Annotated in this window: 48 protein-coding genes, 1 tRNA gene and 4 pseudogenes (1 of these 53 cut by a window edge); 20 read left to right on the top strand and 33 right to left on the bottom strand. The window is 68.9% G+C overall.

Annotated features, from left to right (window positions below):
* Positions 1–1,903, bottom strand: partial view of a polymorphic toxin type 27 domain-containing protein gene (locus ACODT5_RS15945; protein WP_422519949.1) — the 5' portion only. It extends 5,486 nt beyond the left edge of the window; only the first 1,903 of its 7,389 coding nucleotides appear in the window; its start codon is at positions 1,901–1,903; its stop codon lies off the left edge, out of view.
* Between the two features lie 1,226 nt (positions 1,904–3,129).
* Here ACODT5_RS15945 and ACODT5_RS15940 point away from each other — a divergent pair.
* A complete protein-coding gene (locus ACODT5_RS15940) occupies positions 3,130–3,762 on the top strand; it encodes a hypothetical protein (RefSeq protein WP_422519948.1) in 633 nt (210 codons plus the stop codon).
* Between the two features lie 108 nt (positions 3,763–3,870).
* Here the strand turns inward: ACODT5_RS15940 and ACODT5_RS15935 are convergent.
* The 3 genes from ACODT5_RS15935 to ACODT5_RS15925 form a co-directional block, all read right to left on the bottom strand.
* Positions 3,871–3,947, bottom strand: a tRNA-Met gene (locus ACODT5_RS15935).
* A gap of 104 nt (positions 3,948–4,051) precedes the next feature.
* Complete coding sequence (locus tag ACODT5_RS15930; protein WP_422519947.1) at positions 4,052–4,474, bottom strand: hypothetical protein; 423 nt, start codon at positions 4,472–4,474, stop codon at positions 4,052–4,054.
* Positions 4,475–4,491: 17 nt separating this feature from the next.
* Positions 4,492–4,848, bottom strand: a complete 357-nt coding sequence (locus ACODT5_RS15925; protein WP_422519946.1) for an amidase domain-containing protein — start codon at positions 4,846–4,848, stop codon at positions 4,492–4,494.
* Between ACODT5_RS15925 and ACODT5_RS15920 the strand changes: the two genes are divergently transcribed.
* Entirely contained in the window at positions 4,837–5,226 is a 390-nt protein-coding gene (locus ACODT5_RS15920) for a hypothetical protein (protein ID WP_422519945.1), read from the top strand. The two genes, ACODT5_RS15925 and ACODT5_RS15920, sit on opposite strands and share 12 nt — an antisense overlap.
* Positions 5,227–5,342: 116 nt before the next feature.
* Here ACODT5_RS15920 and ACODT5_RS15915 read toward each other — a convergent pair whose 3' ends face one another.
* The 4 genes and pseudogenes from ACODT5_RS15915 to ACODT5_RS15900 form a co-directional block, all read right to left on the bottom strand.
* Positions 5,343–6,428: an IS630 family transposase gene (locus tag ACODT5_RS15915; protein ID WP_422519944.1), complete on the bottom strand. Its 1,086-nt coding sequence runs from the start codon at positions 6,426–6,428 to the stop codon at positions 5,343–5,345.
* Between the two features lie 101 nt (positions 6,429–6,529).
* Positions 6,530–7,513, bottom strand: a complete 984-nt coding sequence (locus tag ACODT5_RS15910) for an IS481 family transposase (RefSeq protein WP_422519943.1) — start codon at positions 7,511–7,513, stop codon at positions 6,530–6,532.
* A gap of 81 nt (positions 7,514–7,594) precedes the next feature.
* A pseudogene (locus tag ACODT5_RS15905) lies at positions 7,595–8,013 on the bottom strand (transposase); the annotation flags it as partial.
* A complete protein-coding gene (locus ACODT5_RS15900) occupies positions 7,989–8,324 on the bottom strand; it encodes an Imm51 family immunity protein (RefSeq protein WP_422524937.1) in 336 nt (111 codons plus the stop codon). The gene ACODT5_RS15900 and the pseudogene ACODT5_RS15905, both read right to left, overlap by 25 nt.
* A 206-nt stretch (positions 8,325–8,530) precedes the next feature.
* Between ACODT5_RS15900 and ACODT5_RS15895 the strand changes: the two genes are divergently transcribed.
* Together ACODT5_RS15895 and ACODT5_RS15890 are read left to right on the top strand one after the other, a co-directional pair.
* On the top strand, positions 8,531–8,941 hold the full coding sequence (locus tag ACODT5_RS15895; RefSeq protein ID WP_422519942.1) for a hypothetical protein: 411 nt from the start codon (positions 8,531–8,533) through the stop codon (positions 8,939–8,941).
* Between the two features lies 1 nt (position 8,942).
* On the top strand, positions 8,943–10,556 hold the full coding sequence (locus tag ACODT5_RS15890) for a hypothetical protein (RefSeq protein WP_422519941.1): 1,614 nt from the start codon (positions 8,943–8,945) through the stop codon (positions 10,554–10,556).
* Between the two features lie 952 nt (positions 10,557–11,508).
* Here the strand turns inward: ACODT5_RS15890 and ACODT5_RS15885 are convergent.
* Genes ACODT5_RS15885 through ACODT5_RS15875 form a run of 3 tightly spaced genes read right to left on the bottom strand, consistent with a single transcriptional unit; the run spans position 11,509 to position 15,110 of the window.
* The gene (locus ACODT5_RS15885) at positions 11,509–12,786 is read right to left on the bottom strand and encodes a hypothetical protein (RefSeq protein ID WP_422519940.1); all 1,278 of its coding nucleotides are present in this window, start codon (positions 12,784–12,786) and stop codon (positions 11,509–11,511) included.
* Positions 12,787–12,845: 59 nt separating this feature from the next.
* A complete protein-coding gene (locus ACODT5_RS15880; RefSeq protein WP_422519939.1) occupies positions 12,846–13,379 on the bottom strand; it encodes a hypothetical protein in 534 nt (177 codons plus the stop codon).
* Positions 13,380–13,412: 33 nt separating this feature from the next.
* Complete coding sequence (locus ACODT5_RS15875) at positions 13,413–15,110, bottom strand: type IV secretory system conjugative DNA transfer family protein (protein WP_422519938.1); 1,698 nt, start codon at positions 15,108–15,110, stop codon at positions 13,413–13,415.
* 140 nt (positions 15,111–15,250) lie between these two features.
* Here ACODT5_RS15875 and ACODT5_RS15870 point away from each other — a divergent pair, with 140 nt between their 5' ends.
* Positions 15,251–15,571, top strand: a complete 321-nt coding sequence (locus ACODT5_RS15870; RefSeq protein ID WP_422519937.1) for a hypothetical protein — start codon at positions 15,251–15,253, stop codon at positions 15,569–15,571.
* A 177-nt stretch (positions 15,572–15,748) separates the two neighbouring features.
* Here ACODT5_RS15870 and ACODT5_RS15865 read toward each other — a convergent pair whose 3' ends face one another.
* Positions 15,749–17,293 carry a type VI secretion protein gene (locus ACODT5_RS15865; RefSeq protein ID WP_422519936.1) on the bottom strand — a complete coding sequence of 515 codons (1,545 nt, stop codon included), beginning with the start codon at positions 17,291–17,293 and terminating at the stop codon, positions 15,749–15,751.
* A gap of 1,032 nt (positions 17,294–18,325) precedes the next feature.
* Between ACODT5_RS15865 and ACODT5_RS15860 the strand changes: the two genes are divergently transcribed.
* The 3 genes from ACODT5_RS15860 (at position 18,326) to ACODT5_RS15850 (ending at position 21,249) form a co-directional block, all read left to right on the top strand.
* Complete coding sequence (locus ACODT5_RS15860; protein WP_422519935.1) at positions 18,326–18,691, top strand: hypothetical protein; 366 nt, start codon at positions 18,326–18,328, stop codon at positions 18,689–18,691.
* Entirely contained in the window at positions 18,688–20,049 is a 1,362-nt protein-coding gene (locus tag ACODT5_RS15855; RefSeq protein ID WP_422519934.1) for a hypothetical protein, read from the top strand. The genes ACODT5_RS15860 and ACODT5_RS15855 overlap by 4 nt, the downstream gene beginning before the upstream one ends.
* 342 nt (positions 20,050–20,391) lie before the next feature.
* Entirely contained in the window at positions 20,392–21,249 is an 858-nt protein-coding gene (locus ACODT5_RS15850) for a recombinase family protein (RefSeq protein ID WP_422519933.1), read from the top strand.
* 137 nt (positions 21,250–21,386) lie between these two features.
* Here the strand turns inward: ACODT5_RS15850 and ACODT5_RS15845 are convergent, their stop codons facing one another.
* Positions 21,387–22,325: a S8 family peptidase gene (locus tag ACODT5_RS15845; RefSeq protein WP_422519932.1), complete on the bottom strand. Its 939-nt coding sequence runs from the start codon at positions 22,323–22,325 to the stop codon at positions 21,387–21,389.
* 479 nt (positions 22,326–22,804) lie between these two features.
* On the opposite strand from ACODT5_RS15845, the pseudogene hpf reads away from it, so the two are divergent.
* Positions 22,805–22,954: pseudogene (gene hpf, locus ACODT5_RS15840) on the top strand (ribosome hibernation-promoting factor, HPF/YfiA family); the annotation flags it as partial.
* 165 nt (positions 22,955–23,119) lie between these two features.
* On the opposite strand, the gene ACODT5_RS15835 reads toward hpf, so the two are convergent.
* The 14 genes and pseudogenes from ACODT5_RS15835 to ACODT5_RS15770 all read right to left on the bottom strand — a co-directional run bounded on the left by ACODT5_RS15835 (position 23,120) and on the right by ACODT5_RS15770 (position 40,098).
* Positions 23,120–23,935: an ExeA family protein gene (locus ACODT5_RS15835; protein WP_362636407.1), complete on the bottom strand. Its 816-nt coding sequence runs from the start codon at positions 23,933–23,935 to the stop codon at positions 23,120–23,122.
* On the bottom strand, positions 23,932–25,281 hold the full coding sequence (locus ACODT5_RS15830) for a DDE-type integrase/transposase/recombinase (protein ID WP_422519931.1): 1,350 nt from the start codon (positions 25,279–25,281) through the stop codon (positions 23,932–23,934). The genes ACODT5_RS15835 and ACODT5_RS15830 overlap by 4 nt, the downstream gene beginning before the upstream one ends.
* A gap of 103 nt (positions 25,282–25,384) precedes the next feature.
* Positions 25,385–25,969 (bottom strand): DUF6431 domain-containing protein, encoded by a 585-nt coding sequence (locus tag ACODT5_RS15825; RefSeq protein WP_422519930.1) that lies wholly within the window; start codon positions 25,967–25,969, stop codon positions 25,385–25,387.
* Between the two features lie 138 nt (positions 25,970–26,107).
* The gene (locus tag ACODT5_RS15820) at positions 26,108–26,476 is read right to left on the bottom strand and encodes a hypothetical protein (RefSeq protein WP_422519929.1); all 369 of its coding nucleotides are present in this window, start codon (positions 26,474–26,476) and stop codon (positions 26,108–26,110) included.
* A gap of 190 nt (positions 26,477–26,666) precedes the next feature.
* Positions 26,667–26,993, bottom strand: coding sequence for a hypothetical protein (locus ACODT5_RS15815; protein WP_422519928.1), 327 nt, complete (start codon positions 26,991–26,993; stop codon positions 26,667–26,669).
* 221 nt (positions 26,994–27,214) lie between these two features.
* Positions 27,215–28,189 (bottom strand): annotated as a pseudogene (locus tag ACODT5_RS15810) (helicase associated domain-containing protein); the annotation flags it as partial.
* Positions 28,190–28,398: 209 nt separating this feature from the next.
* Positions 28,399–29,577 carry a Wadjet anti-phage system protein JetD domain-containing protein gene (locus tag ACODT5_RS15805; RefSeq protein WP_422519927.1) on the bottom strand — a complete coding sequence of 393 codons (1,179 nt, stop codon included), beginning with the start codon at positions 29,575–29,577 and terminating at the stop codon, positions 28,399–28,401.
* Positions 29,574–33,008: an ATP-binding protein gene (locus ACODT5_RS15800; RefSeq protein WP_422519926.1), complete on the bottom strand. Its 3,435-nt coding sequence runs from the start codon at positions 33,006–33,008 to the stop codon at positions 29,574–29,576. The genes ACODT5_RS15805 and ACODT5_RS15800 overlap by 4 nt, the downstream gene beginning before the upstream one ends.
* A complete protein-coding gene (locus ACODT5_RS15795) occupies positions 33,005–33,595 on the bottom strand; it encodes a DUF4194 domain-containing protein (RefSeq protein ID WP_422519925.1) in 591 nt (196 codons plus the stop codon). The genes ACODT5_RS15800 and ACODT5_RS15795 overlap by 4 nt, the downstream gene beginning before the upstream one ends.
* Positions 33,592–35,061, bottom strand: coding sequence for a DUF3375 domain-containing protein (locus tag ACODT5_RS15790; RefSeq protein ID WP_422519924.1), 1,470 nt, complete (start codon positions 35,059–35,061; stop codon positions 33,592–33,594). The genes ACODT5_RS15795 and ACODT5_RS15790 overlap by 4 nt, the downstream gene beginning before the upstream one ends.
* A 155-nt stretch (positions 35,062–35,216) precedes the next feature.
* Entirely contained in the window at positions 35,217–36,578 is a 1,362-nt protein-coding gene (locus ACODT5_RS15785) for an AAA domain-containing protein (RefSeq protein WP_422519923.1), read from the bottom strand.
* Positions 36,568–38,076 carry a hypothetical protein gene (locus ACODT5_RS15780; RefSeq protein WP_422519922.1) on the bottom strand — a complete coding sequence of 503 codons (1,509 nt, stop codon included), beginning with the start codon at positions 38,074–38,076 and terminating at the stop codon, positions 36,568–36,570. Before ACODT5_RS15780 ends, ACODT5_RS15785 begins: the two co-directional genes overlap by 11 nt.
* The gene (locus tag ACODT5_RS15775) at positions 38,073–39,212 is read right to left on the bottom strand and encodes a hypothetical protein (RefSeq protein ID WP_422519921.1); all 1,140 of its coding nucleotides are present in this window, start codon (positions 39,210–39,212) and stop codon (positions 38,073–38,075) included. The genes ACODT5_RS15780 and ACODT5_RS15775 overlap by 4 nt, the downstream gene beginning before the upstream one ends.
* 49 nt (positions 39,213–39,261) lie before the next feature.
* A complete protein-coding gene (locus ACODT5_RS15770) occupies positions 39,262–40,098 on the bottom strand; it encodes a hypothetical protein (RefSeq protein WP_422519920.1) in 837 nt (278 codons plus the stop codon).
* A 141-nt stretch (positions 40,099–40,239) separates the two neighbouring features.
* On the opposite strand from ACODT5_RS15770, the gene ACODT5_RS15765 reads away from it, so the two are divergent.
* From ACODT5_RS15765 to ACODT5_RS15750, 4 genes are all read left to right on the top strand, one after another.
* On the top strand, positions 40,240–41,562 hold the full coding sequence (locus tag ACODT5_RS15765) for a metallophosphoesterase family protein (RefSeq protein ID WP_422519919.1): 1,323 nt from the start codon (positions 40,240–40,242) through the stop codon (positions 41,560–41,562).
* Positions 41,559–44,735, top strand: a complete 3,177-nt coding sequence (locus ACODT5_RS15760) for an AAA family ATPase (protein ID WP_422519918.1) — start codon at positions 41,559–41,561, stop codon at positions 44,733–44,735. The genes ACODT5_RS15765 and ACODT5_RS15760 overlap by 4 nt, the downstream gene beginning before the upstream one ends.
* Before the next feature lie 125 nt (positions 44,736–44,860).
* On the top strand, positions 44,861–45,286 hold the full coding sequence (locus tag ACODT5_RS15755) for a helix-turn-helix domain-containing protein (RefSeq protein ID WP_422519917.1): 426 nt from the start codon (positions 44,861–44,863) through the stop codon (positions 45,284–45,286).
* Positions 45,283–45,540, top strand: coding sequence for a hypothetical protein (locus ACODT5_RS15750; protein WP_422519916.1), 258 nt, complete (start codon positions 45,283–45,285; stop codon positions 45,538–45,540). Before ACODT5_RS15755 ends, ACODT5_RS15750 begins: the two co-directional genes overlap by 4 nt.
* Before the next feature lie 15 nt (positions 45,541–45,555).
* Here ACODT5_RS15750 and ACODT5_RS15745 read toward each other — a convergent pair.
* Positions 45,556–46,089: pseudogene (locus ACODT5_RS15745) on the bottom strand (IS5 family transposase); the annotation flags it as partial.
* Here ACODT5_RS15745 and ACODT5_RS15740 point away from each other — a divergent pair.
* From ACODT5_RS15740 to ACODT5_RS15730, 3 genes are all read left to right on the top strand, one after another.
* Entirely contained in the window at positions 46,022–46,234 is a 213-nt protein-coding gene (locus ACODT5_RS15740) for a hypothetical protein (RefSeq protein WP_422519915.1), read from the top strand. The pseudogene ACODT5_RS15745 and the gene ACODT5_RS15740 overlap by 68 nt on opposite strands.
* 202 nt (positions 46,235–46,436) lie before the next feature.
* Positions 46,437–46,754: a hypothetical protein gene (locus ACODT5_RS15735; protein WP_422519914.1), complete on the top strand. Its 318-nt coding sequence runs from the start codon at positions 46,437–46,439 to the stop codon at positions 46,752–46,754.
* Between the two features lie 110 nt (positions 46,755–46,864).
* A complete protein-coding gene (locus ACODT5_RS15730; protein WP_422519913.1) occupies positions 46,865–47,104 on the top strand; it encodes a hypothetical protein in 240 nt (79 codons plus the stop codon).
* Between the two features lie 249 nt (positions 47,105–47,353).
* Here the strand turns inward: ACODT5_RS15730 and ACODT5_RS15725 are convergent, their stop codons facing one another.
* The 3 genes from ACODT5_RS15725 to ACODT5_RS15715 form a co-directional block, all read right to left on the bottom strand.
* Complete coding sequence (locus tag ACODT5_RS15725; protein ID WP_422519912.1) at positions 47,354–48,574, bottom strand: DUF418 domain-containing protein; 1,221 nt, start codon at positions 48,572–48,574, stop codon at positions 47,354–47,356.
* 718 nt (positions 48,575–49,292) lie between these two features.
* Positions 49,293–49,871 (bottom strand): hypothetical protein, encoded by a 579-nt coding sequence (locus tag ACODT5_RS15720; protein ID WP_422517356.1) that lies wholly within the window; start codon positions 49,869–49,871, stop codon positions 49,293–49,295.
* Positions 49,868–50,206 carry a PadR family transcriptional regulator gene (locus tag ACODT5_RS15715; protein WP_422517355.1) on the bottom strand — a complete coding sequence of 113 codons (339 nt, stop codon included), beginning with the start codon at positions 50,204–50,206 and terminating at the stop codon, positions 49,868–49,870. Before ACODT5_RS15715 ends, ACODT5_RS15720 begins: the two co-directional genes overlap by 4 nt.
* A gap of 222 nt (positions 50,207–50,428) precedes the next feature.
* Between ACODT5_RS15715 and ACODT5_RS15710 the strand changes: the two genes are divergently transcribed.
* Genes ACODT5_RS15710 through ACODT5_RS15700 form a run of 3 tightly spaced genes read left to right on the top strand, consistent with a single transcriptional unit; the run spans position 50,429 to position 54,104 of the window.
* Positions 50,429–52,090: a Mu transposase C-terminal domain-containing protein gene (locus ACODT5_RS15710; protein ID WP_422517354.1), complete on the top strand. Its 1,662-nt coding sequence runs from the start codon at positions 50,429–50,431 to the stop codon at positions 52,088–52,090.
* Positions 52,091–52,093: 3 nt separating this feature from the next.
* Entirely contained in the window at positions 52,094–52,876 is a 783-nt protein-coding gene (locus ACODT5_RS15705; RefSeq protein ID WP_422517353.1) for an AAA family ATPase, read from the top strand.
* Position 52,877: 1 nt separating this feature from the next.
* Positions 52,878–54,104 (top strand): hypothetical protein, encoded by a 1,227-nt coding sequence (locus tag ACODT5_RS15700; protein ID WP_422517352.1) that lies wholly within the window; start codon positions 52,878–52,880, stop codon positions 54,102–54,104.
* Positions 54,105–54,144: 40 nt separating this feature from the next.
* On the opposite strand, the gene ACODT5_RS15695 is transcribed toward ACODT5_RS15700, so the two are convergent.
* Positions 54,145–54,594, bottom strand: a complete 450-nt coding sequence (locus tag ACODT5_RS15695) for a hypothetical protein (RefSeq protein ID WP_422517351.1) — start codon at positions 54,592–54,594, stop codon at positions 54,145–54,147.
* A gap of 104 nt (positions 54,595–54,698) precedes the next feature.
* Complete coding sequence (locus ACODT5_RS15690; RefSeq protein ID WP_422517350.1) at positions 54,699–55,124, bottom strand: DUF5958 family protein; 426 nt, start codon at positions 55,122–55,124, stop codon at positions 54,699–54,701.
* A gap of 537 nt (positions 55,125–55,661) precedes the next feature.
* Here ACODT5_RS15690 and ACODT5_RS15685 point away from each other — a divergent pair.
* Complete coding sequence (locus ACODT5_RS15685) at positions 55,662–56,429, top strand: hypothetical protein (protein WP_422519911.1); 768 nt, start codon at positions 55,662–55,664, stop codon at positions 56,427–56,429.
* The last annotated feature ends 476 nt before the right edge of the window (positions 56,430–56,905 follow it).

Raw genomic sequence — 56,905 nt, 5'->3', positions numbered from 1 at the left:
CAGCCTGGTTCGCGGCCGTACGGGCCTTCGTGGCGGCCGTACGGGTCTCGACGGCGGCCGCGCTGCTCGCGGCAGCGGTGGCGGCGGCTTCTAGGGCGGAGGCGCGGGCCGCGGTGGCCTGCTTCCCCTGGAGCGCCGTGACCGCCTTCTCCCGCGCGGTCTGAGCGGCCTTCGCCTTCTCGTCGGCGACCTTGCGCTTCGCGGTCGCGTCAGCGGTCGCGGTGTCCGCAGCCGTACCCGCACTCGTGGCGGTGGTCTGCTGGGTCGCGGCGCGCTCCTCGGCCTCCTTGGCCTTGGCGCGCTCCGTGGCGGCCTTCGTCCGTGAGGCACTCGCGGTGACCTGCTCCGCCTGCGCCTTGGCACGTTCGGAAGCGGCCGTGGTGGCGGCGGTCTTGGCCTTGTCGCGCTGCTGCTCGGCCGTCGTCCGCGCGGCCTTCGCGGCGTTCGCGCTCTGCGTGGCGGCCGTGGCGTTGGCCGTGGCGCTGTCGGCGGCGGCCTTCGCCTGCTTGGCGGCCTCCTCGGCAGCGACCCTGCGGAACTCGGCCTCGATCGCATACGACTCGGTCTGCGCCTTCGCCAGCAGCGCCGAGCTGGTGGCGGCGGTGCCCTTGGCGGCGGCGAGCGCGGTCTCGGTCGCCTTCGTGGCGGCCTTGGCAGCAGCGGCGGAAGCCCTGGTGACCTGCACCGACTGCTGCGCGTACATCAGACCCCGGCCACGGGGTACCTGGGTCGTGTCGGCGATGGTCCAGGCAGCCTGCTGTGCGGTGGCGGCCGTCTGGGCGGCGGTGGCGGCGGTGGCCGAGTACGCCTTGGCCGAGGTGACGAGGGCCGCGACGTTGTTGCGGTAGCGGGCGATGTCCGCGTCGGCCTTGTCGAACTCGGCCTTGTCGGGCTCGTCGGCGCGGCCGGGATACTTGGCGATCGCGTCGCGCCAGGACTTGATCCACTTCAGGACCTGGTCGGCGAGCCACGCCTGGCCCAGGGCCTCGATCAGGTCGTCGGTGGCCTCGCGGGCCGCCTTCGAGGCGTCGGCCTCCGCACGCATGATGGTGGCGCGTTGAGCGGCCTGCCCCGCGTACTCCTGCTCCCACTCGACCATCGCGTTCATGACGGGCTCGTTGAGCTTGCGCGAGGGGTCGTAGGGGTTGGCGTAGTCGCAGGCGGCCCAGGACTGCTTGAGGTCCTCGATGTCGACGCGGTACTCGGGAGTGCCCTTGACGGGCGACACGGTCGGGAAGCCGCCGCGCTTGAGGTAGGCGGCGATGTCGCTGGAGGTCCTGGAGCTGTTTCCGACCTGGCTGTCGCTGAGCATCCACTGCGATGCCCAGTCGTGGAACGCGTCCTTGCCCTTGTTCTCCTGGGCTATGACCTTGGCGCGGGCCAGAGCCTCGGCGCTGGGCGTGCTGAGGCCGGCCTCGCCCAGGCGATAGGCGAGATTCCTCTGAGTGACAGAGGTGAAGTGCGCGATGTCCTCGCCGAACTCCGGCGCGTACCGCGTGCCGAGGTCGGGAGAAACCGCCGAGTTCAAGTAGGGATCGTTGGCGGTGGTCAGGGCGTCGTGGCGTGCCCTGACCATGTTGGCGTACTCGAACCCGGCCTGCTCATCAGCCTTGGAGGCGGTCTTCAGCGGGCTGTCGTTCCACCATTCGGGGGCCCGGACGATCCCGCCGAGCTGCTCCTCCGTGCCGGCCAGGCCCTCGATGGCCTTGGCCTTCATCTGGGGGCCGCCGACGTGCAGCGCCACCGCGGCGATACAGCGGTCGAGCCGCCGCCCGCTGCCGATGGTGTTGCTGAACTGGGTGGGGTCGTCCTGCTCCGGCTCCGCCGCGGCGGCGGCCGGGACGGCCTGGATGGTGCCCATCAGGACGGCGGACGCCGTCAAGAGGGCCGTCGTACTGGTCACCCTGGTCAGGGAGGACCGTAGGCGACGCCGGCGTCTGCCGGCGTCTCTGAGCAAAAACATGTCGTGCGCCCTGCAATCTCTCGATCGTCAGGCAGCACCAGGACACACGAGTACGAAGGCACCACGGCACAACGCCCGGAACACACTTCCCCCGGGACGTAACGGCCAGCGCGCTCGCCCCCCGACGAACCGGCGCCACCGCTTGTTCTGTGACCATGCCATCCCCGACCCAACATGTGAAGATCGAATAAACGACACCAAACCCCCAGTGGGGGCTAGTTGGGGGCAAGTCACCCCCTTGGTTGATCATCTTGTTACCGGGACGTAAAGAAGGCCTCGCACGCGAAACGCCCGGCGGAGGACCCAGGCCGGGCACGCAGTCCGGCCTCCGGCCGGGCAACGCGGACGGCGCCCTGGACACCTGGGGCGACATCCTCGACTGCGCCGACGGAATCCGCTCCGTGGAGGTCCAGGCCGCCCTTCGCGACATGCACGTATGCCTGCGGCGCTTCCACGTGTCGGCGAAGCCCAGGAGCTCCGCGAGCGGGCAGCCCGCATCGCCGACTGGATGCCCACCGCCCGGCTGACATCCGCGTCTTCCTCGCCGCGGTGGGGCTGCAGAACGCCGAGGACGTCGACCTCACCGACCCCGACTTCATGGACTGGAGAGGGGTCGGCCCCGAGGCGTGGGACCCCGCCTCCAGAGGCGCCAACCCCGTCGACGCCCGGACTCCGTCCACAGGCCCACAGATCTGTACGACCCCCATGGCTAACGCAGCTGCGGCACGGCAGGCGGCTACGACGCGCACCAAGCTCCAGCCTGGTTCTTCAGCGGCGGCGGCTCGGGGCGGTGCTCTAGGCGGCCCGGGTCACCACCGCCTTGCGCTACGGCACGGCGAACCTGGAGAGCGGGGACCTGGCGTCGGCCTAGCCGCCCCGTCGGTGATCGCCCCGTGTCAGACGCTGCTGGCAGGATCGACGCTGTGAGCGATATACGTGCCACCCCGCCTCGGCCGCTCGACGTGGCCGCGGTCTTCCCACGCCTGGCCCCGCTGGCACGCACGGTGACACGTCTGCATCCCCGCCCCGGTTCTCCGTCGGCGGACGAGAGCTCAATCGGTGGACCTCTGCTGTGGCCTGCCAGTCAGCCGTGGCTGTACTGCGACAAGTGGCATGAGGGTCCGGTCTCCCCCCTCGTGCCACTGGCCCAGTTGTACGTGCGCGACGTGCCTCAGTTGCGGCCGCCCGGACGGACCGACCTGCTCCAGGTGCTGTGGTGTCCGTCCGAGCACCCCCCGGAGCACAAGCCTTCAACCGAACTGTTCTGGCGAACCGCCGCCGACGTCGGCACCGTCCTCGACTCGCCCCCCAGGCCGTCCGAGGTCAACGACCAGTACATACCGGAGCCGTGCGTCCTCGCACCAGAACAGATCATCGAGTACCCCAACTTTCTGGAACTGGACGAGGAACTGCAGCAGCAGCTGAGCGACCCAAGCACGTGGCAGGCAGCCGGCGCTGCAGTCGATGACGCCTACGATGGCTTCCCGGCGGATTTCTACTCCCACGAGCTCTCCGAAGCCCCCGGCTGGAAGGTCGGTGGATGGGCACCGTGGGGTCTCACCGATCCCATCGCCAGGTTCTGCATCAACTGCGGCACCGCGATGACTCCGCTGCTCACCATCGCCTCGGACGAATGCCGCGACTACAGAAGAAGCTGGGGCCCGAACGAGGACCAGAACATCCCCGAGTTCGACGCCGACAAGGTGTCAAACCCGCCAGGGATCCAGGTCTCCGGCGGGAATCACCTCCAGCTCTACATCTGCTCGACGTGCTACACGCACACCGACCTGATCCAGTAGACGTCGCAGGTCCGACGCATCGGGGCAGCATGGGAGGGCGGGGAGCCGCAGCCCGGGGCCTGAATGCGAACAGCCCCCTCGACCTGGTGGTCGAGGGGGCTGTTGCGTTGGTAGCGGGGACAGGATTTGAACCTGCGACCTCTGGGTTATGAGCCCAGCGAGCTACCGAGCTGCTCCACCCCGCGTCGGTAGGACCACCCTACGCCACTGCCCCCGTACTCCTGACCGAATGCGTTGCGGGCTGCGCCACCTGTACCGGGCCGCACCGGGCCCCCCGGTGCGGCGATACCTAGATCTTGGAGGTCGGCTTGGGTGTGCCCTTGATGGGGAGCTTGCCCAGGCCGATGACCCAGTCGCCGTCCTTCTCGTTCATCATGACGTACATGCTGAACGGCTCGCCGGTGGCGTCGGTGCCGGTGATGCCTACGCTCGCGATGGTCGGCTCGAACTCCTTGCTCACGTTGATATTCGAGATCTTGTAGCCGCGGCCGCCGTTCTCCGATATCAGTTTGTCGGCGCCCTCTTTCACCCCGGTCTTGCCCGGTGCCTGCTGATCCAGGTCGATGAGCCCCTGAGGGTCCCTGGCGTTGAGCGCGGCGATGTACTTCTCGGCGGTCTGCTTCTCGCTCCTGCCGCCCGTGTCATCAGAGGAACAGGCGGTGAGCGCTGCACACAGGACAGGCACCGCCAGTAGCGCGAGGGCTCTCTTCATGGGTTCCACCCTTCGGGTCAGGTGCGGTGCGTGTACCCATAGGCGCGGGGGTACTTGGCTCGAAGGTAGCTGAGGGGAACGTCGACGGAGTTGGGGGTGTGGTAGGTCATGTAGAGCATGCCTCCTTGCCTGCCCGTCACCATCATCGTGTGGTTGATGTTTCCGTTGGGGGTCGGCCCCCAGTCAGCCTGGAGGGCGTCGGACGGGAACATGTCCCAGACGTTGGGGATGTTCTTGGTCCTGCCAGAGTGAGAGCGGGCGAACCGATACCAGTTCTCCGCGCCGGCCCAGGTGTAGCTGGTCGTCCAGGTGTAGCCACCGGACCGGAAACGATCACCGGAGTGGCCTGCGATGATCGGTGAATGAGCGAGCACGAGTGGCAGGCGTTGACCAAGTCCGAGGAAGCGTTCATGGTCAATGCGTATGAGATCGACATCCTGGCCGGTGTTTGGGGAGATCTCGACGATGCCGATCAGTCCCGGCCCGCGAGGGACCTGGCACAGATCTTGCTCACTCTCATCGATCGTGGATGGATCGAGGTTCGTCGAGTCGCGCCGTGGATGTCCCCGTCAGGGGAGGAGGGCTTCCAGCCCGGGGAGTTGGTTTCTCGTGATCAGCTTCCGGTGGTCCTGGAGGACGCGTCCAACTGGGAGTACCCGGACGACGGCGACTGGATCGGTGCAGTGACCTTGGTGGAGACGGAAGCGGGTCAGAAGATCACCCGTCGTTCTCCCGAGGAGATGGCCGAGTAGACCGCCGTGGCGGGGAACCCTCAGGCCGCTGCTGTCAGTGGTCGGCCACCCCCACCGGAGGGGCCGATGCCTTTGTGGCGTCGGTTGATGCCCCAGAGGGCAATACGGGACAGTCCCTAGTGATCCGGTTTTGAGATCCTGTCGCAGTAGCGGCAGATGCGGTCGAGGATTTGGTCGGCGGTCTTGGTCCACTTGAAGGGTCGGGCCTCGTCGTTCCAGACCTTGATCCAGCTCTCTAGCCCGGCCTTGAGGTCGTCGAGAGAGCAGAACACTCCGCGTGCGAGGCAGCGTCGTTCCAGTTCGGCGAACCACCGCTCGACCTGGTTGATCCACGACGAATACGTAGGCGTGAAGTGCAGGTGGAAGCGGGGATGCGCCAGCAGCCACTTGTGCACCGCGGGCGCCTTGTGGGCGGAGAGGTTGTCACAGATCACGTGGACCGCCAGACCGGGATCGGTCTGGCGGTCGATCTCGTCGAGGAAGTCACGGAAGTCCACGGCCCGATGCTGCGCGGACAGCTTCGTGATCACCTTGCCCGTCGCCGTGTTCAACGCGGCGAACAGATCGACGGTCCCGTGCCGAACGTAGTCAAAACTCCGCCGCTCGGGCACCCCTGGCAGCATCGGCAACACCGGTGCGGTCCGTTCCAGGGCCTGGATCTGCGGTTTCTCGTCCACCGCGAACACAGCCGCGTTGGCCGGCGGGGCGAGGTAGAGACCGACGACGTCACGGATCTTGTCGATCAGGAACGGGTCCGGAGAGATCTTGAAGGTCTCGGTCCGCCACGGCTGCAGGCCGAAGGCATGCCAAATCCTCAGCACGCTCGCCGGCGAGATCCCCACCACCTTGGCCAGCTCCCGCTTCGACCAGTGCGTCCCGCCCGCAGGCACCTCCTCGAGGGTGCGGACCACCACCTCTTCCACCTGGGCATCGGTGATGGTCCGCGGTACCCCGGGCCGCGGCTCGTCAGCCAGCCCGTCGAGGCGGTCCCGCAGGAACCGCCTCCTCCATCTGGCCGCCGTCTTGCGCTCGATACCCAGCCGCGCGGCCACCACCGTGTTGTTCCATCCCCGCGCGCACGCCAGCACGATCTGCGCACGCTGAGCCAGACCCTGCGCGGTCGAACGCCGTCCGGCCCAGTCCTCCAACGTCAACCGCTCGGCATCCGACAGCACGACCGGCGGCAGCCTGGTATCACCCATCCATCCAGGACACCGGCCGCAAGCCGGTCACGTCAGGCGAACCCCAAGATCTGAAACGGAACACGACTCATGAGGCGAGCTCAGACCTCAAAACCAGATCACTAGGTGTATTGACCCGCAGCGTTGTTCACGCGGCTGATCGGGGGCTTGCCGGCGAGTGCGGTGTGGCAGCGGTGGTGGTTGTAGGTGTGGAGGAAGTCTGTCAGGGCTGCTGTCCGCTCGTCGTTGGAGGTGTAGGGCCGCAGGTAGGCCCATTCCTCGAGGAGGGTGCGGTTGAAGCGTTCGACTTTGCCGTTGGTCTGTGGCCGGTAGGGCCGGGTGCGTTTGTGGGCGATGCCGGCCGCGGTGAGGGTCTGGGTGAAGAGCTTGGACTTGTAGCAGGCGCCGTTGTCGGTCAGGACGCGTTCGACGGTGATGCCGTGGGCGGTGAAGAAGGCGTTGGCCCGCTGCCAGAACCCGGCCGCGGTTTCCTGCCGTTCGTTGGCGAGGACTTCGCTGTAGGCGAGGCGGGTGTGGTCGTCGACGGCGGAGTGGATGTAGCTGTAGCCGATCACCGGTGTGCTGCTCTTGCGCTGGTCGGTGGTGGCCTGCCGGTTGTGGTCGCCTGCGGTTCGGCCCACGGCCCGCCAGCCGCCGCCGTCGGGGATGTTGCCGAGCTTCTTGATGTCGACGTGGACGAGTTCGCCGGGCCGGTCACGCTCGTAACGCCTGATCGGCTGGCCGGTGGGCCGGTCCATCCATGCCAGGCGGCCCAGGCCGTGCCGGGTCAGGATCCGCTGCACGGTCGAGGCGGGCAGGCCCAGGATCGGGCCGATCCGGGCAGGGCCGAGCTTTCGGCTTCTGCGCAGGTCACAGACCCGGGCTTCGACCGCGGCGGGTGTCCGGTGGGGAGTCGTGCGCGGGCGGCTGGAGCGGTCGTAGAGCCCGGCGTGGCCTTCGGTCCGCCAGCGGCGAACCCATTTGTGGGCGGTGGCCCTGGATATGCCCATCTCGGCCGCGACGTGCGCGACGGGGCGGCCCGAGCGGACGCGTTCAACCAGCAGTTGCCTACCGAAGACGGTCAGCCGGGCATTACGGTGGGACACGAAGACCTCCGTTGTGCAATGGGTTCCTAGACAGCTCCCACCACACCGGAGGTCTTCGCCATGTTCAAGACCTACCGAGTGTCAACAACGCTCGTGATCAATACACCTAGGCCGCTTCTTTCGGGTCACCTCTCTGACCAAATGTGGATGGCGGCGAGGTGGAGTCCGGCGAGGTAGATGGTGGCAGTCTGCCGGTGGCCTGCCGCCACGGCTGCCGAGGCGTTTGCGGTTGGCCACCTGGTCAGCGGGCTGCGGGATCACCGCCTGGATGCCGCGCCGACGCAGGTAAGAACGGATCGCGCGGGACGGGTAGGCCTTGTCTGCGAGGCCCACGTCCAGCGTCGCTCTCGGTCTGCCGACCGATCGCGGAACCCGTAAGCGGGCCATGACCTGCGGGAACGCGGATGCGTCACCGTCCTGGCCAGGTGTGATGACGAAGGGCAGCGGCTATCGGCGGCCAGGTGGATCTTCGTGGTCAGCCCGCCGCGGGACCGTCCAAGGGCATGGTCGGCGGGCTCGCCGTCCGGGGTGCCTTTTGACGGGCCCCGGCGGCGTGCTGGTGGGCACGGACGATGGGGGAGTCGACCGCGACGACCCAGTCGAAGGCGGAGTGCAGGAAGGCGGCCAGGTCCGTGAGGGCCTTGAGGTCGGGGCTTGTGCCTACGAAGGTCCCGGCCTCTGATCCGAAGTACTGGAGCTTGTCGCCGTTTTCGGGCATTTGAGAGTGGGCCACTGACTGGGCCAGTCCATCCCAGCCGTGACCGTGGCGTTCAGCATTGTGTTCCTCGAAGACATCGGCGACCTGCTCCATGTCGCCGTCGAACAGATAGAGGCAGTGGGAGCCATCGGATTCGCTGCCTGCGTCCAGGTGGAACGGGGCCAGGGCTGATGCGTTGGTCATGCGGTGATGGTGGAGACGGCCGTCTCCACAGGGTGTGGCTTCTCCACAGGCGTGCTTGCCGGGTGCTTGCGAGGTGGGACGATCGTCGCCATTCCGACATGAAGGAGGGGCGGTTGATGTCTGCATCGGCGCTATCGAGGCTGGATGAGCAGTTGGACTCCGAGGACGCCAGTGCTGTGCTGGCGGCGGCTTGGGACGTCTTCGACATGATCACCAAACTCGCCCACAGCATCACCTTCGACGAAGGCAGTGACGAGCTGCAGGCGATGGTCGTCTCGCAACAGTGCGCGGAAGGCCGCGACCGCCTTCCGCTGCCCGGGACAAGCCTGCTGGTCACGGCGCCACCCCCGGAACCAGGTGCCGCCGGGCTCGCTCCGTACGTACGGCTGCTGGAGCATGTCAGTGCCGTGCTGACGCGGCTGTCGGCCGGCGAAGTGGCGGACGCGGCATCGGCCCGGGCTCTGGTCGAGGTCGGGGAACTGGCGTCCGGTGCGGCCGTGGCCCTGTCCTTCGTTCGGGGGCAGTGAGGTGGCGACGCTCGGGGAGCTGTTCGACGTCGCGATCGCACACCTGCAGGAGGTGGCACAGACCCCGCTTGCCTCCGTCGCCTCCGATGAACGTGCCGCTCTGGCCGACGAAGTCGACGGGCTGCTGTTACAGATGCAGAAGGGGCTCGGTCCCAGGGCTTACACCCCTGCCCCGACAGCCGAAGACCAGCGGCGCCGACGGCCCCTGACCCAGGCGGAGCAGAACCTGGAGGACTGCCTGGGCGACGCGCGGAAGGCACTGGTCACAGCGCGCCGGTACCTGGCCCCGCAGGCAGGGGAGGGCGGACCGGCCGGCGAACGGATCGCCTTGGCGGCGCAGGCCGTGGGCGCGGTACGCGACACGATCAGCAGCCATCTCGGTCCCGACCGGGCCCCGCTGACGCCGTACGCCTACCTGCTGCGGCACCAGAAGGCATTCGACTACCTCGCCCGGCGGTACTCAGAGGTCGCCTGGGAAGCAGGCCACGTCGTGCACCGGCTCTCCCAGGGTGCCGAACATCCCGGCGCGGTCGACGCCTTCCAGCAGGCCAGGACATCCCTCGATCACGCCTCCGTCTACGCGCGGGCGGCGACCCGCGACGCCGATCCCGACCTGGCCTCGTTCCCCGCTGCGCTACCCGTCGAACCGGTCCAAGCGGCGGCGACGGACGCAACCAGTGCCGTCACCACCCGCCTCGCGGAGGACAGCGAGCGTCTCTCCCGCGCCGCGTACACCGCCCTGCACGACAGTGCGGAGCAGCGGCTCAGCGGCGCGGATATCAAGCAGATCTCGTCCTGGAACGCGATGAGCCGGCTGCTCGCGGGGCGGACCCTGATGCACGTCGCCGAGGACATGACGGACGGCGCGGTAAAGGACGGGCTGAAGAGCGCTGCCATGGCGCTGCGGGAGTCTTCCAAGGCCTGGGACAGGGCCGCCGCCGCCTGGGGCAGCGTCGTCGATACGGGCGATCCCCGGGAACACCCGCCGCTCCCGCCGCCGGGCTACGCGCAGGTCCGCCAGGGCAAGGCGGTGAAGATGCCGTCGACCGATCCCCATCCCGCGGTGGTGATCTCCCGTACCGGCACGGTGCGCCTGGGCCAGTTGCTGTTCGGCCCGCAGCGGACGCCCAAGCAGCCGCCGGGGCCGGGCAGGCCGGCCGCCGACATCGTCGCCGACGCCGGGGGAGCGGGATCCCTTGCCGCGACCGCATACCGGCTGTCGGCCACCGGCTGGCAGATGGCGGGCGCCGCCCCGTGGGTGGTCCGGCGCGCCGAGGCCGGCCTGGTGACCAACTCCGATCAGTACAGGCCCCGGGCTCTCGACAAGAGCCAGCCCTTCTACCCCGTCCACTCACGGCAGATCGAGTCGCTGACCGGGGCCTACGCGGCGGTGATGGGTGCGGAGCAGAAGAGCGCCGCCGCGCTCCTGTCCGCCGCGCAGAGCGCGGGCACTCCGGTGCCGCGGGCGATGCTGGACGCCGCCGCCCACCGGTCGATCGCCCAGGAACAGAAGTGGGCCCCCACGCAGCCGGTGCAGGCTCGGCAGCGGGTGCTGCCCCGGGCGTACGTCCCCACCGACCTGGCGATCGGGCGCCGTCCGGGACTGCGACAGTGAGCCCGCTCGCGCACATGGGCAGTTTGGTGTCCGGAAACCCGCGAGAATCAGCCCCGTGAGCACACCAACGCAGTCCCAACGGATCGTCGGACGCGGCGTCAGCACCCTTATCCCGCAGAGCGCCACCGCCCAGGCCATGGCCGCGCTCACCGGGCTGGAGACCGTGCCCGTGCACGTCGGACTCCTCCAGGCAGCCGCGCTCCTGCTGGAAGACGCCGCACGGACCGCCACCGACGAGCCGACGAAGGCTGCCATGGCCAAGACGGGCGGGGATGTTGCGGTCCGCCATGTAGCTAGCCGCAGGAGGCATCCCCGTCTCCGGGGGGAGCAGCCGATCGTCATGGACGACGCGTTTCCCGACCGAGGGCTATCCCCGCGTGCGCGGGGAGCAGTAGCCGTCACGCGTACGCGGACGTCGACGGCCTGGGGTCATCCCCGCGGGCGCGGGAGCAGCGGATGGCCGACTGGCCGGCAGCCCTGGAACTGGGTTCATCCCCGCGGGTGCGGGGAGCAGTGCGCGGTGCGCGCGCGGATCTCCATGCGGAAGGGGTCATCCCCGCGGGCGCAGGGAGCAGATGTTCTCGCACTCGAACCCGTAGAAACGCGAGGGGTCATCCCCGCGTGCGCGGGGAGGCAGGAGTGCGCGGAGGCCCTGGCCTTGCTCGGCCTCGGGTCATCCCCGCGTGCGCGGGGAGCAGACTTGCTGACCTGTGACTCTAGGTTGGCAGCAGCATGTTCTGAAGCACTTTCACCGAATCCGGCATATCTAGCATCCCCCACAAGTCGGACGGGAAGTCCACCAGGGTCTGGAAGCCAGGGTAGACACAGTAAGGGGACCGGCCCACGGGTTGGTCCACAGGACGTTGCCCCGCCGCCGGCCGGATGGGCCCGGCCTTGGGCTGTGTGCCGGGCCGCGGGAGGCGGGGAGCTAGGAATCAATGACCCGGACCGGCTACACCGCCGCCCGTGGGCCGCGGGTCGCTGCAGGCTGGGAAACCGCTACCCGGGGTGCCGGGGCCGCCGCCTTCTGCGTCGGGGTTGCCGTGCCGGGTGGCAGGGTGACCGCGAGCCGGGCCGCGTGCCGGTCGGCGGTGTGGGCCAGCGTCTGGAGGGCCTGGAGGTCGCCGGGGGCGAAGCGGGCAGAGCCGACCGCCGCCGTGACGAGGGCCTTGGCGCGCTCGGCGACGTTTCCGTACGGGCCTACGGCCGGGCCCGGTCCGCTTTCATGCGGCGGCAACTGCTGCCAGGCGTCGCGGAACTCGGCCACCCTGCGGTGGTCGGAGGTGACCAGTTCCCGGCCCATGGGACTGGTGATCCAGTCCTGGAAGTGCTTCGTCACCTCCTCGGCCCCCCGTACGGAGTCTTCGCGGGTGGCGTACGCCATGGGGGCCTTCCGTTCGACGAACTGAGGCATCGGCACCTCGGCGGAGTCGGCGGTCTCCTTGGCTGCCGGCTTCGCCGCGGGGCCCGGGGCGGGCTCGGCCCGGGCGGCGGCGTCGCTGTAGGTGAGGGTGGCATCGGAGAGCTTGAGCAGCGCGTCGGCGGCGGGGAGGTCGCCCTGGAGGCGGCGGGCCAGTGTCGAGGCGGAGGCTGCGATCGCCTCGCAGGCCCTGATGGACGCGGTCTTCCAGAAGCCCTGGAATCGGACGTCGGCGCGAAGGTCGTCCCAGTAGGGGCCGGCCTTCTCCTTCATCACGTCCCAGACGTGCCCGAAGGCGCCTCGGACGGTCTGGATCCGCTGCCACTCCGGGTGGTCCTTGAGCCTGTCGGCGTGGGTGTCGGCGCCGGCCAGAGCCGTTGCTACGGCCGCTCCCACCTCTGGAGCCGCCGGCGCGGCAACCGGTGGTTCGGCAGGCGGCGCAGGGGGAGCTGCCGGCTTCGGAACTCCAGGGGCACCGGCGGCCGGTGCGATCTCGGCTGCTGCCCGCGCATCGGGCTGCAGGACGGCCACGTCTTTGGCCACGGCGGTCCGGATCTCGGCTGCGGGAAGGGCGGGGACGAGGTCGTCCCAGGCTGCCATCGCCTCTTCGAACTCCGGCCAGTCGTTGGCCTCCGACAGCTCGGGCCTGTCGAATCCGGCGGTGCCGCGCGATGCGAAGCGGACCCCGGGACTCACGTCCAACCCTTCCATGGGGTGGCAGGACTCCCCCCACAAGGGCATGGCACCCGCTCCGGTACGGGCGTCTGCGGCAGGGGTGGGGCCGGTCGCCTGGTCCGCTGGTGTCGCCATCGCGTGTGTCTCCTTGGTGTCGTGTTGCGCCGCGTCTCGGCCCGGCGGAGAGCCGGGCGCTACAGCGGCTCGTTCAGTTCGGCTTCGCGGCGGCCGAGCTCGGCCGCCGCCGGGTGGACCGCGGCGGCGCTCGTCGTGTCGGAGAGCCTCAGGTACAGGTCGAAGGCTTCGTCGCTGTCGGCCGGCGGCGGGACGAGGAGCGGCGGCGGCTGGTGGCTGCCTGCCGCGCAGGCGGCGAGCTGCAGGCGGGGGATGAAGGCGTGGAGGGTGTTGATCCAGTCGGCTTCGGCCAGCTCACGGCCGGGCTCCTCCTCTCCGGCGTACGTGCGCATCCAGCCGGCGTAGAGGGCGGTGAGGTGCTCGAGGACGGCGGAGTGCCGGTACCAGCAGTGCGCGAGCACGTTGTGGAGCTCGAAGGCGGTCCGGAGCCAGTCCACCCAGCAGCCGAGTTCCCGCATCCGCATCTGCCGCTGCTCCTGGGGTTCCACGGCCACCCACACCCACCGCTGTGGCTCCGCCTTCTTCGCGGCGGCGGCTCCAGGTGGTGACGGCCAGAGATCTGCCGGGTTCAGCGGGTTCAGCGGGTCGGACACGGATACCTCCTGGGCTCGGTCATCGTCGGCTCCCTACTTCTTGGCAGGGCCGGCCTGGGACCCCGCGAGGAGCTTCTTGAGGTCCTTGTCGCGGAAGGTGAGGCGCATCTTCACCTTGATCGGCGGCAGGTTCGTGTACTGGGCGATCGCGGTGAAGTCGGGGAGTTGCTGGAGGGAGTGGACCGGGGCGAGGTCGGTCTCCGTGGCCTGGGTGTTGGTGGAGTGCTCACCGCGGGAGCGGCCGTGGCTGGTCTTCATGACCTCGGTACGCCCGTACAGCCCGGAGAAGTAGCGCAGGGTCTCCAGGTCTCCGCAGCCGGGCAGGAGCATGCGCAGGCCGGAGGCGGACAGGACGGTGTTGGCTTTCTGTACGCCGAGGGATTCGCGGAGCTGGGAGAGGTCGTGCCAGACCGTCAGCAGGGTGATGCCCATGCCGCGGCCGGTGGTGAGGATGTTCGGCAGCCGCGGGTAGCGCAGCATGTTGCCGGCCTCGTCGACGAGGATGCCGACGCTGGGGTCGATCGGCTGCCCGGTGGAGTTGTAGCGGGCTTCGGCCGTATGAATCGCGCCCGCGATCAGGGAACTGATGAGGGGCGCGAAGCGATCGGCGTCGGCCTCGGAGGCGATGACGCAGATGGTGCCCCGCCGCTCGAACCACTCCTCGAAGGTGAAGTCGGAGCGGGCGCAGGTCTCGCGGACCTCCTCGTCGGCGAAGACGCGGGCCAGGACGTTGAGGCTGAACTGGATGGAGCCGACGCCGTCCTCGTGCAGGCGTAGCCAGGGAGAGGCGTAGTCCTCGGCGACGTCGGTGAAACCGTGCGCGAGGAGGACGGCGCGTACGTGGTCCACGGCGTCCTTGCCGAGGGAGATCCAGCGGCGCAGGTCGGCGATGCCGCCGCCGGAGAGGTGGGCGGCGAGCAGGATGCCCTTGAGGACGCTCTTGGCCTGGTCGACCCAGGGTGCCCCCCGCTTGTCGCCACCGGAGGCGGAGGCCTCGGCGAGCCAGGCCGCCATCCGGTCCGCGGCCTTCGCGTCGGCGCAGTAGGCGACGGGGGACCAGTGGTCGCCCGCACGACCGGGGATGCCGGCCGGAGCGATGACCCAGACGGGGCCGATGGCCCGGCGGCGGGCGTGGATGACGTCCAGGTCGGCGGCCTTGGTCGTGGTCACCACCAGGGGGCCCTGCCACTCCGCGGCGTTCGGCAGGACCAGGCCGGTGGTCTTGGAGGAGCCGGGTACGCCGAACACGGTCGCGGAGATGTTGGGCTGGGCGGCGACGATGTTCTTGGTGCGCAGGCCGCGGCCGGCGGTGATGCGGTTGACCCGCTTGGCCGGGTCGTTCGCGGCGTACATCTTCCGCTCGACCTTCGGGCCGCCCCACTGGGCGCCGCCGGAGCGGGCGCCGAAGGACAGCGAGCTGGAGGACAGGGCGCTGGAGATTTTGACGATCACGGCGCCCAGGGCGAGGACGAGGAACGCCGTGAGCCCGTAGAACAGCCAGGATGGCGGGGCCGGGTGATAGACGGAGCCCGGGCCTTTGACGAGGGCCGACAGCACGGTGGTGGGAACGCTGTCCGTGCTGCCGACCCAGCCGTTGCCGGACAGGAGACCGGCGAGCGGGCCGGCCACCAGGACGGATCCGCCGATGGCGACGACCAGGCCGGCGCCGTACGCGGCGAGCAGCGTGTTGTCGTCCAGCCCGGCGGCGGCGGGGCCGGTGCGCTCGGACACGTCATGCACCTACTGTCTTGGGTTCGCTGTGCTGAGGCGTGCCCTGCTCGACCGGGCAACGGTCGTGAAGGGTGTTGCGTCTGCGGGGGTGTGAGCCGGTCCCGGTCCTGCGGAGGGCTGGATCTGTTGAGGGGGGTTCTGTGGAGAAGGACGTGGAGCGGGAGCACACGGCGGATGCGGCGCCGAACGCGTACGAGCGGGTCCTCGCGGAGGACCGGAGGGTGGTACGCGAGGCGCTGCGTACCAGCCGCGGCGGGGCGCACTTCGGGTTGGCGCTGACGGTCTTGGCACTCGGTGCGCTCGGGTACTTCGAGGGCCCGACATGGCCGTTGATCGTCGGGGGCGTGTTCGCGGTCTGGTTCGTGCTGGCTCTCGCCGTCGTCCGCCGACGCGGCGGGCGGGGCGGGAAGGCGATCGAGCGTGCGTACATCGCGACCTTCGGCTGGGCCGAGTGGCTCTGACCTGACCGGGGTCGGGCCGGACGGTCACTCGTCCACACCTCGGCCCACGCCTGCCCGGCCGGCGAGCCCCCGGTTCCCCGACCGGTTCCCCAACCAGCGGCTTGACACAGGCTCTCCGGCACGCTCACCCCGCAGGTTCCGCACGCCTGACGCTTCGGAAATGACGAACCCACGGGCCTAGATCACCATCTTCTCGTCGGTCTCGAAGAGGCGTTGCTCAGTGCGAGAGAGCATCAGCTGGACCGCGTGCGAGCCGCCCCCACGCCCGACCTTCCACAGCGCGCGGCCGCGCTGGCCGGCGCCCCAGGAGCCGATGAGGTCGCATTCGGAGTCGGTGAGGCCGATCGCCTCGCGGGTGATCTGGAGGGGCCGGGTGTCCTGGGCGAGGCTGATGCGGGTTTCGCAGGAGGCGATCAGGTCTCGGGCGATGGCGACGGCCTCGGAGCCGGCCGCGCCCACGGACTCGAAGTCGCTGAGCCGGTGGGTGGCCAGGACCTGGATGGTGCCGGTCGCCCGGCTGAGCCTGAGGTCGGCGTCGATCTTCTTGACCATGGTGGCGCCGCCGGAGCGCATCTGCCGCCACAGCTCGTCGCGTACGACGATCCACGGCTTCTGCCCCGGCTGGTCGATGGCCGACTGCGCCCAGCTGCTGACGCAGGACAGGACCATGGCGACGGTCTCGTCGCCGTACTCCTGCAGCGCGGAGATGTCGACGGACTGGATGGGGGCGTCCCAGTCCAGGTTGATGGAGGTGGCCTCGTCGAAGAGGCCGCCGAGGTGGCCGGTGACCATGCCGCCGAGGGCCGAGCGGATGGAGGCCATCTGCTCGCGGGCCCGCTGGATGTCGCCGTCGCGGATGCGGAGCTCGCGGGCCATCGCGTCGGTGGGGTCGCGCAGGCGGTCGTAGACGAGGGGGAGGGTGGGCACGGCGAAGCGGGTGGCGCCCGCGCCGTGGAGCTCGCCCGTGACCTCGCGCACGGCTACGTCGAGGGCCTCTTCCTCCTGGGGCTGGAGGGTGCGGCGGAGCTGCAGTTCGAGGAGGGCCTTGAGCAGGGTGAGGCGGCGGCGGTGGATCTCGGTGAGGCGGCCCTTCAGCTCGGCCGGGTCCTTGATGAGGTCGAGGCCGGCGCCGAGCGGACCTGCGTCCAGGGGGTTGAGGCGGCCGGGCAGTCGTGGGCCGAGGCGTACGGGTTCCACCCCGAGGTGGCGGCACATCGCCTGGTACTCGCCCTTGACGTCCCCGGCGATCAGCGTTCTGTGGCCGAACGCCATCAGGCGGAGGGACATCGCCTTGATGTGCGCGCTCTTACCCGAGCCGGGGATCCCGGTCACCATCACGTTGGGGTTGGTGCACAGGCCTTCCTTCACCCAGACCGCGGGGTGGGTGCTGAAGGCCTCCGTGGTCAGGACGTTGCGGCCGATGTACGCGCCGATCGGCGGCAGGCTCGCGGCGTGCAGGAACGGGTACATCCCGGCGGCGTTCGCCGTGTCCGCCCGTACGACCTCGGTACGGGGCGCGGAGGCGGCCCGGCCCGCGAAGGGGTGGGTCCATCCCTTCTGCAGTAGGAGGGCGACCTGGATGGCGCGCAGGCGTACGAGGGCGTGGGCCTGGTCGGAGGCTGGGTGTCCGGCAATTTCCCGAAACGCGTTCGGGACATCCCCCGTGTTCGCCCGTACGGGTGAACACGGGGGGGGAATGGCGGGCGGTCGTCCCGAGCGCATCCACCCTGATCACGACGGGATTCGAAGTCCACGCCGACAGGAAGGAGACACTGGTGGGAGTCATCGAACGGCTGTTAGGCAAGGGTGAGCCGGACCCTCCGTACAGCGACTGGCCCACCAGCTACGCCGCTTACCGAGCCGACATGGCCGTGGCCGCCGGTATCGGGCCGGCCCGCGTGCGTTGTCACCGCAACACCTGGGCCTACCTGTTGGAGAACGTCCCCAAGGACGGAGAGAAGGCCTATTCCACCGGGCCCTTGAAACAAGGGAGCGCGTTCCGCCCCCCAGCGGAGGACGAGGTGTCGCCCGACGATGACGGCATGGTGACGGTGCCGCTGGCGGGTACCACCCTCGGGGCGGTCCTCAGCTGGTGCCGCAACATCCAACCCGGCGACATTCACAGCCCACGGACCGAGCTGGACCGGTCCATCGGACGGCGCGTCGGCGCGTCGGCGCGGCAATCTCGCAGGCCCTGGCGAACGTGGTCCCCGCTGGCGGCGGGGACCGGCCCGCAGCAGTGGTCTACCTCGACGACCGGATCACCGCGAAGGACACGACGGCGTGATCCGGTCGTAGGTCCGTACGGCAAGCGTTCGCTCGGGCCGTCCCGGAATCGACCGATTCCGGGACGGCCACCCGCCAGCGCGGCCGAAGCGCGAGAGGCGTCCCGAAAGGCGTCCCGCAACCACCGGGCGCGGCGGAGAAACGGGACGGGTATTCGGGACAGGCCGTACCGAGCGGCCGGGCGGGAGATGTCAGATTCCGTAGTCGTCTGCACTGATGTCCGAAGTCCTCTGCACGCGCGTCGGCTGAGGTCAGCGTGGTCGGCGACGGTCGCGCTCGTCCGAGCTTCCCGTGGCACTCGACTACGAACGCGCTGGTCACCCGTGCAGACGACTTCGGACATTGACATCCGTTTCTGGATGCACGATCCGGAACCACTGCTACTGCCAATCGTCGTTCCGCTTGTCCTCAACGCACCGTTAACATCAGGTCAGTTGGTAGTTGTGTGAGCGTGCGGAGGCGGGACCCATGACCATGGTCGAGAGCTACTGGAACAAGACCGACGAGGAGTTGTACGCCCTGCTGGGGGCGGAACTCCTGGGCGACGGCCTCGGCCTGTCACCGGAGGACGAGGAGAGCCACCGGAAGTTCGGCAAGAAGTGGTTCACGAGCAAGCACGACGAGCTCCAGCGCCGGATCTGCCACGACGAGACGGCGCAGTCATTCCTTGGCACAACGTCGACGGACCGGGTCATCGACGCCGTCACCGTGTACGAACTGATCGGCGATTTCGCGGGAGACGCCAAGACCGCCGCCCTGATCGCGGTGCTCGTGGGCCGGGTCGGGCTCGGCACGTTCTGTCGCAACGCTCCAGCGCCGGAGCTTTCCCCGTGAGCGGCGGGAGCCTCGCCTTCCGGCAGTACGAGTTACTGAAGGAAGACCGGGCCTCGCAGTTGGCCCAGATGCGCGAGCGTATGACGGAGTTGGGCGACGATCGCGGGCTTCGGCAGCTCGATGCGATGATGGCGGAATTCGGCGCGCTCGGACCTCAATCCCCGGATGACCCCGTCGGGGAGATGCTCACGGCATTGACTCGGGAGACGAAGGACGTCCTGGCTGACCTCGGCGCCAGTCGCACGGCCATGGACGATCTCTGGGTCATGGCCATCGACCTCGACGCGTTCTCTGCCCGGATGAGGCGCTTCACCGACGGCTCGGGACTCGTCACTGTCTCGGATGCCACCTTCGGCCTGTGTGGGCTGTACGCCGAGGTTCTGGCGCTCGCCGGGCAGCGGGGCATCGAGCCGCAGGTGCTGGCGGGGCTGCTGCGTTTCTACAACACGCAACAGAGGGTGTTCGGGCTCCGAGGGAAATTGGGGATTCGGCTGGAACCGGTGGCCGTAGGCAATGCCCACCTTTTGCTCTTCCTGGCCTCACAGTTCGTCCTGGCCCACGAGCTCGCGCACTATGTCCTGGGCCACCCGTCCTCGGTAAGCGCCTTTGCGCCTGAGGAGTACCTGCCCGTCTGTTCGGAAAGCCACCAGCTTGAGGCGGAGGCGGACCTGCACGCGCTGCGGGTCGTCCGGCGAGCGTTCGAGGGAGGGGAGGCTGCTTTCGGGGCCGTCGGTGCCGCCATCGGGATGCTGGCCGTGCATGTCACCGAACAGGCCCTCTTCGTACGCCGGGGCGCCAGCCATCCGCCGGCCAGGCAGCGGGCAGCCGCGCTCATGCAGGAGATGACCCCCGAGGAACGCGCATTCGCAAAGGAAGCCTTCGACCTGACCCTGGCGGCGACTGAGGCGGCCTGCGAGACCGGGGCGGGATCTGTGCCCTTCACCGCCGGGATGTTCGGTTCTGCTCCCATCCATACGCCGCTCAGCCCTTCGCATCTGCAGACCGCCGAGGTCTTCGACGCGCTCCAGTGCCTCTCGCGGGAGAATTACCTGACCACCCTCGGCCAGGCGAGCCGCGAGTTTGGCGAGCCTTGGCTCGCGGACGGCGCCCGGCTCGCCGCTGAGGGCGATTCAGCGGGGGCGCTGCGGACGTGGGGCGTGCCGAAAGGAAAAATCGGCGCACTGTGCGATCCGAAGGAGCCGCTGACCTTCAACGCCCTCCACAACAAGCTGCAGGACGCCTTTACCCAGTGCGGGATCCCCAAGAACCACGTGCCCGTATACGCGATCGCGGCGGCGATGCTGGTTGGTGAATTCCTGAAGGGGGAGGCCAGCCAGGCACCAACCGCCTGGGACTAGCCTCACCGCAGGATTCTCCACACTGAGGCTCCGCCAAGCTCGTTTCCGCAGTTCAGTGGGGCTGGTGTGATGCGCCCGTGAGGCGCTCATGCTGACAGGCGGCGTGATCGTTAGCACGAGATCGTCTGGCGTGGGGGTTCTCGCGGGTTCTGGAGTGAGGTTCGGGGGCTGCTGCCAATGTCCGAAGTCGTCTGCACGGGTGACCAGCGCGTTCGTAGTCGAGTGCACGGGAAGCTCGGACGAGCGCGACCGTCGCCGACCACGCTGACCTCAGCCGACGTGCGTGCAGAGGACTTCGGACATCAGCGCAGACGACTACGGAATCTGACAGGAGAAGAACACGTGAACGGAGACCTGGACGAGATCACCCGCGCCGAGTTCGTCGAGCGTGAACCGTGCCCGCGGTGCGGGGCGGCGCCTGGATCGGCGTGCCGGGCCAACTCCGGTGTCGTCGCCGTCGACTACCACACCGGCCGCTACGCGAAGATCCCCACGCTGAAGTCCGGGCCTGCGATCTGCATCCCCGCCGCGCACGGTCCTGGCCGCCCGTGGCAGCCCGGCCCCGAACCCGACCTCGCCGTCGGCGCCGCACTCGCACGCGCCGGCGACCGCATCGGCTACGCCCGCGTCTCCGGCAAGGGCCAGGACCTCGCCGGACAGGTCCGCCTCCTCAAGAAGGCCGACTGCGTACGCATCCACGTCGAGAAGATCGGCACCCGGGAGAAGATCCGGCCCGAGTACAACGCCGCCCTCACCGACCTCCGGCCGGCCGACACCCTCACCGTCACCATGCTCGACCGCCTCGGCCGCAACATGATCGAGCTCATCACCGCCGCGCAGGACCTCGCCGAACGCGACCACCGCCTGGAGATCCTCGGCGGCCCGCTGTCCGGGATCTACGACCCGCAAGGCGCGGGCAAGATCCTCTTCGTGGTCTTCGCCGCGATGGCGGAGGTCGAGCGGGAGTTCATCCACGAACGGACCCTCGTCGGCCTGGACACCGCCGCGGCCAACGGCAAGCACGGCGGCCGCCCGCCGGCCGTCGACGGCGACATGCTCGCCGTCGCCCTGCGCCGCCGCCACGTGAAGGAGTCCGTCACCGCCATCGCCGCGCACCTCGGCATCGGCCGCTCCACCCTGTACCGCACCCTCGCGGCCTACGACGAAGCCGCCGCCACCATCACCGACTCCCGCAAATAGTTACCCGGACCTCCCGAAACGCACGGCGAAATTCCTGTGCCGGTACCGGCCCCACCTTGTGGAGGCTCCGGCCGGCGATGCTCGACGGGACCGGGCCAGGTCAGCAGCACGGCCCGGCGGGGAGTACCCAGCAGGTGTCAGTTGCGCGTGGGGACCTGGAGCAGCAGGTTGGGCGTGGTGGAGTCGAGGTCCGTGATCACGCCGCGCGCCGCCAAGCTGGTGATCTTCGTAGCTGTGTCGGCAGGCCGTACGCCTTCGCTGAGCAGGGCGGCTGCCACGCCTGCGGTGTGCGCGGCGGCCATAGACGTGCCGGAGCGTGTTTTGATGGCGGTCCGGCTGCCGCTGCTGGCCGAGAGGATGTCGACGCCCGGTGCGAGGATGTCCACGCACTTGCCGTAGTTGGAGGAGGTGGCCTTGAGGTCGTTGGGGTCGGTGGCGCCGACGGTGATGGCCTTCGGTGCGCGGGCAGGGGACGTCTGGCAGGCGTCCTGGTTGGTATTGCCGGCGTGGGCGACGACGACGACGATGTTTTGGTCGGCGGCGGCCTCGATGGCTTTGTCCAACTCGGTGTTCTTGTCCATGACGACGCCGAGGAGGAGGACGTTGCCCTTCAGGCCGTTCGCGTGGTCCCGGACCCACTGGACTGCGGCGATGACGTCAGGCATGTCGGCCCCGCCGTTGCAGCCGACGGCCTTGACGGCAACGACCTTGGCCTTCTTCGCCACCCCGTAGCGGGTGCCGACGGCGGTGGCGGCGACGTGCGTGCTTTCGCCGTGGCAGTCGCCGTTCGTGCCGTCGTCGGTGGTGTTCGTGCCCCAGGCGACGCGGCCCGCGAGGTCGTCGTGGGTGGTGTTGATGCCGGTGCCGAGGACGTACACGTTGACGCCTTGGCCCCACTTGGGGTCGTAGGTGAACCGGAGTGGGGGCTGGCCGAGCTTGGCCGCCTGGGAGATCCGGGCAAGGCCCCACGGGGCGTCGGTCTGCGTGTCCGCCCACGCGCCCGTCGGGGCGTTGGCAGCCAGTGCCACCGCCCCCGCCGCCACCGCGGCCTTGCGGCACCAATCACGTCGGTTCATCCGCATCTCCACTCACATTGACCAGGGCCGCCTTCGGCCACCATCCGGTATCAACGGCACCTCCCGTGATCCGTAATGCGCTCGTCCGAGGGAAGACTCAGAGGAAAGCAGACCAGGGGCCGACCGGCAGCGGTGGCCTACGAATCAGCTCAGCGTGGCTTGTGCAGGAACCTTGGCTGGCTCCCAAGCAGATCGTGAACAATCCGACCACCACCAAGAAGGGCATGCGCGACGTCCCCGCCGACCCGGTCTAGATCAAGTCCGCCAAACGCATCGACTGACGCAGCCTGACCAACGAGGGCGCCCCTGGCCAGCCGGCCAGGGGCGCTCTTCTGACCTGCCCGGGTGAGGTTGACGAACCTGCGTCACCCGTCAGGCCCGCGACCCTAAGATCATCACCGCAAGATACGCACCGCTCGATACTGCTCACTTTCAGTGACGGGCCTGGGCGGGTGGTCCTTCAAGCGAGCGGAGATGCCATGCAGGTCAACATCAGCGGTCACCACGTCGAGGTCACCGAGCCTCTGCGGGAGTACATCCTGGAGAAGCTGGCGCGAGTGGAGGGCCACTTCGACAAGATCACCAATGCCACGGTGATCCTGAAGGTCGAGAAGCTCCAGCAGAAGGCTGAAGCGACCCTTCAGATCCCCGGCGGGGAGGTCGTCGCGCACGTGTTGAGCGACGCTGAAGATGAGCATGAGGGCGACGTGCTGGTTGTCGATGGGATGGGATGCAAGGACCCCGGCGGCCGTCAGGCCGCCGGGGTCCTCGTGAACACGGTGTCGGCTTCGTGCTCACTCTGTCGCGTGTGTCTCCGTGATGGCGGTGCGAGTGGACGACTCGTCGACGATTCCCTTCTCTTCGGTGAAGGCGGCGATGAGGGACTGCCAGGCGATGTTGTTGACCGAGCGGGGCAGGCCGCGGCTGGTGAGGTGGATGAGCTCGACGGCGTCGTCGGAGAACAGCGTGTCCTCTCGCCCGGCGATCGTGAGGTGGTGCTTGATGTAGCTGGCGGTCTCCTCCTTGCTCATCGTGGGCATCTGATAGCTGATCGAGATCCGCTGGTCCAAGGCCGCCAGAACACCGTGTTTCATCCGCTTGCGCAGGGTGGGCTGACCGATCAGCAACACCGCGAACGGCGTCGTGGAGTCCATGTCGTAGTTCGTGAGCATGCGGATCGCGTCCAGCTCCTGGTGGTCGAGCAGGTGCGACTCGTCGATCACCACAGCCGGCGTCCTGCCCCGTTCATCGACCTCCGCGGCCAGCGCGGCGGACGCCTGCGTGGCGAGAGCGGCCAGATGGAACTTAGGGGTCCCGCCCAGGCTGGTGACGATGCGGTCATAGAGACCGCGCATGCCGACCTCGGGATTCGGCTGGTAGATCACCGTGAACCGGGCCGGATCCAGCGAAGCGACGGCGCCTTTGAGGGCGACGGTCTTGCCGGATCCGACTTCGCCGGTGACCACGCCGATCGCCCGGTTGTTGATGCACCACGCGATGCGGGCGGCGGCTTCCCGGTGGGAATGGTGCTGGTGAAGCATGGACGGGGCCAGATTGCGGCCGAAGGGGACCCGGGTGAACCCGAAGTACCCCTGAACGCGGTCGATCATCGAGCTCCCCGCCCGTCGTCCATCAGGAACGAGTAGTTGATGCCCTTCGCGGTGTTCGCCGTGTGCTTCTCGTCGAGGATCTTCAGGTAGTCGATTCCAGTCGGCGGGGCCGACTCCGGCGGTGTCTCCGGCCTCGCCTTCGGATGGGTATGACGACCCACCCGATGCGGGACCGCCTTGCCCGCGCTCTTGCCCGAGTCCTCGATCTCGGTCAGGTCGAACGGGTCGAAGACCAGCTCGACCTTCATCCCGACCAGCATCGGGTCGACCTCGTAGCTGTTGCCGTGCAGGCTGACCGTCGCGGTCTTCGTCACGGTCCGGAACTCCGACCACAGAAACGCCTCCCGAAGATCAGCGGGGCTGGGCAGCGGCAGCGGCCGGGGAATCGAACCCAGCCACCGTTCGATCGGAGGCTGCCCCGTCTCCGAGTGCACCGTGCGGTGATAGACCGTCTCCACCCACGCGGTGAAAAGCCTGTTCAGCTCGCTGAGATGCTCAATCTGGCCGACACGTTCCTCGTCGAGCTCGACCAGGAACTGGTCACGGACGGTGCGGAAGAACCGTTCGATCTTCCCCCTGCCCTGCGGCCGTCCGGGCTTGGAATGGGTGAGGCGGACGGCCAAAGACGCGCAAGCCCGCAGCAGCCACGTGTCGACGAAGGCACTGCCGTTGTCGACGTAGATCGACTCCGGGACCCCGCGGGCAGACAGTGCCGGCCGCAGGGCCGCGGCCAGGCGGACGGTGTCCTCGGCGAACCCGAACCGATGTCCCACGATCGCCCGGCTGTGATCGTCGATGAACGCGAACAAGTACGTCTTGCGCCCACCGATCCTCGGCCCGTGCAGGGCGTCCCCGGTCCACAACTCGTTGCCGCGGGTGGCCTCGAACCGGCCGAACACGCTCTTCTCGCCGCCAGCGCCGGTCAGGCCGGCGTCCGCGAAGTGTCGCTGCAGCGTCCGGTCGGTCGGCGACCACCCCTGCGTGGTCCGCAGGATCCGCTGGATCTGCGCGGCCGTGCGGGCAGGGTTCTCCTTCTTCAGCGCCGCCGCCAGGTCCAGCACCTCCACCGGGGTCCGCGGGGTGACCTGCCGCTGGGCCGGCACCAGCGCGGGAAACCCGCCCGCGCGGTAGTGACGGGCCCACCGGTCCAGCGTCCCGCGGGCGACCCGCACCTGCCGGCCGAACGGATCGGTGTGCTCCTTCGCGGCCAGTTCGCGGGCGAGCTTCCCGCGCTGGCGCGTCGTGAGCTTCGTGTCGATCAGGTCCTGGATCAAGCCGTAGCGGAACAGGCCCACCTGCCGGGCCCGCTCCGCCCGGCGACGGTCCTCGTCCTCACTCGGTGACATAGGCAACCCACCTCGCGTCTCGAACAACGCCCGCCGCTGAGTCGGCGGACAAGATCAAGACTTCCGGCACCTCCTGATCCCGCCCAGGGGCGGCCCGTGTTGATCAAATAGCGGAAGAAGACGAGGTCAACAGCCTGCCGCCTATCGCCCTCCCGGCGAACTCCCACCGCGACACCGTGAGCATCCCCGGCCACTTCGTCGCAGCCGCCCGATGGGCGGCCGCGACCGCCGAAACGGCGTCGGCGAACGTCGAAGGCGTCGCATCCGGCATCACCGGGTCGTCCGCGAGCGCGACGAGAGCGACGGTGAAATGGCGGCGAACGGCCTCCGCCCGACCGGCGAACGCCCGCAGCCAGCCACGGACCGTGCCCTCGGCCAGGCCCAGGTGGGCGGCGATTCGGCGGTGGCCCATGCCCAGGGCGGCTATCTCCAGCCCGGCCCCGATCACCACGGCGGCGTCCGCCCTCCGCGGCCAGAGTGCCTCCGCCAGGAGCACATGGGTGACCTTGCAGCCCGAACACCGCGTACGGCGTGGCCGCAGAAACAGCCGGGCCCCCAGATCACCCCGGATCGACCGCGGCCGGCCATGACCCCACGGCGCCAGAACCGATGAGCACAGCGGACATGCCAGTTGGCCGGCCCGCAGCTCTCGCTCGACAAGCAGCGCGTCCGAGTCCACGATCAGCACCGACAGCCTCCGCGGCCAAACTGTGCTCGGTTCCGAGCACGGACGAAGTACCGCCAGCCTGCCCAAACGCCAAAGGATCATGTTGCTCAAGGCGTCAATGGTCTTGGACGAGGAATCGTCAGAACCCGCGAGTTTCAGTCACCCGGCTTCCGGCTTCGCGACGTAGAGCAGAGCGTGGCGGCGCCCGGGCCACGTAGCGTCTGTCCGACCAACATGAATCTCGGCGGCGATCTCCGAATGCTGTTCAGGCCCCCCGCCGAGGAACACCCTGAGCTCGAAGATGATGTCGTCGAGGTCTTCTTCCACCTCAGCAGTACGTTCGGTGATGGCGAAGTGGAGGACGATCGCGTCCGGTCGAGGCTCTACCGCGATACCGCGCAGATGTGGCCCGACGAGTCCCAAGGCCGCTTGACCTGTCTGATTGAGCAGATAGTTCCTCCGCAGCAGGACACGCTCTTCGGCCGCCGTGATGTGCGGGTTGTAGTACTGCCGGGCGGGGTGATCCACGTCCGTAGAGTACCGACCCCCTCGGCACGGCCTCACGTCAAGGCTTTCTGAACGAACGACGGCTCCATGGCCCGCTCGTGTTCACCGTGTCGTCGCGCACGAAGAGACAGCCCGGTCCCGGACGCAACTACATCCCGTGTGCAACGGGAGTGTCGCCGTCACCTCGCTTCATCACCACGCTGAGAGTCGCCTAACAGGCCAGGGCCACGGCCAGGTCAGGGGTGTGGGTGACAACCCTTCCCTGTTCCTCCCACACGAACTCCACTGGCCGGCACGCGATGCCCACCACCTGCGGATCGCGGTCCAGCAGCATGACCGCGTCCCGCATCGCCGCGCTCCCGTATCCGACCAGACGGCTGGTGGTCGCAGACCACCAGCATCCCGGAGCCAACCGCCGTCCGCGCCGTACCGGGAAACCACGTACGACCGGGTAGTCCATGGGCCGTAGCTCCCCGGTCGTGGTCCGCCACGGCAGCTGGACCACCACCCCGTCGGGCCCCACGAACCGTACGTTCACATGACGCGGATGCACCCTGCCCCCTCCGTCGATTCCGAGGCAAGATCACAGGCAAGCCCCCTCCGCCCTCAGTGGAAACGGGTCGACCAAACTGGGCAATGCGCAGATACACCGAGCCACACGATGCGGTGAAAAACTCTCAGACCAGCCCGAAGGCTCCTTCTGAATCTGCTATGTCCGGGGCGACAGTGGATCGGTTCAGCGACCGGCCTGTACGCGTGCTACGCCCACTCCACGCCCAGCTCCCGCAGTGCGCCGAGCTGTTCAGCAGTGAGTTTGTCGCGCCTTGCCTTGGTGTTCGAGACCCATACGCCGAGCTTCACGGTCACCGGCTCGGCCTCGCCGTCGACCGTGGTCTCAGCATGGCCGCGGGGTACGGGCCGCTGGCCTTCCCGCTCGATACACTCGCGAGCGCGGCGAGGCCCCGCTGGAATGCCTGCTGTGCCTTAGAGGGGCCCTTCGCCGTATGCGTGGCCGCCGGGGCGGGCGACGGTGCCTCTGCGGGGGTCCCGCCCAGCCGGGTGAGGCGCTCCTGCTGGGCGGGTAGGAGCCCGGCCCAGATACTCGGCTTCTGCTGTTGCTGGAGCCATCGTCCGAGGTCGTCGCCGTCCATCACCACGCCGGGTTCGATGGGGCGGGACGCCGCCGGCTTCGGTGTCGGAGAGGTCGGCGAGGACGCGGTAGCGCCGTTGCCAGTCCAGCGGCCAGGGGCAGTCCCACTCCGGGTCGATCGCCGTGAGCTGCGGCGCGCGCACGGCGGCCCGCTCCGGGTCCTTCCCGAGGCCGTTCTTTGCGCCCGTGCGGCGGAGGTTGGCCAGGTGCTGCCCGACCGGCATCGTGGCCGCGCCCTCGCCCCACACAGCTTCCTGACGAGGTGCGAGGTGCCCAGTCGCGCGCCGGTAGGAGCGGAGCGCGGCGAGCTTGGCCTCCCACGCCTCCTCGCCCGGTTCCCACACTATTCCGGCCTCCGGGGCGTCGAGGAGTTGCTTGCGCCGGCCCTCCAGTTCCCCGGCCCGCAGCGCGCGGCGCTGCTGGTGAAGCCACCACCCGAGCGGGAACGCCGTGGTGACGCCGACCTCGGTCTCTGTGTCGAAGGGGACGGCGTGCAGGCTGATGATGTGGTGTGCGGCGCGCCAGCGGATGAGGGCCTGGTAGCCCTCCAGCCACACCAGGCCCTCGGGCCGGTACACCCGCGTGCTGTCGTCAGGGGCTGCAGAGGGTTGACCGACGGGCTGCCGGCGCGTTCGTCGATCTTGGGCCGCGACCCGTACGCCGCGGGCCCGGTAGGGGCGGATGTCGGAGCGCAGGGAACCAGCGGACCGCCCGGCCGGACGGACGCGGGAGTGGCGTCGTCCTCGACCATGGTCCTGGCCCGCGGCCGTCCGGTGTCCGCAGCCCCCGGACGTCACCCCCGGTGCCGCGTCAGAGCCTCTCGCACGGTGGTGATGGCTATGCGCTCTTGCTCCAGGCGTAGGTGCGGCCGGTAGGTGCCGGTCCGCAGGTCCTGGTAGAGATGGGCCTCCTCGGGTGTGAGGTTAGTGAGGCCGTCGCGTGCTTGCGTCTTCTCTTGGCTCCAGTGGGACTTGTGTGCGAGAAGGGTGGCGCGGTCCATGAGTAGTGACGTGGTGTGCGGGAAGCGTCCTCGGACTTGGTCGAGGATGGCGAAGCCATGGGTGTCGATGTCGCCCCAGTAGCAGAGGTCGACGTCGTCGAGCCAGGGCAGGTGACGCAGCAGGGCAGCGGCGTATCCGGAGCCGAGAATGGTGATGGCGTCGGGGACCGGCGGCAGCGAGAGATAGGTGATCTCGTTCTCGAGGACGAAGACGGTGCGTACCCCCGGGGGCCAGTCGGCCAGTTCCTGGGCGCGGACGGTGAGTTCGCTGAAGGGCAGGGGAGAGGCGCCGAGGTAGCGCAGGCGGATGTAGATGGGCTTGGTGCGGAAGCCGTAGCGTGCGGCGAGATCATTCTTCGGGGCGCCGGCGTCTATGCGGTTCTCGGGGAGGGCGTGGTCGAGGAGCTCGGCGAGGATCGCCTTGTGGGTCTCGATGAACTTGGTGTCCACGCCGGGGACGTCGATCTCGCGCAGATAGACCTGTTGGGCGCTGTGGTCGCGGATCCAGCGGACGGTGCGTACGAGCTGGTGCCAGGCCGCGGTGTGCAGGAGGACCTTCATGGGGTGGTCGGCCATCCACCGGGCGAGGCCGGGGTAATGGAGTGCGGTGTGCTCGTACAGGGTGTGGAAGCGGTCGACCAGGTCGGTGACGCCCAGCAGTGCCCATAGGGCGAGGCGGGTGTCGACCCAGGCCCGGGCTGGCAAGGTGTGGGAGGGAAGGCCGTTGCGGCCGCCGATGGATTTAGTCTGGAGGCGCAGTTGGGGGTGAAGGCTGGGGGCCCAGGACTGCGCCCAGGCGAGTGCCTGCTCGTAGTGGTGCAGCGTGTCGGCCGCGGTCGGGCCCTTGAGCGGCACTGCGATGGGTTCGAAGGGGTGTCCGCCTGCTGCGGCGGCGAGGTAGCGGCCGCTGGTCCACTTGCGACGCAGGGTCTCGACAACGTCCTCGGGGCGGCTCCACGCGGCCGGTGTCATGACTGCTCCGCGGGCGGCTGGTGGGCCTGCCGGGCCGCTTGTTTGTGGGCGCGGAACTCCTCGATGGTGAGGTTGACCAGGCGGGAGCGGGTCTCGTCGGGCTTGTCGACGTAGCCGACGCGGGTGACGTGGGGCTCGATGACGTGCAGCTTCTGGAGCGGGGTGATGACAAGGAGCTGCAGGCCCAGACGCTGGAACAGGTCGAGGGCGAAGTGGGCGGAGGAGTCGTCTCCGCGTCCGAAGGCTTCGTCGATGGTGACGAAGTGGAAGGTCTTGGTCTTGGCGGTGGTGGGGTCGATGCGGAACTGGTAGGCGAGAGAGGCCGCGAGGACGGTGTAGGCGAGCTTTTCCTTCTGGCCGCCTGACTTTCCGCCGGAATCGGGGTGGACCTCGTGCTCGTTGTCGGTGCCGCGGTCGAGCTCGCTGGCGGAGAAGACGAACCAGCGCCGCACGTCGGAGACCCGGGCGGTCCACCCGGCGTCGACTCGGGTGTGATCGGCACGGCCCTTGAACCGATCGAGGAGCGCTTTGACCTGGAGGAACTTCTCCTCGGTGTAGGTGTCGCCGGTGTCGTTGGAGAGCGCTTCGCTGCTGCAGGCTCGCAGGTCGTGCTGGAACTCGCGGATCTCTCTGTTCAGCGTGGGGGCGGCGTTCAGCTGGATGTAGCGGCCCGGGTTGTAGTCGATGCCGGCCAGCGAGTCGTTGATCACGTCGATGCGTTCGCGGATCTGCTGCTCCTGGGCGATGAGCCGGCCCTGGAAGGAGGCGATGTCCCGGATGACATTGGTACGTAGGTAGAGGAGAAACTGCTGCTCGAAGCGGGGCAGGTCCTCGTCGGTGAGATGGCGGTGCAGGGATCTGTAGCCGACGGCGGACTCCATGGAGTTGTCCAGTTCGGTGGTGTGGGCCGGGTATCTGCCGCGGAACGCGGTCATCAGCCCGATTGCCTGGTTGCTCGCCTGGCGCAGGGTGTCGTTGCGTCTGCCGATCGTGCGCTGCAGTTGTGACTCGGCGTCGCGCTCGGCGGTGTCCAGGTCCTCCAGGCGACTGTCATCGCTGCCAGCCGCGGGCAGGAACCTGCCCAGGGCGCCTTCGTGCTCCGCCATGGCGTCGAGGTCGCACTTCGCCAGCAGGCTCGTGGTCTTCTCCAGCAGCGTGGTGGTGCCCTCGGTGTCGTGGCGCAGCGCGCCCAGTTCTTCCTGGCCCTGGCCGAAGGCTTCCTCGCTCTGCTTGATGTCGTTCCTGGTTTGCTGGAGCTGCGAGGTGAGCGCGTCCAGGCCTGCTTCGGCCTCCAGGGTGCGCTTTTGCCGCTCGAGCTGTTCGATGTCGGCAGCGGTGGTCGGCCAGTCGAGTTCCGCGTAGGCGGTGACGCTGGTCAGGAGGGTGAGGGCGCCGTTGGTTTTGGCGCGGGCCTCTTGCCGCGTCTCGAGCTCGCGGGTGGCGGCGGTGAGGGCGGCGCTCTCGCGGGTGAGGCGGTCGGCGTCGGCGAGGAGGGCGTCGAGCTTGGTCTGGTTACTCCAGCCCAGCACCCAGTTGCGCCGGTCGTCGATGCGGTGGGTGTCATTCTTCTCGTGGCGGCCTCCGCCGGCCTTGACCAGACCTTGCCGGGTGACGGCAGGCCGGGTGGCGCGGGTGAAGGTGTCCAGGTCTTCGGCGCACAGGTAATCGGCGCGCGAGCGTAGCCGTGCGGCGAGCCAGTCGCGGGCCCAGCTGTCGGACTTGAGGTCGAGTTTGCCGGTCAGCAGGGTGCGGTCGTCGGGCAGCATGGTGCGCGGAGTGTGGGCGGGAATCTCGTAGTAGACGATCCTGATTCCCAGGTGACGGCCGTTGATCCAGGACGAGACCGCATCGTAGTGAGTGTGCGGGACCAGCAGGGACAGGGCGAATCCGCGCAGGACGCGTTCGGCGGCGCCGGCCCAGGCGGCCTCGTCGTCGCGGACCTGGATCAGCTCGCCGGCGAACGGCAGGATGTCGATGCTGACGCCGGTGGCGGAGGCGAGTTCGCGGCGCAGGTCCAGCAGATGGGCGGGAATGCTGGAGCGCTGCTGCTGCAGGCTGGTGATCTCGCGTCGCATCTCGTCGGTTGCGGCGGTGTTGTCGCGGCGCGCGACGGCGAGGCCGTCGAGTTCCTCGCGGTCCTGCCGTTCCTGTTCCCCGGCCCGGGTGCGGGCGGCGGCGATCTGCTCCGTGCGCTCGTGGAAGGAGGCGGAGTCGGTGACTGGGTCCATGCCCGCTCGCGCGAGCCAGTCGTTGTACTCGGTGGCGCGGTCGCGGCGCCGCTTGCGTTCGCGGCCCAACTCATCGATCCGGCCGGTTAGCAGGACGAGCTTCTCCCCGCCGGCGCCGTCGATGCGGCGCTGCAGGCCGTCGGCCGCACCGCGCAGCTGCTCCAGTTGCCGCGCGCGGGTGAACTGCAGTTCCTCCAGTTCCATCGTGCGGGCACGCAGGGCCGTGTGGCGTGCGGCGAGGAGGCGCTGGCGGTGGCCGGCGAAGAACGCGGGGACGGCACCGCGGCGCCTTTCCAGGATGGTGAGGTCTTCCTGGAGGGTGTCGTACCGGGTGCACGCCTCGACGATCGGTGTCAGGCCTTCGATCATCTGGCGGGCCCGCACCACTTCGCTGTGGCTGGCGGTGAGTGCGTCGAAGTGAGCGACGATCTTGTCGACGGCTGCCTGCGCGTCGAACGGCTCCAGCATCCGGTCGCGGACGAATTCGTCCAGGCTGCCCACGGCCTTCATCGACACCGTCTGATGGAACAGCTCCAGAGCCTGCTCGCCGGGGATGCCCAGGCCGCGGCGCAGCGCCTTGCCGTACTGCGTGTACGCGCTGCCGTGGAGGGTGGCACCGCGCTGTTTCAGCTGCCGACGCAGGTCGGTGATGTCGGTGCCGAAGCCGGTGAAGTCGGTGTCGATGGACAGCGGGTGCTCGGCGGTCAGGTAGAACCGCTCCGGCTGCCCGGTACTGGTAGGAGAGGTCCAGTAGAAGACCTGCGCGAGTGTGAGGTGGGTACCGAGGGCGTAGTTGGTGAAGACGCCCAGGATCACGCTGTAGGAGGCGTGGTCGCGCAGCCCCACGGGGCGCGTACTGCCGGTTGCTTCGACACGTTCGTTCCGATAGTGGCCCAGGACGTAGGAGCGCAGGTCGCGTTCCTTGGCGTCGGCACCCGCCGCCTTGTTGTAGTCGATCTTGTGGGCGGGCAGGAGCAGTGTCGTGATCGCGTCCACCAGGGTGGACTTGCCCGAGCCCACACCACCGGTGAGCAGCGCGCTGTGCCCGTCGACGGCGAACGTGCGGGTGGTGCGGTGGAAGGTGCCCCAGTTCAGCACCTCCAGGCGGGCGAGCCGGAATCCGGGGCCGACGTCGTAGGTGTGTGCCGGGCCGGGCGCCGTCTGGCGGGGGATGAGCGCCGCCGGGCCGGTGGTTAGAGTCATGCGTCGTCCTTAACCGTGGTGGAGACAGCGCTGCGGTAGGTGGCGAGGAGGTCGCTGAAATCGCTCAGAACCTGGGCGTCGACCAGGGCTTTGAGGTGCCGCCGTACCTCGTAGGTTGCGGTCTGCTTCGTCGGGCGCAGCACCTTGAGGTCGACGAGCTTCCTTATGTGGGCATCGATCTGGTCGACGAGCTGGGCTTCGTTGCCGCGTGGGGGCAGGAAGCCGCGGACCATCTCGACCAGGTCCTCACGGGTCAGCACCAGGCGCGGATCGTCGGAGCCGGCGTCGCTGTCCGCCAGCCGCCCGCGCAGCAGGACGAGCATCAGGCTGACGGGGAAGGAGAGCCGGTGGCGGGTGACCAGCCTCGGCACGGTGGTCCCGTCGTCCCGGGCCTCACTGTCCTGCTGTCGCACGTAGGCGTAGCCCTCGGCGCGGTCGACGACGACATCGAGGCCGATCACGCCGAGGTAGTCGCCGATCGCCGCCTGCTGGGCGAGGATCTGCTCCCACACCAGCGGGGTGTCGCCCTGGTAGAGCACGCCCGCCTTCAGCAGGTGGACCACGGGGGTGGTGAGGGCATCGCTCATCGCGGGTCGGCCTTTCCGGCGGCCGTGCCGCCCTCGTTGCGTACGAACGTCACATGCGGCACCTCGGCCCGGGCGTGGCCCGGTGCCCCCACACGCGGGTAGACCAGGACATCGGTATGCCCTGGGTCCACGCTCACATCCAGATCGGGATGCTGGATGCGGAAGTAGCCGAGCAGTTCCGCGAGCCCCAGGGTCAGCGGGTGGTCCTCGACGACAGTGGCCAGGGCCGCCTGGCCGTGCGGGCTCGCGGCGACCGCGTCCAGGACGTGGCCGGCCAGCAACTCGGTGTCCACGTGGATGCCGGCGAACAGCTCCGTGAGATCCGCCTCGATGTCGTCGGAAGGCCCTTGCGTGGTGGTGTCCAACTCGACGCGTTCGACCGGCATGTACAGCCGGCGCTCCATCGGCAGCGCGATGCCCGCCTGGGGCATCTCCAGCTCCATGCCGGGCAGATCCGCCATGTCGCCCAGGGCGGTGACGTGGCGCTGGACGGAGCGCACCAGCGCCAGCACACGCTGGTCCTCCGCCCGGCCTCGGTCGGCCAGGAACCGGCGCAGCTGTTCGGTCAGCTGCCGGACGGTGTCTTGGGTGTTCTCCGCCGCCTCCAGCCAGGCGAACGGAACCTTCAGCAGGGTCCGGTCGGTTCTGCCCTCCAGCTGCGGCAGCTGGGTGACCTGCTGCAGCAGTTCCCGCAGCTCCTGCTGGCGGCGTGGGGAGAGGAGGTAATCGAAGAACGCCTGGAAGCTCTGCCCCTGGTCGGATTGGGCGATCTCGTCGCGCTCCAGCAGGAAGGCAGCCAACTGCTCGCCCTTTCCGCCTTCCGCGGTCGCCACTTGCCGACGCAGCCGCCGGTCCAGTTCCCGCAGATTCGCCTCCACCTCACGGAAGTCCCGCAGGAGTTCGACCGCGATGCTCTCCACTTGCTGGTAGCGGTCCAGCAGGGCGAGCGGGGAAAGGAGTTCCACCTCTCCGGTGAGCAGCCGGGCGATCTGGGCGTCGAGCGCATCACGTTCCCGGCGCAGTTCGTCGATGCGCGCCTGCGGGTCGGTCTGCGCCCCGAAGGCCATCTGCCGAAGAAGCGTGACGACGGTATTCAGGCGGGACTCGGTCCCGATGAACGAGCGTGCCGGCAAATCCCGCACCCAGGCCACGGCCTTCTCCAGGGCCGTGGTCGCATCGAAGTGCGCCTCGTCCTCGCCGGGCGGGTAGAACTTGCGCAGCCAACCGATCTTCGTCCACTCCGCCAGATAGCCGGCTGCGGTCCGCGGAAAGGAGCCGGGCTCGCGCTCGTTGAGGAGGTAGAGCTGGTCGTCCAGCCGGGACTCCAGCACGCTCTCGGGCACGCCGCGCGCGTTCTCCTCGACGAACACCGTGCCGCAGAAGGACAGCACCAAGGCGGCGTTGTCCGCGCGCAGTAGCACCCATGCCGGGTGGCTGGTGAGAGCCGTGACCTGATCGAATTGCATGCAACCCCCGATCGCGAACCTGCGGTTTTCCGTATCCGCCCGGAATGGAGCGGATACGGAAACCTTAAAGACGGGCACTGACAAAAGCCGGAAAATAGAACAATTATGCGGATTTAATCGAGATGCCGGGCAACGGGCGGCAGCACCGTGTGGGATCAGGCGGCGACGCGGTGCTGGGCAAGCTTGTCCAGCATGATCTGGTTGGCTTCCCAGCCGTCCGGGAACTTGGCGCGCACGGACAGATGCACCGGGTCGGTCGAGGGGTGGCTGTCCAGAAGATCGGCGATGCCCTCGCGGGCGACGACGATGCACGCCTGCCGGTGGCGGGAGGCGAGCACGCACAGTCGCCCGGCCTCCAGATGGAAGGCCGTGGCGTCCCGGCGGCCGGACAACGGGTGCACGACGATGACGACTTCGAACTCGCGGCCCTGCAGCCGGTTCGCGGTGTCCACCGCCACGCCCGGCGCGCCGGGGCTGCCGGTCCGGGCGAGCGCGGCCCGGACCAGGTCAGCCTGGTCGCGGTGGGCGACGCCGATGGCGATGTCGCAGGGTTCCAGGGGCCGGCCGCCCGGGTGGCGCTCGCAAGTGGCGACCGCTCCGCGTTCCAGCAGCCTGCCGGCGAGGTCGGCGGCGGTCTGGAGGGTCTCGGTGTCGGTTCGCGGAACGTGCCGGCGGCGCAGTTCGTGCAGGGCCCAGCCGGTGGTGAACGCCTGCACGAGGGTCTCGTCCAGGTCGGTGCGGGCGAACCCGGCGGTGCGGAACCCCAGGGCACGCGTGTCTTCACCGGTTCCGGCGGTGAAGCGGGTGAACGGGTAGAACGCCCGGGCGATGGTCGGTGCGGCCGAGAGCGGCAGACGCCAAGACACCGGCAGCCGGTGCACGGGAATGTTCTGGTTGTGCTCCAGCATCACGCTGACACCGTTCTGCGTGGGGTCGTGCGGCAACCCGATCCAGCGCTCGGTGCCAACGATCGTGAACGGGTCCAACTGGCCAGGATCGCCGACGAACAGGCCCCGCTCGAAGCGTTCGACGATCTGCAACAGCATGTCCGAACGCATCTGGTAGGCCTCATCCAGTATCGCCCAGCCGAACGTGGCGTCGCGGACGGTGGCCCACTTGGCGGCGGTGGCGACGATGATCCGGCAGCCGGCCAGGTCGGCCAGGGTGCGGCCGACGGTAGTGTTCGTCAGGGCACCCAGGGCCGGAGACGGGGCGTAGCCGGTGGCACTCAACCGTCCGACGGCGATGCCGGGATGCTCCCTGGCCAGACGCACGACCAGGTCGTCGACCTGGTTGTTGGTCTGGGCGACGATGATCGGGCGCTCGCCGCCTTCGGTGAGCTTCTGGGCGGCGCGGACCACCAGGGTGCTCTTGCCGGCGCCCGGCGGGGAGTCGACGACCACGGCCCTATGACGCCCGTCGGCCATATTCGCGAGGATCGCCTCGGTGGCAGCGGCAGCGGCCGTTGCAGGGTCGGGCACGGCCCGTTCGTGTGTCGTGCTGGCGTCAGTCCTCATTGCCCCACTCCTCTGCTGCGGCGTCCTCGGGAACGGCGGAATCGGTGTCGCTCTCGTCGGCGGCACTGTGTGTCCACGGGGCGGCGTCGGAGGCTGGGAACTGCGGTGCCGGGCGCCACCCCGGGTCGGGCAGGTAGGCGACGGACTGGCCCGACTCCGGGACGGTGCCCTGCTTCGGGACGCGGCCGCGTCCCATGCCGCCGGTGATCTCCACCGTGACCCGTGTGGTGTCGCCGTCGGGGAGGACGGAGACGATCACGGCCTTGTGGCCGGCCGGCTGAGACGGGCTGATCAGCTTGGTGTCGGCGGCCAGCCGCACGGGATCCTCGGTGCGGACGGTGAGGCGTGGCCGCGGCACCCGCCTGTTCTTGTCCGTGGTGACCGTCCGGCCGGGTTCGGTCTCCACGACCGTCCCGGCGAACGCCTCACCGGCGCTGCGCCGGTCGGCCAGCACGAAACGATCGTCGAACGCCATGTCGGACTCGAATTCGACCAGTGCGCGCTCCAGCCAGCCCAGCCGCCGGGCCGCACCGATCGCGGTGTCCCGCTTGCGCTGCGGAAGCCCGCCGGAGTCCCGGTAGTCTGAGTAGTCCGTGAAGGCCTTGCAGTCACCCTCGAAGCGCTTGGCGGTCCGCGGTGCCTCGGGCACGGAGCGCAGCAGCGATATGGCCTGCCACACCATGCGCCAGGTGGGCTGGATCTGTCCCGCGATCAGTTCCCGCAGTTCGGTCTCGGCGGTGGCCAGCGCGTGCGGGTCGTCGAGCGTGCGGGCCGTGTCGAACTTTCTGATCGCCGGGGCCAGGTCGCGGTTGTCGAACTCGGGGGAGGTCGCCGGGCCCGCCGGCGGGCACACGTCCGTGTTCTCCGCATCGGCCATGGCCTGCTCGACGCTCATACCCGACGGGGGAGCGATCCAGGCCATGAGAGAGGCGAGGTTCTGGTCCTCGAGCGTGCTCTGGCCGGTCGCCCAGTGCTCGGCGAGCATCCCGGTGACGGGCAGCAGCATGGAGGTGCCGGCCTGTTCGGCCCTGTCGGCCAGGAACGTCAGCCACATGCCGAGCTCCGGTACGACGTCCGGCACCGCGTAGAGACCGGACGTCGCGCGGAAGCGGCACATGCGTCCCAGATCGGCCAGGGCTTTGACGCCGCCGGGGTTGGGCACCAGGATCTGCGGTGCGTCGGTGTACCGGGAACGCTCGCCTTCTCCGCGGCGGTCCTGGCGGAAGGAGTCGATGTAGTCCATCACGATCTGGCCGAGGCCGGCGGCGAACGCGAACCGCTGGTCCCGGTTGCGGGGCTGGGCCACGACCAGCAGGGTCCCGTTCCTCTTGGCGGAGCCGACCATCGCGGCCAAGGGCGCCCCGGCCTCGCCGGCCATGGCCAGCGGGATGATCACCAGCGGCCGGGCGGACAGATGCCGGTGCCGGAACTCGGTCAGGGGCACCGCCTGCATCGACTCCATCGCCTGCACGTGCGCCAGCGCCGACAGCGTGCTCATGCCACACCCCCGAGGTCTTCCAGTTCGGTACGCAGCCGTGCGGCGTGCCGCAGGGCCGCGGCTATCTCCACCTGGTCCTCGCTCGGCTTCAGTTCTCCGCGCGCCAGCCCCATGACCATGGTCGTGGTGTCGATGCCACCGAACTGCTCGCGCACCACCGGCCCGAGGACATCCAGCGAGGCCTCCGCGCGGGCGCGGGAGCGGCAGTAGAACGCCATCTCGCAGTGGTTCAGGCAGTCCGGGCGGTACGTGGCGAGGACCTGATCCAGCGCCTCGGTCAGCTCCTCGGCCGGGCGCCGGGGCCGATCCTCCGCGTCCGGGGCGAGGTCGAAGGTGAGGTCCTCGGGCAGCAGGTCCACCAGGTCCCCGATGCGTTCGATGCGGGACAGCTGACGCGTCAGGGCGGCCACCTGCCTGCGGGCGTCGACGAACGCCCCGGTCGGGCGGTTGGTGAAGTCCTTCGGCGCGACCAGCACGATCGTGTCGGAGACGACCTCCTCGCTGATGCCGGCCCGCCCGAGCAGGTCGCGCAGCGCGATGATGTACGCGCACGCCTGCGTGGTCGCCGCCCGTACCTGGGTGGGGGCGGCCTGCCCGTCGATGATCGGGAAGCTCTTGATCTCCACGACGTGGAAGCGTCCGTCGATGCGGAAGGCCACCAGGTCCGGTTCCAGGTACGCCTTGTGCCCGCCGATCTGCAGGCACAGCATCGGGTGGTCGAACAAGGTACCGTCGTCCTCGCCCCGGGCGGCCCGCAGCAGGACTTCCTCGGTGCGCTCATGGCGCTCCTTGGAACGGCCGTCGCCGCCGACGTCGTTCAGGTCCTCGTACCCCACCTCCGGCAGCGTCAGTTCCAGGGTCTCGCGCAGGACGCGCAGGAGCTCCGCGCAGCCGTTGTCCTTCACCATCGCCTCGAAGGCGTTGCCGCGGGTGATGGCGAAGGAGGACTGGCCGAAGGACGGGGGGTGGCCGACGTGTGTGGCGATCGCGGCCTTGTCGGAGCCGGAGGCGTCCAGCAAAGCCCGCAGCGTGCAGCGCGGGTTGTTCTCCAGGGCCGCCAGCGACCGGGCGTTGTAGTCCAGGCGTTTCGCGGATCCGCGCAATGCGGCGAGGCGGTTGTCGACTGGTTCTTTCACGGTCTCGTAGATCCTTGCGGGGAAGAATAAGGATGCGGGGAGATGGAAATCAGGCACGGGCGGACCGCAGATGCGTGACGCCCCGCAGGGGCGCGCCGAACAACTGCTCGTCGTCACCGAGGGACTTGCGGGCCTGCCGCGCGGCGGCCGCCCGGGTGGCACGGTCGGTGTCGGTATGCACGTCCAGCTCGGCCTGGGCGGCGCCGATCACCTGCTGCGCATCCAGCGCGCCCCCGTGACCGGAGGCATTCCTCGGCATGGCGTCGGGGATGTTGACGGCGAAGCGCCACAGCAGCCGCAGGGCCTCCGGACTGGGCCCGTCCGCAGCGGAGGTATGCACCGCTTCGGCGATGCGGAGCGCGCCGGTGAGGAAGTCCACGCGCGGGGACAGCGGACCGATGACGCGCTGCTCCAGCGTCCAGGTGCTGATCGTGATCAGTGCCCGCACCGGTGTCAGCAGGTCGTGCGCCAGTGCCGGGCACAGGTAGTACGGCCGGGCTCCCGGACTGGAGCGGTAGGAACGCTCCTCGTCCCGGCGCAGGCTGGAGAGCTTGGACGCGGAGAGCTCTCCCGGGAAGAACGCCTCGTGCACGCCGACGATCAGCTTGGGCGCGGCCGGGACCCCGAGGAGCATCAGGGCGCGGTGGACGTGTTCGCGAGCCGGGAGCTGCGATCCCCGGGCGGCCGGAGCAGTTTCCGGCGCTGGGCGGGGCGGGGCGGCCGCAGGTTCATCGGCGTCGACGAGGGCGTCCCAGGCCCGCTCGGCGCGGCGCAGCTGCATCCGCAGCTCGCCGGCCCGTTCGGTGTCACCGGCGGCGGCGGCGTCGCGGATCGCGCGGCGCAGGGTGCCGATGCTCTTCTCCAGGGCGTCCAGCGGATCACTCATGTACCAGACGCTACCAGAGTTCCAGAGTTCCAGAGTTTTCCAGACTTGTTCCTGTGATTCGAGGTACAGTCGGGTCACCGAACATCCGGTCGCGGCGGCGCAACCCGCGCCGCCCCGCAGGCCGTTCCTTTGGGGGCACCCGTGACGGGACGCGTATTCCACACCTCCGACTGGCACCTGGGCCGCCAGATCGGCCGCCATCGACGTGACAGCGAGGTCGACGCTGTCCTGGACGAGATCATCGCCATCGCCGAGGACTACGCCCCCGACCTGATCGTTCACAGCGGCGACCTCTTCGACAGCCCCCGCCCCAGCCTGGACGACATGCGCCGTGCGGCACAGGCGCTGCGCCGCCTCGGCACGATCGCGCCCGTGGTCGTCGTCGCCGGAAACCACGACACCACTCGCGTCCTGGCGTTCCTGGAGTACGTCCTCAACGACATGGGCGTCCGCGAAGGAGACCAGACCCGGGTCCGCTTCGCCACCGACGCCCGCCCCGACAGACTGCTCCTTGCCGAGTACCCGACCAGGAACGGGGAGCTCACCCTGCGCATCGGCGCACTGCCCTACCTGCACCCCAACCGCTTCACCTACGACTTCGCTGACCCCGCCCTGACCACCGCGACCTACGCCGAGCGCATGCGCACCGTCCAAGCCGAGGTCTACCGCCGTCTGACCGCCGACCGAGGCCCCCGGGATGTCCTCGTCTACGCCGCCCACCTGTTCATCGAGGGAGCCCTCCCGTCCTACTCGGAGCGGCGGATGTCCCTGAGCACCGAGTACGCGGCTGCGGCCACGGACTTGCCCGACGTCGCCTACGGCGCCCTCGGCCACATCCACAAAGCCCAGCCCGTCGGCCGTTCCGGATTCCCCGCCTACTACGCCGGCAGCCCGCTGCAGATGGACTTCGGCGAGACAGGCGACACCAAGAGCGTCGTACTCGCCGAGATCGGCCCGGGCACCAACCCCCGCATCGAACTCGAACCGCTCACCGCAGGCCGCCGCCTGGTCCGCCTCGAAGGAACCCTGGAACAGATCGCCCACCGCGCCGCCCGCGTGGGGGACGCCTGGGTGAAAGCGGTGGTGAACGTCGACGTCTTCGACCCGTCCCTGCCGGCCACCCTCGCCAAGATGCTGCCGCAGGCGACGCTCGTCGACATCGACGAGCGTCGCACCGGCACAGCACACCGCGTGCTGGACCGGCAGACCTCCACCACCGAACTGCCCGACATCGACGACCTGCTGCACGACTACCTCGCCGACCGCGGCACAGGTGGCCCGGCCCTGGACCGAGCCATGACCGCTTTCACCCACCTGCGGGCCGAACCCGACCCCGATGATCCCGCACCGTGCTGCGAGCAGACACTGCTGAGCGCGGCCATCGCCGGCCAGCCCCTCGACGCCATCGACCGCTCAAGCCTGTTCACCATCACCGACACCACCGACGCGGAGACGACGCGATGAAACCGATGACACTCGCCCTCACCGGATTCCGCAGCTACCCCGCCCAGACCACCGTCGACTTCACCGGCAAGAGCCTGGTCGCGGTCCTCGGCGACACAGGCGCCGGCAAGAGCAGCCTGCTCGACGCCATCGCCTTCGCCCTGTTCCGCAAAAGCTCCTGGGACGCCAAGGAACCCCGGCAGCTTATCGCCGACGGCGCACAGGCCATGAGCGTCGAACTCACCTTCGTACACGACGGGCAGAACTGGCGTGTCCACCGCACCATGCACGCCACCAACCCGAACGCGGGCCGGCACCACCTGAAAAACCTGGACACCGGCGAGGAGACCGACGGCGCCACGGCCGTCGACAACTGCATCAAGACGGTGCTGCAGATGAGCTACGACACCTTTCTGCGCGTCGGGCTGCTCCCGCAGGGCAAGTTCGACCAGCTCCTCACCGCCGCTCCCAAGGAACGCAGCGAACGGCTCCGAGAACTGTTCGGCGCCGAATCACTGGAAACAGTCCGGAACCTGGCCGCCCGCCACGGCCGCACACTCCAGCAACTACTGGGCGACGCGCGGGCCAAACGGGCCCCCATGCCGGACAACCCCGAGGAGACGGCCGCAGCAGCCGGTGCGGCCGCCGACGCGGCCACAGCCCATGCCGAACGCCTGGACACCGCCGTCGCCCGCATTACCGCACTGCAGGAAGAAGCCTCGCAAGCCCGGGACACCGCGGCGGCTGCCACCAGCGCCTCCCAGACCCTGGCAACACGCAAGGCGACCGACGCCGCCACCGTCCTCGACACGCTCGACTCCGAGGCCACCGACCTCGCCGCACGGCGCGACACCCTCAACCGGCGTGCCGAGCAGGCTGCGGCCAGGGAAGAGGAACTGACCGGAGTGATCACCGCGGCAGAGACGCAAGGAGAAGGCCGCGACGCCCTCGCCCAGGCCGCGATGCTCCTGAAGACCCTCGCGGAAACCGCCGAGGAACACCGCGGCGAACGCGACCGGCTGGCCTCCCGCACCACACAACTCGACGACGAACGCGACGCCATCGCCACGGCCGAAACGGAACTGGCCGAACGCGCCGCACACACCCAAGCGACGGCGGAGGCAGCCCGCACCGCCGCCGAGAACAGCAAGCAGACCCGCACGTGCGCCACCGCAGCCCGCACCGCGTGGGACGCGGCCCTCTCGGCGGCCCGACACATCGCCGACACCGCGCGCGCCCACGCCACCGCGGTGGGCTGGCAGAAATCCGCCCACGAAGACCTCGGCCCGGCGGAGGCCAAGGCAACCGCGGCCTGCGAAGACCTCACCGCGGCCGAGACGCACCTGGAGGCGCTCCGGCTGCGGAAGAAGGCCGCTGCGATCGCCACCGAACTGCACCCCGACGACGACTGTCCCGTATGCCGCCGGCAGCTCCCGGCCGACTTCCACCCCGAGCAGGCCGACGCGCATGAGCTGACCGAGGCGAACACGCAACGAGAGCAGGCGAAGACCGCACACGACATAGTCGTCGAGCTGCGCGCCGAAGCCCGCGCCGCCGTGGCCATCGCCGACGAAGCGGTACTCGAACGCGACCACGAGCACAAAAGCGCACAGCAGACGGCGCAGGAGAACATCGAGAAGGTGGTACGAGCCTTCCGGAGCCTTGCGGCCCAGGCCGCCGAAGCAGGCACGGTCTTCGACGCCACATCAGCCTCAGCAAGGCTGACCGCAGCCACTACGGCCCTGGCCACCCCCGGCGCCGCACATCCTGAGCAGGACACAGCGGCGATCACCGACGCCATCTCCGCCTGCGAACACACGGCCACCGCACACGCCGAACAGCTGAAGGACGAAGAGCACCGCCGCACCGCCGGGATCGAAGCAGACCGCAAAACACTGGCAGAACGCACGAAAGCACACCACCGCGACACCAAAGACGCATCCGCAGCTCACGAGCGCCACACCCGGGCCGTGGCAAGGACCGCCGCCGACATCGGCATGCTTCCCGCGCGCATCCGGGCGATGCTGCCGCAGGACCCGATCGACGTCGCCACCGCACAGACGGACGCCGCCACCACAGCCGTCACCGCCCGGCAGACCGAACTCCAAGAGCTGCTCGACCAGAGGGAAGCAACCCGAGCGGAGAAGAACGCGGTACTCGCCGACCAGCGCACCCTCGACCACGACACCCGAGCCCGCCTTGAACGCCCCCTGGAGAAACTGCGTGACAACCTGGAAGCGTGGGCCCAGGCCGCCGTCCAGGCCAGCACACATCTCGATGAGGCTGACCGGCTAGCGCTGCCAGCAGCTCCCACGGAGCCGGCGATCGCCGAGGTCCGCCACTACGCCGCCGCCCTCTCGACGACGACCTCGGCACTCGGCGACAAACTCGCCGAGCGAGCCGCCGCGGCGACAGAACGCGCAGCCGCTGCCGAAAGCCGTCTCGGCAAGCATGCAGCCGCACTCGCCGACGTCGACGGCTTCGACGCCTCAGCCGACCTGACCACACCCAAATCACTTCACCCGCTCGTTGCCGCAGCCGCGCAGGCAACCAAAGAGGCCGAAGACCAGCGCTGCAAACAGCGAGAAGCACAGGACCTGATCAAGCCAGCCGCTGACCTGGACTTCGCCATCACTGCAGGCGAAGCCCGCTATGAAGCCCTCGAGGTACTACGCCGCGAACTGGTTGACGCCAAGTTCCTGGGCCACCTCACCACGCTGCGAACCCGCGCATTGCTCGGCGTCGCCAGCGACCTGCTCGGGCAGATGTCTGACGGTCGATTCGGTTTCGCAGAAGACTTCGACATCATCAGCCGCAGCTCCGGGGTCGCCCACCACCCGAATCGCTTGTCAGGGGGGGAGAAGTTCATGGCGTCCCTCGCCTTGGCCCTGGCGCTTGCCGAACTGCACTCCCGCAGTGGGCCGACTCTCGGCTCCCTCTTCCTCGACGAGGGCTTCGCCGCCCTCGACACCACCGCCTTGGACCTGGCACTGGAGGTACTGCGCGCCCAGGTCGGCGGTGACCGCCTGGTTATGGTGATCAGCCACCTGCACGCCGTCGCCGAGGCCGTCGACGATGTGCTGTGGGTGGAACGGACCACCGCCGGCTCATCCGCCCGGTGGCTCACACCGGCTGAGCGAGACGACATGGCCCAGGACAACCTCGCAAGCGGACTGCACTCCCAGGCGCGATAGCCACTACAGGGCACACTATCCATCGCCGTCCCCAGGGCTGGGCTTCACCCCCTCCCGCTGGACATGCTGAGCGCCGTGAGCATCCTCCTCCCGCTCGATTTCATCCCACACGCACCGAGGAAGAGTTGTTCGCGAACATCGACGCCCTGCTGGAGGAGGAGCCGCAGCTCCCGCCCCCGGCGGAGCGCGCCCGGTTGCGGGAGGCCGCCGGCATCACCCAGGCCCGCCTCGCGGTCGCGTTGAAGACGTCCAGTCAGACGGTGAAGAACTACCAGAACGGCAGGAGCGAGCCGAAGGAGCCGCGCCTTTCGGCGTACCAGCGGCTGCTGACCGGCTGGGCGGCGAAGTACCCCGCCCACGGTGCTCCCGCCGACGCCCCGGCCCCGGTCGCCGCGCCGCAGCCGGAGGTCCCGGAGACGTTCACCGGGCCGGCCGCCCCCGCGGCCACCGAGTCGGAGACCGCCGCGCCCGTCCAGGCCGCGACGTCGCGTCGCCAGGCGGCGAAGAAGGCCGCAGCGCCCGCGCTGGACCCGCGGTTCCCGCACGGATGACGGCCCTGTACCCGCTCGCCGTGCTGCCCGACTGCGTCGTCTACCCGAGCCCCGGCGACAGCCCGCTCGACTTCCTGCCGTACGCGGCCTCCGGCAAGCCGCAGCCCGGCGGCTTCCGGCTCGGTCCTACCCCGGGCCTGACGAAGCTGGAGGGCGTCCAGTCGATGCTGTGGGCGGTCGACCTGATGGAGCAGGGCCTCAACCCGGCCCGGCATATCAAGGGCGGCGACGCCGTCTTCGACGAAGGCGAGTAAGAACTCCCATCGCAATGACTTCAGGCGTCGCCAGTAGATGAGGGCGCATCCTAGGGTGAGGAATGCTTCGTGGATGTCGTCGCGTATCTCCCAGCGGATCCGCAGGCGGCGGAACCAGTGAAGGTGGGCGAACGCGCGCTCCACGAACCAGCGTTGACTACCCAGGCCGGAGCCGTGTTCGGTGCCGCGGCGGGCGATCAGCGGCTTCATGCCGAGATCCCGGACCAGGCGGCGGTATTTGTCGCGTACCCGCGGTCGCCCAGCACCACGTCCGGGCGGCGTCGGGGCGGCCGCGCTTGCCCCGCACCGGCGGCACGGCCAGGAGCAGTGGGATCAGCTGGGTGATGTCGTTGCGGTTGCCGCCGGTCAAGGTGGCCGCGAGCGGGATGCCGGTGGGGTCGGTGATCAGGTGATGCTTGCTGCCGGTTCTGCCCCGGTCGACAGGACTTCGTCCCGTTTTGGAGCCCCCTTTAACGCCCGGATGTGGGAGCCGTCGACCGCCGCACGGGAGAAGTCCAGGGCGTGGGCCGACCTGCTGCGCGCGACGATGCCCAAAGGGATGGTCCGCGATGCGATGCTCGTCTCCCCGGCCTGGCCCCCCGCCCCCGCGGCCGGGCCCGCTCCGGCCCCGGCCCCGGCGCCCGCTCCGGCTCCTGTTCCGGTGGTGGTTTCCGAGGACGCGCGCCGTTACTAGGGCCTGCTGACCGAAGGCCTCACTCTCCCGGCCAACCTCGACCTCGACCTCCGTGTCCGGGACAAGGCCCTGGAGCAGCTCGGTGTCCGCCCGGCCGACCACGCCCGGATCGTCACCACGGTCAAGGACGTCCTGGGCGAGCGAGACGGCGGCCTCCTCGTGGGTTCCCGGCCCTGGCCGCTGCTGGCCGCCCGCCGCCCGTATGCAGCAGCTCGGCGAGAGCGACGGCCTCAAGGCGCTCACCGCGCACTTGACCCGTCTGAACGGTGACGAGTCCTGGCGCCCGGGTGCGCCCGGCGAGTTCGCCCGCCGCATGGTCCTGTCCACCCACCAAGCCCTCACCACCTCCCTCGACGCACCCCTGGCGGCCGCGCCCCGGGTGCCGGCCGCCGCCCGCTCCCGGTCCACCACGACTTCGGCCGCCGTACTCGGGGCGGCGGGCGCGGCCCCGAGCGAGGCCGCAGTCCCTGCCTACCGGCGGCAGGTCGCGCCGGGCAAGGGCGCGGGGCGTACGCGGTGACGTCGGCGGCACCCGAACCCGGACGCTGTGGGCGCGGTGTCCGGGCGTGGACGGACCGGTTGCGGGTACATGCGGGCCGGTGGGCGCCTACCGGCCGGGACCGGTTCGGCGTGGAGGGCATGCTGCTCGCCGTCCCGCTGCACGTGCTGGGCTGGTGGGCCGGGAACGCCGGTATGGAGCAGGCGGACTTGGTCCTGACCGCCCTGAGCGGGATCGTCGCCTTGGCCACGATCTACCGGGCCGCCGTCTACCGGCGCCCGGACGCGGGCCCGGCCGGGCCGCGGGTGAAGCCCTCGGAAGAAGTCCGGCGCCACGCCGCCCGCGAGGCGGGTTCCGGGACCGGCGCCTGACCGGAGAGAACCGAGGGAGGGGACGAGCTGGTGGTGATGACGGGCAGGCAGCGGCGGGTTGCGTACGGGTTGCGTACGGGATGCTCGCGGGGGTCCTCCTGCAGGCCTGCGCCGGGTGGGCCCTGTGGGCCGGGTCCACGGACGCGGGCCTGGTCCTGTCGCTGATGGCCGGCGCCGTGGTCCTGAACAGCCTGTGGCGCTCGGGCACCCTGGACCGGACCCCGGCGGCTTCGCCCGCTCCGGACGATGTCAGTGTGTGGCCGCCGACCGGTCACGGTCGTGCGGGAGCCGGGCGAGGGTGACTGCGCGGAGCAGCCATTCCACCGGGCCGTACCGGTACCTGGCCATCAGGTGCTTGCTGAGGATGAGTTGGGACCCGTAGAGGACGAGCGCGCCGAGTTCGACTACGGCCGCGCCGAGGCGGTCGTAGAGGGCGAGGCCGTAGGCGGTGAAGACGAGGGCCATGACCAGGGACTGGGTCAGGTAGTTCGTCAGGGCCATCCGGCCGGCGGGGGCGAGGAGCGCCGCGACGTTCGCGCCGCGGGCGGTTTTCATGAGGAGGAGCATTCCGCAGACGTATGCGGCGGTGAGGGCGGGGGCCGTGACGGTTCCCACCGCCTCGCCGAGGATCGTCCAGCGTGGGCCGAGCGCGCCGCCGGCGGCCAGGGCCATGAAGACGCTGCCGGGCAGGCCCAGGGCGACGCCGAGCACGCAGATGCGGCGCATCCGGGCCGTGTACCGTCCCGTGTCGGCGAGGAGGCGGCGCTTGCCGCAGTACAGGCCGGTCAGGAAGGCGGCCAGGACGAAGCCGCCCATCAACGACACGGCGAGCAGCGCCTCGGGCAGCTGACTGACGTTGGCCTGTATGACGGATGAGGCGTCGCCGCGGTAGTCGGCGGCCAGTGCGGCGAAGCCCGCGGTGAGTTCGGCGTCCAGTTCGGCAGTCTCGGCGTCCGACATGAGCAGGGACGCCAGGCCCACGAGGAGCAGGAGGCCGGCCGCGCAGCCGTACACGATCCGGGCCGCGCGCAGGGCCTTCCGCGGCGTGCAGTTGCGTGCGGCGATCAGGACCAGGCCGAGCAGCGCGTAGGTCATGAGGATGTCGCCGGTGTAGAGCAGTACGGCGTGGAGGAGGCCCAGGACGAGCAGGCCGAGCGAGCGGCGCAGCATCCGGGGGGCGGGGCTCGCGCCGTCGCGTGCGGCGGAGTCTTGCTGGAGGGTGAAGCTGTAGCCGAAGAGGAACGAGAACATCAGGTAGAACTTGCCGGCCACGAAGGTCAGGACGACGCCCTCGACGGCCCGGTCGAGCGTGGAGGCGTCCGGATCGGCGACGGCTCCGAGACCGTACGGGCCGGCCATCATCAGCGCGTTGACCAGCAGGATGCCCAGGAGCGCGAAACCGCGCAGCGCGTCAACCTCCGCTATGCGCGGTGGCCGGTCTCCTCGTGTGTGCGCGTCGGTTAAGAGCACAACTTCCCCCCAAATAGTCGTGGGTGTGCATTCCTGCCCCGGGTGGCCGTACGGCGGCGGCCAGCGTGGTTCGAAGAGCTGACCGGGAGGAGGAGCGCATTCCTTCGGTGGTGACGGTAGCCCAGCGAAGACCCGCGAGCCGGGCCGCGCCCGGCGTCAGCGGCTCGGCCCAGAGTTGTATTGCAACGCTGCGCGCTGAGGGCGCACGCGGGGCCCGGATGGGAGCGACAAGCCGTCATTGAATAGACGTCAATAGTGTCTGGACCGCGAGATCCTGACCACTCCGGTTGAGTAGGGAAAGGATTGCGCCACTGAAATGCTGTTTTTCGACAGCGGCGCCAAGTCTGAGTGTGGGTTCCGGTTATGGGAACCCTTCGGTAAATCCTACTTCCTTCAACGTGGTTGGGATCGGAACCTCCACCCGCCCGTCTCCTGTGTGGGAGGAATTGCCGGTGGTTTCTCGACATGCTGGCCGGTATTATCGGCCGTGCCCTGACTAAATAGCCAAGCGGAATTTTTTGATTGAGCGTCAGGCCTGTAGCGTCAAAGGGTTCGTGGGTGTGTCACCTGATGCGCGACGTGTGATTTGCAGTGGTTGGCGACAGGGCCTTCAGGTGGGGTTTTAGCTGGTGGGCGGGTTGTGGGGTGTCGTTCTTCTGCTGAAGGCCGGTGTCGTTTCCCGCTGAAGGTCTGCTGTCGCGTGTGTAGGGGTGGGTGGTTACCGGTGTTCGGGGCAGTGCCTGGTTCCGTACCACCGGTCGAGGTGGTCGTGGGCCTGAGCATCGCCTGTGGCGGCGAGGGCTGCCTGACGTCGCAGGAAGCGGGCGTAGGTGATCATGCCTGCTGCTAGGTAGGTCGTCGCGATGCTTCCGGGTATGACGATGGCGAGGTACAGGGCGTTGGTGTCTGCTGTGGGCGGGATGCGTTCAGACCACGTCACGCTGGCCATGCCCAGGGGGAGAAGGATCCAGCCGCGCATCATTTTGGGGCCGGTCCAGAAGGCTGTGTGCGTGTGGGCGAGCCGGCGGGGCCATGCCGTTCGTCCGAGGGCCTCGCGCCGCATTCGGAGGGCGGGGGTGAGGAACGTCAGGGCGTAGGTCAGCTTGAGGAGTTTGCCGGGGCGTTGGTCGAGGAGCGCGGTCCATTCCTCTTCGTAGCGCAGTGCCGGTTCTGCGTCGGGGATGCGGTGGGCTGCCCATCGGATGATTCTGCGGGCCAGCCACGGGCTGATGTCGACTGCTTCGTTGATGAGCAGCCCGGCGATGAGCGGGGCGATGTAGCGCAGGAGATCTATCACGCGATTCCCCATCCGGGGCTGCGCAGGGGGTTTGCCCGTGCGGGGGGTGAGGGGAGTGCGCCTCGTCGTTCGAGCAGCACTTCACGAACGCCGGCGGTGCCGTTCGGGGTGAGCCGATAGAAGCGCTTGCGCGGCACCCCGGGGGTCTGTTCCGAGGTCTCCCAGCTGCTCTCCAGCCATCCCGCTGATTCCAGGCGGGCAAGGATCGGGTAGACGCTGCCGGTGGGCTTTTTGGCGGCCTGAGCGATGGCGTACCCGTGGACGCCCCCCTCGGATACGAGCAGGACCTCCATCACGTCGAGCGTCGCCTGCGTGACCTTGAATGGCCTGTCCATAATATAACTCTAGCTATATAGAGTTAGGCTGTCCAGGGTTCAATAGGCCCCAACGGCAGGTCCTTTCAGGGGCCGGGCCTTGCTCGGGAGATCACGGTCTCTGACTGCTCGGTCTGCTGGGGTCGTCACTCGTTGGTGGGATGTGGTGCGGCGTGTCGGAGTGAGGTGCGTGGCCGTGGACAGCGTTTCCGGGGCGGGGATGGGCGTCTGCGGGAGGGGCTGATGGCGGACAGCGATGCCGGTGGCTTCACCGATTGGGTGGTGCCGGCTGGTGTGGGGCGGGAGGCGGCGGTCATGCGCCTGATGGCCCTCGATGGTCGCGGTGAACTCGGTTCTGCACATGTGCGGTTGACTGCTTCGGCTTTGGACGTGTCCGAGCGGACGGTGTGGAACTGGGTGGCGGTGGCCCGGCGTGAGGGGCGTCTGTCTGCTCGGACGCCTGCGCGGACTGGCGTGAGTGCTGATGTCCGTGCGCGTCTTGCAGTGTGGGGTGGGAACGTGGCCGCGGTCCACCGTGAGCTGCTCGCCGAGGCGACGGAGGCTGGTGTCGCGGATTCGGTGCCTTCTCTTCGTGCTCTGCAGCGCGCGGTACGGCAGGACTTGTCGGTGGGGGAGCGGGCGGGGTTGAAGGGCGGTGAAGCAGCCCGCCGACGCTACGACGTCTATGGCAAGCGTCCGCGGACTCATCGGAACGCGTGTTGGGAGGGTGATCACAAGCGGGTCCCGGTCCGTGTGGACGTCGAGGGCGTGGCGGTGTGTCCGTGGGTGACGTGGTTCATCGATGTCGCGACGAAGGCCATTGTGGGAGTGGCGGTGACTCCGCATCAGCCGGCCCGGGACGCGGTCCTGGCCGCGCTGCGCACAGGCATCAGTAGGCAGGATCCGTACGGCCCGTTCGGTGGCCTGCCAGGCGTGGTGCGGGTGGACCGGGGCAAGGAGTTCTTGTGCCGGACGGTGGAGCGCGCGCTGGGTGCCTTCGCGGTTCCGGTCCATGACCTGCCCGCCTATAAGCCGTATCGCAAGGGCACCATCGAGGCGCTGAACGACGCGGTCGAGGTGATGTTCCTGGTTTCGCTGCCTGGCTATACCCGCAGGGCTCGGCCGGTCGGTGCTCACCGTCCGGATCGGGTGGAGCACCTCTTGTCGTATCCGGAGTTCGTCGAGGAGCTGCTGAAGTGGGTGCGGGGGTGGAACACCAGCCACCATCCTGAGGGTCTTGCGGACGGGATGACGCCGTTGGCGGCGTGGGAGGCGGATCCGGTGCCGGTCGAGGACGTCGCGGAGGAGCGGCTGGCGTTCTTCGCGTTGGAGGACGACGGTCGGGTCCGGAAGATCACCACGAACGGAATTTTATGGCGGCGCCGTGCCTACATCGCGCCGTGGATGGCCGGGCACGTCGGCATGCGGGTCCGGCTGCGGTATCTGCCGCACTACGACGGGCGGATCGAGGTGTTCTCCGCCGAGGAGTGGGGCCGGCATCTGGGTAGCGCCTATCTGGCCCAGGCGGCGACGGTGGAGCAGCGCCGTGCGCTCAGTTCGGTCAGGGAGAAGAAGGCCCGCGCGCTGAAGGCGGATCTGAAGGCGGCGGAGAAGCTGCGCAAGTCCCGCTACACGGCCACAACGACGGCGTCCGTGCCCCGTCCGCGGCGCACGGTCACGTCTTCTCAGGCGGAGGCGGAGATCGCCCGGGCCAGGGGTGTGGATCTGGCGGCCCGGGCGCTGCCGGACTTGATCCCTCCCCGTGAGCCTCCGGCCTCGTGGGCGCGTCCGGTTGTCCGCCCTCGCCGGGCGGCCGACTTGCAAACGGATGCTGGACAGGCGGAGGCAGCCGATGACGGGCTGCCGGGAGTGGCTGATGTACGTGACGACAGCGGGGAGCGTTGATCAATGGCGACTGCTGAGCGACAAGGCCGGCTGCCCCGGGAGCGGGAGGACCACTTCATGCGACTGCCGGGCGCCCAGGTGGTCTCAACACGTGCCCTACTCATGGTCCGGGAGAACATCCGTGCCGCGATCGAGGCCAGAGCCATGATCTGTATCTACGGGCAGGCGGGCCGGGGCAAGTCGTTGGCGGTGAACACCTCGCTGCGCGAGCTCGCGCCGAAGCTGACGCGCCGGATCCAGTTCAGGGCCCGCCCCTCCACCCGAGACCTGCGCCACGAACTGTTCCATGCCCTTGGTCTGCAGGGCCGTCCGCCGGGGCAGCCGATCGAGTTCGACCGGATGCTGCGCGGCGCCCTGGAGGAGACGCACGTCCTGGTCTGTGACGAGGCGCAGTGGCTGTCGAAGATGTGCTTCGAATATCTGCGCTATTTGTGGGATGACATCGGTTCGGACCTGACGATCGTGTTCACGGGCGGGGACGGCTGTTTCGAGATGCTGCAGAGCGAGCCGATGCTGGAGTCCCGCGTGTACGCGTGGCAGGAGATCGAGCCGATGCCGCTGGAGGAGGTTCTCACTGTCGTCCCGGCGTTCCATCCCGTGTGGGCGGATACGGACCCGGACTTGATCGCCATGTGCGATGACGAGGCCGCGCACGGCAACTTCCGGGCCTGGGCGAAGATCACCCATCATCTGACCGCCGGGATGAAGGAGTCCGGACGGATCCTGGATGAGGACCTCCTGCGTTGGTCCTACAGCAAACTGCGCCAGCGACCGGTGGTGGCCTGAGGTGCTGGACTGCCCGAATCCGCCGCCGGTCACGGTGGTCCTGGACCCGTACGACGACGTGGTCCACACCCGGGCGGCCCTGGCATCCCACGCCCCGCAGCACGGACGCCTCACCGTGCACCCCACTCCCGGCACCGACGCCGGGATCGCGCTCGCCTACGACATCCTCGCCGCCCTGGGCAAACCCGTCCCCCTCACCGGCTACCGTCACCTCGACCCCACCCCGGCCTGGGCGATCGCGGCCGCCTGGATCCTGGCCACGCCCATCACCCACCTCACTCTGCTGCGCGCCCACCTGCTCACTCCGCACCGCTTCAGAGATCTCCTCGCTCTGCGCCGGCGCACTGGTGTCCGCCTGGTTCTGGTCTGCCACCACCGGGCCATGCGGGCTTTCCTGGAGCGTGAGCTGCGGCAGGTGGAGCACCTCGTCGCTGAGGCCTCCGCTCTGCTGCCCGAGGCCGAGCTGGCCACGCCGCAGCAGCAGGTGTCCCAAGCGGCGCGGCCGTTGGTGAACCGCTGGATCAGCCTGCCCGCCCTGACCACGCTCAGGGCTCTCGACGAGGCGACCGGCTCGTGCCGGTGCGCCGCGCCGCTGGCGCAGGACCGGGACTTCTTCGCGCCGGTGATGCCACCGGTCACCGAGGCGGAGGTGGTGTGGCGTCTTCACCGTGCAACGGCGCACCCGTACCTGGCGGCTCAGCTCGCCACGGCCGTGTTCACCGCGGCCTCGACCACCCAGCTCGCCACCGCGTACGTCCGCGATCTGGCCCCGGACGGCACGACGATCACGTTGCACGATCAAGGGTTGCGTCAGGGCTGTATGACTCACGCTGTTCCAGCCTGGGCCCGCCCCTTGCTGAGTGCGACCGCTCTCCTCTGGCGGATTGGGGCCGGCACCAGCGGGCCGCTGTTCAGCGACCCGCTGGGAGGTGAGGGGCTACCGTCCCTGACGGCCTTCGCTGAGGAGTGCAAGCTGCGCCCGCCTCAGCCGCCGCGCCCCAAGCTGCGCCGGAGCCGACATGGGACGGCGCTGTGCCTGAAGGAGTCTGTGAAGACCATCTGGCCTGTGTGTACCGCCCATTACGGGCTTGCCTGGGCCAGGGATGAACCTGATCTGATGCAGGGCTGTCCGCAGCCGCCTCCGCACACACGGAAGACCATCGAGAGGCGGAAGAAGGGGTGGCTGCCGCCGGACTACGGACTGCGAGAGCTTCGCCACCTGCGCTGAGAGCCAGTGAATCTGCAGTAGAAGTGGCCAGAACGGGCGGCTACGCTTCTGGCTTCCCCGTAGCGTCCGGGGCCTCTGCCCCGTACCGGGGTCGAAGCTGTAGGTACCTCTCCTTCATGGCGGGCCCGAGATGTGCCTCTATGCCGTGCCCGGGTTCCCCCTCGTACGGGAGGTCGTAGAGGAACGAGGTCACGATGACCTCGATTGCCCCGGGCACGCGACGCTGTGTCTCTTCCTCCAGGAACGCAAGGACCCGGCGCCAGTCGGGACCGTCCGGGGCGTCCTCCGTCAGGTACGAGCGGACGGTGTCCTGCACGACGTCCCAGAAGAACACGTGCGGGAGCAGCCTGTTCTCGTTGAAGACGTGGCACTCGTAGGCGTCCTCGAACCCGGGCACCTGAGCAACGAGGTCTTCCACGAGGCGTACGCCGGCAGCATCCTTCTCGGCAGTCCCGTCCGCCTTCTGCTCTTCGTTGTCGTCGGCAGCCATGTGCTGGGACGCTATCGCATCGGTTCAGCACCACCCGCCGCCTCATCTGCTTTGACCTGCGTGTACCTGGTCTCTCGTTCATCCAACGGAAGAGATGGCTGCGATCATTCGCAATTCCTGGTCAAGTTGTGCCAGGCGTGTGTGCAGGTGCCTTTGCAGTACATCTCCCTGCGTCGGGTGTCGGCGACGGTGAATACGGAGACGAGTACGCGGAAGGCTTTGACGTGTTCGTCGGCGGGGAGGCCTGAGAATCCGTAGCGGGGAGGGTTCATGCAGATCATGACCGAGGGGTTGGCGGTGGGTTTCACGCCTGACCGTGCTACGCCCGCGCGGCCGTCTTCGGCTGTGATGTGGGCCTGCATCGCGTACAGGCCGGCCTCGTGCAGTGCCTCCTGCCGGCGGGCCGGTGACAGGTTGGTGAACCAAGCTATGCCCTGCTCCAGGGTGCAGAGTCCTTGGGCGATCCCGTTGACGACTCGTTCGGTTCCATACCAGAAGGAGGGGTCGTCCGCGTTGTTCGGTTCAGTCATCGCTTGATCATTCCATGTGCTGGCAGCGCATGAGGAGCCCTCAATGCGACTGCGACGGTGTCGGGTCGTTGCATGAGATGTCATGGTGGCCGACGATTCAGCGCCGACGTCACGTGTTGTCAGTGGTCGGTGTCACTGACGGGTCGGTAAAAGGCCCAGTTCACGAGGTTTTTGATGGTGGCTCAGGCTTCACCGATCGCCGACAAAACACAGCCGACGTCTTGCTGCTGGTATGTGGGCTGTCAGCCAGTTTCTAGCTGGTGTTCAGATTGAAGCATGTGGGTTGGTGGGTTCGAGGTTGGGTTTTTTTGATCTTTGGGTGGGAGGGGGTGTCTGGTCGGTAGGCTCCGGTTGGTTCCGCGGAGTGTGTGACCGGGTGTGTTTGTGGCTGATGGGGGTTGTGTGGTGTCTGTGGGTTCTGGTGCTGGGGAGTCGGTGGTGTTGTGGGTGGATGAGAGTCTTCCTCCGGCTCGGATTGATGTTGATTCGCACCATGATGGTGTGCCGTTTGTGGGTCCGCAGGAGTCCCATGAGCCGGTGAAGGTGCTGGTGGGGCCGTATCCGGACATGGCTGAGGGTGATCTGATCAGCTTGTGGTGGGGCCCGCGTACGGTCGCAGTCGCGGACTACGCCTCTGAGGGCCGCCTGCCTGAGTATCGGGTGGGTGAGCACGAGGTCGGCAAGGCGGTCGAGTTGCATGTCAGCTGGCACGAGGTCGGGGCTGAGGGCCAGGGCCAGGGTCACGTTGTGACGTATGTGGTGGGGCGTAGTGGCGGGTCGGGTGTGTTCGTCGAGTTGCAGGAGGGTGAGGATCCCAGCTTCGAGGTGCAAGCCCTGTATTCGGGGTGGGCTCCGTTCACCCGGGTTGATGTGGTGGCCCGTGGGGGTGGGGAGGAGTCGCCGGCTCCGGAGGTTGGGGTGGCTTCGGAGGGTGTCATCGATCTGGCTGTTGTAGGTGATGACGATGTTGAGGTGGTTGTTTCTTTCCCGTTCTGGCAGGGCTTGGACGGGGGGGCTGAGGCTGTGCTGACGTGGGAGTTCGTGACGCCGGGCCGTTTTCCCCTGCCGCTCCAATGGGACAAGGGTGATGTGGTCTTCGACCGGCCGGGAGAGTCGTCAGTAACGGTTACCGGCAAGGCCGTCGAGGGGCGGGTGGTCTTCCAGGTTCCGAATGAGAGCGTCGTGAAGGCTGCCGGCGGTTTTGGGACCTTCCGTTACGAGGTGCCGGGGTGGGAGTACGCCTCTGTCCTCCCGGGCGGTTTCGATAGGACCACGGTGACGGTGGTCAAGGGAGTCGCCAAGTAGCCGGTAGCCGGATGTGATCCGGTAGGACACGGGGGTCGGGGAGCCACATAGTTCCCAACGGGCCGGAGGCCCGAACCCCGTGAAACGGGGTCACCTCCTGCGCGGAGCGCCCCCGCTGCGGCCGCGAAGCGGGCCCGTTCCGTGCGGAGCGCGGCGCAACACGCAACCCAGCTCGAAGCGAAGCGGAGAGCCCCGGCCGAAGGCCGGCCCCGGGCTCGAAGCCCGGGGCCGAGCGCAGCGAGGTGCTCTCCTTCGGGCGAGCGCAGCGAGCCCGTTCAGTCCTGAGCGCGCAGCGCTCAGGTACCCGCTCCGAAGGAGCGGGCCTTGGCCTGCGAAGCAGGCCCGCCGAGCGCAGCGAGGCGGTTTCAGTCCGAAGCGCGCAGCGCTTCGGTACCCGCTCCGAAGGAGCGGGCCTTGGCCTGCGAAGCAGGCCCGCCGAGCGCAGCGAGGCGGTTTCAGTCCGAAGCGCGCAGCGC

The organism is Streptomyces tatrensis (assembly GCF_049310065.1).
Classification (GTDB): domain Bacteria; phylum Actinomycetota; class Actinomycetes; order Streptomycetales; family Streptomycetaceae; genus Streptomyces.
Note: the sequence above shows the minus strand (reverse complement) of the source record. Positions and strands in the feature narration are given on the sequence as shown.

Excerpts from the sequence above, each read along its gene's own strand:
- ACODT5_RS15800 (WP_422519926.1), bottom strand. The coding sequence starts at position 33,008 with ATGACTCTAACCACCGGCCCGGCGGCGCTCATCCCCCGCCAGACGGCG.
- ACODT5_RS15915 (WP_422519944.1), bottom strand. The coding sequence starts at position 6,428 with ATGGGTGATACCAGGCTGCCGCCGGTCGTGCTGTCGGATGCCGAGCGG.
- ACODT5_RS15895 (WP_422519942.1), top strand. The coding sequence starts at position 8,531 with ATGTCTGCATCGGCGCTATCGAGGCTGGATGAGCAGTTGGACTCCGAG.
- ACODT5_RS15860 (WP_422519935.1), top strand. The coding sequence starts at position 18,326 with ATGACCATGGTCGAGAGCTACTGGAACAAGACCGACGAGGAGTTGTAC.
- ACODT5_RS15920 (WP_422519945.1), top strand. The coding sequence starts at position 4,837 with ATGAGCGAGCACGAGTGGCAGGCGTTGACCAAGTCCGAGGAAGCGTTC.
- ACODT5_RS15830 (WP_422519931.1), bottom strand. The coding sequence starts at position 25,281 with ATGTCACCGAGTGAGGACGAGGACCGTCGCCGGGCGGAGCGGGCCCGG.
- ACODT5_RS15845 (WP_422519932.1), bottom strand. The coding sequence starts at position 22,325 with ATGAACCGACGTGATTGGTGCCGCAAGGCCGCGGTGGCGGCGGGGGCG.
- ACODT5_RS15780 (WP_422519922.1), bottom strand. The coding sequence starts at position 38,076 with ATGAGCACGCTGTCGGCGCTGGCGCACGTGCAGGCGATGGAGTCGATG.
- ACODT5_RS15695 (WP_422517351.1), bottom strand. The coding sequence starts at position 54,594 with ATGGCTGCCGACGACAACGAAGAGCAGAAGGCGGACGGGACTGCCGAG.
- ACODT5_RS15770 (WP_422519920.1), bottom strand. The coding sequence starts at position 40,098 with ATGAGTGATCCGCTGGACGCCCTGGAGAAGAGCATCGGCACCCTGCGC.
- ACODT5_RS15865 (WP_422519936.1), bottom strand. The coding sequence starts at position 17,293 with ATGCGCTCGGGACGACCGCCCGCCATTCCCCCCCCGTGTTCACCCGTA.
- ACODT5_RS15690 (WP_422517350.1), bottom strand. The coding sequence starts at position 55,124 with ATGACTGAACCGAACAACGCGGACGACCCCTCCTTCTGGTATGGAACC.
- ACODT5_RS15835 (WP_362636407.1), bottom strand. The coding sequence starts at position 23,935 with ATGATCGACCGCGTTCAGGGGTACTTCGGGTTCACCCGGGTCCCCTTC.
- ACODT5_RS15805 (WP_422519927.1), bottom strand. The coding sequence starts at position 29,577 with ATGACACCGGCCGCGTGGAGCCGCCCCGAGGACGTTGTCGAGACCCTG.
- ACODT5_RS15900 (WP_422524937.1), bottom strand. The coding sequence starts at position 8,324 with ATGGAGCAGGTCGCCGATGTCTTCGAGGAACACAATGCTGAACGCCAC.
- ACODT5_RS15750 (WP_422519916.1), top strand. The coding sequence starts at position 45,283 with ATGACGGCCCTGTACCCGCTCGCCGTGCTGCCCGACTGCGTCGTCTAC.
- ACODT5_RS15795 (WP_422519925.1), bottom strand. The coding sequence starts at position 33,595 with ATGAGCGATGCCCTCACCACCCCCGTGGTCCACCTGCTGAAGGCGGGC.
- ACODT5_RS15710 (WP_422517354.1), top strand. The coding sequence starts at position 50,429 with ATGGCGGACAGCGATGCCGGTGGCTTCACCGATTGGGTGGTGCCGGCT.
- ACODT5_RS15885 (WP_422519940.1), bottom strand. The coding sequence starts at position 12,786 with ATGGCGACACCAGCGGACCAGGCGACCGGCCCCACCCCTGCCGCAGAC.
- ACODT5_RS15705 (WP_422517353.1), top strand. The coding sequence starts at position 52,094 with ATGGCGACTGCTGAGCGACAAGGCCGGCTGCCCCGGGAGCGGGAGGAC.
- ACODT5_RS15930 (WP_422519947.1), bottom strand. The coding sequence starts at position 4,474 with ATGAAGAGAGCCCTCGCGCTACTGGCGGTGCCTGTCCTGTGTGCAGCG.
- ACODT5_RS15785 (WP_422519923.1), bottom strand. The coding sequence starts at position 36,578 with ATGAGGACTGACGCCAGCACGACACACGAACGGGCCGTGCCCGACCCT.
- ACODT5_RS15740 (WP_422519915.1), top strand. The coding sequence starts at position 46,022 with ATGTGGGAGCCGTCGACCGCCGCACGGGAGAAGTCCAGGGCGTGGGCC.
- ACODT5_RS15715 (WP_422517355.1), bottom strand. The coding sequence starts at position 50,206 with ATGGACAGGCCATTCAAGGTCACGCAGGCGACGCTCGACGTGATGGAG.
- ACODT5_RS15790 (WP_422519924.1), bottom strand. The coding sequence starts at position 35,061 with ATGCAATTCGATCAGGTCACGGCTCTCACCAGCCACCCGGCATGGGTG.
- ACODT5_RS15735 (WP_422519914.1), top strand. The coding sequence starts at position 46,437 with ATGCAGCAGCTCGGCGAGAGCGACGGCCTCAAGGCGCTCACCGCGCAC.
- ACODT5_RS15760 (WP_422519918.1), top strand. The coding sequence starts at position 41,559 with ATGAAACCGATGACACTCGCCCTCACCGGATTCCGCAGCTACCCCGCC.